The following is a 43,619-nucleotide window of genomic DNA, read 5'->3' as shown; positions in this document are numbered from 1 at the left end:
CCGTACTCCATATATAGCTAGATCCGCCGGTGGCCGTTAAGGTAACACTGGAACCCTCGCAGATACTCTGGTCTTCTCCCGCATTGGCCGTAACACTCGTAGACTCTTCCTTTTTCACGATCACTGTTACGGTATCCGTGCCTTCGCATCCGTCATCATTGGTGCCCCGTACACTGTAGGTCGTAGTGGCTGTTGGCCGAACCGTGGTAGTGGATGTCTTGTCGCCGGTACTCCACTTAAAGTACTTCGCCCCCGTAGCAGAAAGGGTCACCTTATCTCCGGCATTGATGGTGACATCTTTGCCGGCATTTACTTTGGCAGAAGGATTTACCGATACCCTAACCTCATCGCGATCAGATTTTTTGCCCGTACTGTCATAAGCCGTAACGGTGTAAGTGGCCGTCTGTCCTGGTTTAAAAGTAATACTTTGGGTTTTATCTCCCGTACTCCATATATAGCTGGATCCGCCGGTGGCCGTCAAGGTAACACTAGAACCCTCGCAGATACTCTGGTCTTCTCCCGCATTGGCCTTAACACTCGTAGACTCTTCCTTTTTAACGATCACTTTCACGGTATCCGTGCCTTCGCATCCGTCATCATTCGTGCCCCGTACACTGTAAGTCGTAGTGGCTGTTGGCCGAACCGTGGTAGTAGATGTCTTGTCGCCGGTACTCCACATAAAGTACTTCGCCCCCGTAGCAGAAAGCGTCACCTTATCTCCGGCATTGATGGTGACATCTTTGCCGGCATTTACTTTGGCAGAAGGATTTACCGATACCCTAACCTCATCGCGATCAGATTTTTTGCCCGTAATGTCATAGGCCGTAACGGTGTAAGTAGCGGTCTGTCCTGGTTTAAAAGTAATACTTTGGGTTTTATCTCCCGTACTCCATATATAGCTAGATCCGCCGGTGGCCGTTAAGGTAACACTGGAACCCTCGCAGATACTCTGGTCTTCTCCCGCATTGGCCGTAACACTCGTAGACTCTGCTTTTTTTACAATGACTGTCACAGTGTCTGTCACTTCACAACCATTTAAGCGTCCAGTTACAGTATATGTGGTAGTTGCGGCAGGATTCACGGTAATGCTCGCGCTTGTTCCTCCTGTGCTCCATTTATAAGTTTTTGCACCAGTGGCAGTTAATTCAATGCTCTCACCTGAAGTAATAGTTCTATCGCTTCCTGCATGTACTAATGGCAATGGATTGACCTTTATGATTACGTCATCTGTATCTGATTTTTTCCCAGTACTATCGTAAACAGTAACTTTATATAGCGTAGTTTCCTTTGGTGCTACTTTTATCGTGGAAGTGGTTGCTCCGTTAGTCCATAGATAACTAGAACCACCTGATGCGATCAAAGTTGTGCTTGTCCCTGCGCAAATGGTCTGATCTGCGCCCGCATTGGCTACAACCTCCACAGTATTTATTACTGTAACCTTTACAGTGTCTGTCGCCATACACTTATTTGAGGTTCCCGTAACAGTATAAATTTTTGTGGCTTTAGGACTTACCGTAATACTTGCATTTGTTTCACCTGTTCCCCATTTATAAGTTTCGGCGCCTTTTGCAGTTAATTTTACGCTTTCTCCCGCAGTTATGGTTATGTCCTTCCCCGCATCTATAGTTAAACTATTTACAGTGATCGTCACATTATCAGTATCTGAATTATCTCCAGTGCTATCAAAGGCTTTAACGGTATATGTCGTGGTCTCTTCTGGCGCAACATCTATACTTGCCGTTGTAGCCCCAGTATTCCAGAGATAGGTGGAACCCCCTGTTGCCTTTAAAGTGGTGCTTGATCCTTTACAGATGTTTTGATCTTTACCTGCATCAGCGACAACTTTAGGAGATTCCAAAACAATCACCTTAACGGTATCTGTCGCTTCACAGCCATTTATCATTCCAGTTACAGTATAGGTTTGGGTTGACTTTGGGCTTACGGAAATAGTTTCTCCTTTATCACCGGTACTCCATTTGTAGGTTTTTGCCCCGGTAGCAGATAATGAAACAACTTTACCTGAGGTGATAGTGATATCCTTGCCAGCATCTATTACAGGAAGTGCATTGACTGTGACCATAACCTTTGCTTCTTCTGACTGACCATTTTTATCTGAAACCTTAACCGTATAAGTTGTGGTTGTTTTAGGGGTTACTTTAATACTCTCTGTAGTTTCACCTGTACTCCATACATAATCTGTACCTCCACTTGCTTTAAGTGTGGTGCTTTCGCCTTTACAAATCTGTTGGTCAATACCTGCGCTCGCCTGGAGCGCTTTCGGAAAAACTGTTATCGTCACGGCATCTTTATGACCACCGTCAGCTGCGGTAAACGATATGCTCACCTTACCTGGAGCCACTCCCGTTACGACGCCGTTCTTATCAACCGTTGCTATGGCATTATCTTTACTGCTCCAAACTCCATTCTTATTAGTCGTATTGGCGGGTGTAAAAACAACCTCTAGTTTTACAGTCTCAGAACTATAAAGTCCTGAAAAATCTTTTGGCACCTTAACCGTAATATCTTTTGCTGACACATTTGTATGATCTACTGCCCCATCAACTTGATTGAGGTACATTTCCAACCACGTGTAGCCAGTTGGTGCAATATCATTATGATCTTGGCCTTTTGGTACATGAGCACTAAACCAAACTTCAGGAATATGTGCATTGTTGATATAAAAGTTTTTTGGTCTTTTAGTGGATTGAGAGATGACTGGTTTTTCAATTGTCTCCCCTCTGCTTGTAGAAACATCTTTGGTAGCAATACCATTTACAGAATGAGAATCATATTTGTCCCGATAAAACCCAACTGTACCGTCATCCTTTATATATTGTGAACTACCCACCAGATTAAGAACATCATCTTTTACCGAATGAGAACTTAAAATTGGCATTTTTCGTCCTTGAATAGGAAGTCTGTTAGAAACAAACCAATTGTCAAAGTCTATTTTATCCGTGTCAGTTTTTGAATAAAAAACGGTCCAGTCCAAGCTTTTGTTGTCTTCATATCCAGGAGGTCTAACGTCTTCACTATAATAATTATCTTCTTGATAAATTTTGGGAGACATGTTAAAATAACCCACCCAGGTTTTTTGTAATTTATTGAATTTACTTGAAATGCTTGAATAGCCACTTTGATAATAGTTACCGATGTGGTTTAATTTATAATTGTAAGGATCAAATCTCATCAATCTAGCACTCCAATTATGCGCTACATTATTAATGACATCAAAAGAACCTGAACCTCCAAATTTTGCCGGTATTCTCCATCCAACATTATAATACGCATTTTTATATATGGAAACACTACCGTAAGGAATTTCTGGAACCTTATTCACAAAATGGCTATCTCCTATGATAAGACCATTTTTAGCATTTGACATTAAGCAATTCTGGATTGTATGGTTAGTGGCATAAGTACCGCCATTAGAAGTGACTGAAAAAATAATATCAGGCGTATGAGAACCCGAAAGATGGTCAAGAATTAGATTGTCTGCGTAGCCAATACTTAGACATCCATCATAATCTCCTGTCGACCTAAATTTGACATATCTAATAACAAAGTCATTGATACCTTTAATTTTTATTTTTGCACCGGTAATTGTTATACCACCTAATGGAGCAGATTGACCTGCAATGGTAACACCATGTGCATAACCACCTTCGTCTCCGGGCGAATTACTTACATAGAGATCACTATTTAAATTGATTATCCCGCTTACATCAAATACAATTGTTCTACTTACTCTCTTGTTTTCAGCACCTTTAAGGGCCCATCTAAGCGTACCTACATATCTTGAATCAGATTCTTTAACATCCAGTAAACTTGTTACGTGAACAACTTTACCGCCACGGCCGCCTTTGGCATAGGCTCCAGCACCATATGCATCTGGGAACGCCAATTGTTGTGCATTTAAACTAAGGGAAAAGAAAAACAGAAGAAATATGAGGGAAGATGGATTAAATTTTTGCCGTAAATTTAAAGGGTAATGTAGGAACTTCATAAAATGTAATTTTTTGCTATTAACTATTTTTTGGGGATTGCGAAAATATGTAATCTAGAGTGTTTTACAGTCGAAACGTATAATAATTAGACGAAATGTAAATTTATGTAGGAAAAAACCTATATAAGTCAATAGTAATCGACTAAACATAAATAAATACGTCCAAATACACCATTTGGACCATAAAAACTTTTTTTTAACACAATCACGTTCTTTTCTTACAAAATGCCCGATATTTATTAAAGAATATGTAAGAAAAACCCCATTTAACATCTGTATCACTTTAATTATGAAAGAAATTTCCTAGTCTAAAATGGCCCCAATTAGGAATGGCAGAAATGGATATAGTGGTCTTGGAATTTCTAGTCACCTATGGATTTCAAAATAATTCCAAACTTTCAAACTGCTGATATTTTTAGTAATATGTATCTTCCAGAAGAATATCCTAAAGGGAGGAGAACGAAGCATACTAATGGTTAGGGTTAGGAGATATCTTACTGCATTTTATAGGTATTAAAATGCTTTTTATCATCGGAATGCATGAAAATAAGTTTCATTTTCTAATATTTACCGATGTATACATTAATTTATTTACTGACCTCTATTCATGTACTCTAAAAGTTATTCTAAATCATCATTTAAATAAACTTTAGCTATTAGCAAGGTCATTTCATGTTATTAAAATAAAATATCAAGCATACATGTCAAGAGTCTCCAAGTCTTTAAAAAATGCAAAAATTGGTGTGTTTTTCTTCATACTTTCAATTTTTGTACAATTCTTCACCAGAAAGATATTTTTAGACACACTAGGCGATTCCTTTATGGGCTTGGAAACAACTTTGAGAAGTGTTTTAAGCTTTCTCAATTTAGCCGAGTTAGGGATTGGTACCGCTATTGGTTTTACACTCTATAAACCAATTTTTGATAAAGACTATAAAGAAATCAATAAAATTATTGCGCTTCTTGGCGTGCTTTATAAAAGGATTGGTTATTTCATTTTCGGTATAGGCTTTATTGTATCACTATTTTTTCCTATCATATTTGATGAGGTTCCTTTTTCGTTACCGTTAATCTATTTTGTGTTTTATGCATTGTTAACCTCATCGCTATTAAGCTACTTTGTTAACTATCACATCAGTTTGCTTGGGGCTGACCAAAAAGGGTATATCATTCAGCAATACTTTCAGACCTTTAATATCATTAGGGTTGGGTTACAAGTTATTGTTGCTCTTTATTTCAAAAACTTTTATTTATACATAAGTTTAGAATTGGTTTTTAGTATTTTATACAGTTTGCTGGTAAGACACAAAATAAAAAAGGAATATCCGTGGCTTATTATCAACTCAGCCGAGAAAGATGAAATATTAAAAGAATACCCGGATATACTAAAAAAAATTAAACAGGTGTTCTTTCATAAAATGAGTTCTTTTGTAAAAAACGGAACCGACAATCTGCTTATATATGCTTTAATAAATCTTCAGAGTGTTACCTTCTTTGGGAATTATCAATTGATTTTTGTAAAACTTGGAGGGTTAGTTAAAATGTCTTTTGCTGGTACAGGATCTGCAGTGGGCAACCTCATTGCTGAAAATGATGAAAAAAACATCAAAAAAGTACTTTGGGAACTCATTGCCGTGCAATTTTTTATTGCCGGCTTTTTTAGTATTACAATTTACCATCTCATGGACTCCTTTATATTGCTATGGTTGGGCGAAAAGTACATTCTTTCTAAAGTGATTTTATTGTTAATGATTGCCAATTTTTTCTTGAATGAAATCAACTCTCCAATTGAGCGTTTTAAAAATGCCTATGGATTGTATGCAGATACCTGGGCGGCAGCGGCTGAAGCCATCATTAATTTAGGTGTTTCATTGTTATTTGGAAGTATTTATGGCATATCAGGTATCATGTTAGGCACATTAGTGAGTATGTTCTTAATGGTAATTCTTTGGAAACCTTATTTTTTATATAAACACGGTTTTAATAAAAGTGTTTGGTTGTATTGGAAAGGCTTAGCCCCTATGGTATTAGTTTTTTGTGCATCAGCCCTTTTAGTTACATGGATTTCGAGTTATTTTAATTTCGATAAGGATAATTTAAATCTTTGGAACTGGTCAATTTATGCCTTTCAAATAGCTGTTACGGCAATCGTGATTTATGGGGTTTTACTGTTTTTTCTAATTCCAGGATTTAGAATCTTTTGTCTTAGAATAAAATCGTTAATTTTAAAAAAAATCGTTAAATAGTATTAGCTTACAGTAGATTAGGAAAATAGTAAATCTCAAGTATGAATGATTATAAATGGACTAAAGGAATGACTTTGAACAAAAAAAAATTAAAACATGATAACATCTAAAGCAGATTATCACCACTACTTAGAAAGGGACAAAGTAGCGCTAAGGATCAAGTCAAATACCGTAATAACGAAACTTACGACGACCTTGTTTCCAAATTCCATCTGGAAATTTCAAAGAACAATGCGGACATTAGAATATTACACTAACTGTAAAAACAGTGGGCTAGGTAAACTCTATATCTATTATTTAAAATATAAGTTCAGGAATATTTCCATAAGAAATGGGTTTTCTATACCCATCAATGTTTTTGGTCCGGGTTTATGTATTGTTCATTATGGAACCATTGTCATCAACCGAAATGCAAAAATAGGGAGTAATTGCAGAATTCACGCTTGCGTTAATATTGGTGCTTCAGGAGGAAATAGAGGTGCACCTCAAATTGGAGATAATGTATATATAGCCCCCGGAGCAAAAATATATGGCAACATCACCATAGCCAACAATATAGCTATTGGTGCCAATGCTGTTGTCAATAAATCCTTTGACCAAGATAACATTGTTATTGGCGGAATACCGGCGCAACAAATTGGCGAAATTGATATTAAAAATATAATTAAACACATTTAATTTTTTCACATTAATTAAAAATAAAATGGCATCAGATTTAAGAAAAGAAAGTTTCAGAAAGAACGTATCTAATTTATATAGACATTCTGAATTGGGGTATCAATTGGTGCGACCCTTCTATAAAATTTACGAATCGATTTTAAAAGTAATACCAGATGAAGTCATCGTGAAATCCAGTTTTAAAAAGCATATGGGTTATGAACTGGATTTAAATAACCCCAAAACCTTAAACGAAAAGATAAATTGGCTAAAGCTTTATAATAAAGAGGATATACATACTCTCATAGCGGATAAATACAGGGTAAGATCCTATATAACAGAAAAAATAGGAGCGCAGTTTTTAATTCCGTTATTATTTCATACGGATAACTCGGATGACATTATTCCGGAAAACTTACCAAATTCTAAATTTATTATTAAGACCAATCACGATAGTTCCGGTGGCATAATCGTTAGAGATAAAACGGCGGTCGATTGGCCAAAAACAAGAAAAAGATTTAAAAAGCTATTAAAGGAAAACAACTTTTATAGCACCAGAGAATGGCAGTACAAAAACATCGTGCCGCACATTGTTGTGGAGAAACTCTTAACTAATGAGGACGGGAGTATTCCGGACGACTATAAGTTGCATTGCTTTAATGGAAAGGTGCAATTTATTGGAGTTGATTTAGACAGACATAAAGAAAATAGAGCAAGAAATTTATATGATATCAATTGGAATTTGATGCCCTGTAATTGGGGACGTCCAAATGGAAAAAACCTTCCCAAACCTTCAAATTTTGATGAAATGATAATGCTTGCTGAAAAGCTAGCAGAGGGTTTTATTTATCTAAGAGTCGATTTTTATTCAGTTAAAGGCAAAACATATTTTGGCGAACTGACCTTGCACCAATCGTCGGGATTTAGAAAGTTTTGGCAACATGAGTGTGATGAAAAACTAGGGAAATTACTGGATATCAGTACTCTTAAAAATAAGCTTAAAAAGTCCTAAAACTACACATGGCATGAAACATACGCTTTACATGGTTTTTACAGGTCTATTTATTTAATTGCCTCATCTTAAAGCGATAAATGCATCCGTAATTTTGTAAAATATTAGATGTATTTTTTATTGAACAATGGGAAACAGTGTATTTCGAAGTTCAGATTAATTCTGAATTTTATCGAAATTTAAAAATTTAAATTTTAAAATAAATATATGAAAGCAGTTAAAAAAAAAGTGAAAGACGTATTGGCAAAAGGAAAAAATTTTGTGTACCATTTTGAACATAATAATTCAGCGTCAAAAGTTCTCAAAAGAATTGAAGCCCAGAAAGGGAAATTAGATCCCAAAAATGAACAATTGTGTAGAGAATATGCAAAGGACATTTTTGGAGATATCAAATATGCGCCATGGCTATATGTTTATTCTGCCTTTTCTAGAGACTTTAAAGAAGGCTGGATTCCTGACAATTATTACGGAGAGGTTGTTGTGCCACAACTCAACGGAGAGTACGGAAGAATATGCAATAGAAATGCAGCTATAAATAAACTGTTAGGAGATTTTGACTCTTTAGATATTGGTTATTATTTAAATAAACTATTTTTGAGTACAGGTTTTGAGGTTTTGAGTGAAGAAAACTTAAAGAAATTACTTTTCGAGCATCAAAGTACGATTGTATACAAAGTTGAAAATTCTCGTCAGGGTAAAGGGGTATACTTTTTTAATGAACAATCTTTTGACCTAGAGCTGATCAAAAAGTTGGGTAATGGAGTTTTCCAAAAATATATAGAACAACATCCATTTTTTTCTCAATTTAACAACGCCTCGGTAGCAACAATCAGGTTAACATCTGTCTGTGACGATAATGGACACATTGAAGCAAAAGCAGGTTATTTTAGAATTGGGAGGGAGAACGACACCCATGTAATATCCGATCGTCAATTAAGAACTCCAATAAATATTAAAACTGGTCAATTACACGACATGGCATATTTTCCCGATTCAAAAACAACTAAATATCTGCCCAATTCCAATGTTACTTTTGCAGGCAAAACATTACCTTCGTTTGATTATTGCTTATCAGAAATTACAAAATTGCACAGTCGAATTCCATTTGTAAGATGTGTAGGTTGGGATCTTATATTAGATAAAAACAATCAAGTTAAGATCATTGAATTGAATGGAGGTCATAACGGCATTAAATTTAATGAGATGATACAGGGTCCCTGTTTTAAAGGTTTAAATTGGGAAAAATTACATTTATCTAAATAGTAGTAAATGGGATGAATTTAAGCTCCTAATTTACACAGCGCCATATCCTGTTAAATATTAAAATTTACAACCCAACGTCTCGTTACTATTAGATGTCCGTAATGACTCCATAAACTATAAAAAAGTATGGTTAAGATTAAAAAATCATGAAAAGTAAAATTAAAGTATTTTTTATAATACCCAATTTATATGCTGGTGGCGCAGAAAGAGTAATGTCTTTCGTTTCTCAAAATTTGAATACAGCTAAATTTGACGTTACCCTCATAGTAATTGGTTTTAAAAAAGACAACAGGTATAGCATTACTAAAATTCCTGTCATATATTTAAATAAAAAAAGGGTATTACACTCCTCCATGGCACTAATTAAAATTCTTAGAAAACAAAAACCTAAGGTTGTAATTAGCGCAATTGCGCATTTAAATATTTTTATGGGGTTTATCTCACTTCTATTTCCAAAAATAAAGTTTGTTGGCAGGCACACTATTGTTAGTATTGTTGACAAGAAATTTAAAGCTGAAAACAAAAAACCCATTAAAAAAAGGCTTCGAAAAAAACTTAGAAGGCCATTAGGGTTTGGTTATAAGTTTTTAGACATTATTATTTGTCAATCAACGGATATGTATAACCAGATGAAATTTAAATCGAAGGTACCCGAGCACAAACTAAAAATAATTAACAATCCAATTACAGATAATTTCAACCTTAAACCAGAGGCCACTAAACAGGATGATTTAGTAAAATTTATAACGGTAGCACGAATCTCAAAGAATAAAGGCCATAAACGAATACTTAACGTTCTTTCCAAATTGAACTATCCATTTCAATATACCATAATTGGTGATGGCATAGAGAAAGACAATGTTCTAAAGCTCATCCGAAAATTAGGAATAGAAGATAGAATAGTATACATCCCATTTACAAACGAAGTTCCAAAATACCTTGCGGAAAGTGATTTTTATCTTATGGGTTCCTATTCGGAAGGATTGCCCAACAGTTTGATTGAAAGCTGTTCTGTAGGAACACCAGCCTTAGCATTTCGAGCGCCTGGAGGTCTAAATGAAATAATTGAAGATGGAGTTAATGGATATCTGGTGGATAATGAAACTGAATATTTAGAAAAACTGCAACAATCGCACCATTGGGACAAAGATCTAATTAGAGAGTCTGTTTATCGTAAATTTAATAAAGAAAAAATCATAGGTCAGTACGAAGAGTTAATTGTAGAGCTTTCAACAAAATAGATAAAAGTGAATATCCCCAAACAAAAGATTAGCATTCTCTGCACCTCTATGGCCAGTGGTGGTGCAGAAAAAGTAATAAGCTTGCTCCTAAAACAACTTAAAAACGATTTTGACGTCACCTTGGTTTTGTTTTATAAAGTGGTCCACTTCCCTATTCCCTATGAAGTTAATGTTGTATTTTTAAGTGACGATGCCGAACGGAAATCACCATTTCAAAAACTGTTGGATCCGTTGTTGTTTATAAAACGTTATAATAGTTTAATTAGGCGTGAAAACATTTCAATTTCAATAGCCTTTTTAGCCTTTCCAAACCTTGTTAACGGCATCATGGCCATTTTGAACAAAAATCTAAAGACTGTAATCAGTGAGCGTGGATTTCCTTCTGATAATACCTCTAGCAAAACCTCCTATTACATTTCGAAACTCTTTTATCCTTTATTGTATAATAGATGTCATAGCCTGTTTTCAAACTCCGTCCATATCAATCGAGATTTACAAGAGAATTTTGGTATTAAGATTCCCATGGAGGTGATATACAATCCGATAGAGCTTCCTCAAAATACTATTGTTCCTGAACATTTAAATACCGAAGATAAATGCTTAAAGATCATTACAGCCGGAACCTTAAATATCAGAAAAAATCAGATCATGATTATCAAAGCTTTACATGAAAATAAAAACAACGATACCTTGGTTATTCTTGGCGATGGCCATTTAAAAGGTTATTTGACCAAGGAAATCAGCAATTTTCAGCTAGAGGAACGCATATTATTAAAAGGTAAAGTAAAAAATGTAAATGAGCACTTCTTAAACTGCAACTGCTTTGTGCTCTCCTCCTTTACTGAAGGTTTTCCAAACGCTTTAATGGAGGCTATGGCCATAGGGCTTCCCGCCGTATCTACAAACTGCTTATCGGGTCCGTTAGAATTACTGAACGAGAACCAAGCAATATGCATTAAAGCTGGTGAATTTTTTAAAGGAACGCACGGCCTGTTAGTAAATAACGATGATCATATTGGATTAAGTAAAGCTCTGGACTATTTTCGAATAAACCCTGATGAACGAGAAAAATACAGTGCATTAAGCTTAATGAAAGCTCAAGAATATCAACTAGATAGTATATATTCGGAGTTCAAAAAATTTATACTCAATTAATTAAGTCATTAATAAATGTGTGGAATCAACGGTGTCGTAACTAAAACCCATCAAAACCAGAACCAAATAGTATCTATGCTGAATACTATGAATAATCTCATTTATCACAGAGGTCCTGATGATGATGGCTTATTTTTTGAAGACAACGACCAATTCAGCGTGGGCATGGGCATGAGACGCTTATCCATTATTGATTTGGTGGCTGGTAAGCAACCTATATATTCAGACGATGGGCAAATTGTTATCGTTTTTAATGGCGAAATTTACAATTACAAGACCATAAAAGCTAAATTGGAAGACGAAGGTGTGGGCTTCAGCACATTTAGTGATACTGAAGTGATTTTAAAAGCTTATGAAAAGTATGGTCCATCCTCCTTTGAATGGTTGGATGGGATGTATGGATTTAGTATCTACGACAAAAATATCAATAAGCTATTTATAGCCCGAGATTTTTTTGGTGAGAAACCCTTGTACTACACCCATACAAATGACAAATTCCTGTGGGCCTCAGAGCTAAAATCCATAATTAAAACGATCGATTTCACCCCGAATATTTCAAAAAAAGGATTGAATCTTTATTTCAGACTTACTTATATACCTGCTCCACATACCATTTATGAAGATATTTTTAAACTAGAAGCCAATCATTATTTAGAATATGATTTAGCCACTCATACCACAACACTACATAAAATAAATGCTGAACCCAAACCAAAAGTCACTACTATTCCTTTTGAAAATGCCAAAATAAAAACAAAAGATCTTGTTTACAGTAGCGTTGAAAGCAGGTCTATCGCAGATGTAGGCTTAGGAACGTTTTTATCTGGTGGTGTTGACTCTTCCATAATCTCATTGTGTTTGGCGCAATCTTCAGAAAAAAAAATAGACACTTTTTCTATAGGATTTAAAAAGGCATCTTACGATGAAACGGACAAATCCAGAGTGGTTGCCAAGATGATCAACAGCAATCATCATGAGTTTATTATAGATGAAGAAGACCTTAAAAATAACATTCACGACATCCTAATCAATTTTGATGAGCCTTTTTCTGATACGGCTGCCCTACCCACTCACCTTCTCTCTGAAAAAACACGAGAACATGTTAAGGTTGCATTGACCGGAGATGGCGGCGATGAGGTGTTTGGCGGCTATAACAAATACTATATAGGTAAAATGAACAAACGCTATACCAGTGTCATACCTAAAGGCCTTCATTCTAAAATTTCAGGAGTAAGCAATAAGTTTCTTATAGATAAAGACGATTCTCGCGGACGTAAATTTCAAATCAACAAGCTTTTAAACGCTATAGATTATGAGGGCGATTTTTATTGGGATATTATTTCTTTAGCCAACACGAGTAGCCAACTCTCTGAAATTATGTCGCCTGATTATTTTGAAGCGAATATTTTTGAGGAGTACAAAGCGGTTTTAAACAAGCAGAAAATTGAAACACTTACCGACTTTAGACTTGTCGATAAAGTATTAAGTTTGGAGGGCGGTATGTTGGCCAAAGTGGACCGGACCAGTATGATGACCTCCTTAGAATGTAGAGCACCATTTTTGAATAAAGATCTATGGGAATTTGCCAATACCTTGCCGGAAAGTTATTTAATGAAAGGCTGGAATAAAAAATACATCTTAAAGGAAGCCTTCAGAAACCAGTTTCCACAAGATTTTTTAGAAAAAGGAAAGAGCGGCTTTGGAAGTCCAACCGGAGACTGGTTACGGCAAAGCTTAAGAAAAGAACTTGAAAGCTACATTGAACCTACCTTACTAAAGTCTCAAGGTATTTTTAACGTGCAGGTTATTACTAAACTAGTAAACGATCATTTGGACAGTAAAAAAGACAGCACTTTTAGGGTGTGGTCCTATTTCTGTTTTCAAAAATGGTATACATACACCTTTCTTAAGGAGAAATAAAAGAATGGAGAAAAAAAGAATTTTAATTATTGCATCTTTTGCTAAATCACTGATATGGTTTAGGGGAGATTTTATCAAACATTTAATCCAAAATGGATATCACGTGTTTACAGCAGCACCAGAATATACTGATGCTGACCTCAAGGCACTTAAACTTATTGGAGCGGTTCCTATTGAATTTAATCTACAACGGACTGGCCTAAACCCCTTTAAGGATCTCAAATCAATTTCAGAACTTAAATCTATTATTAAGGATAACAAAATAGACTTAGTGTTTCCATATACCGTTAAACCTGTAATTTATGGTTCAATGGCTGCTAATGGTTGTAAGGTACCCGTAATTTCATTAATTACAGGACTGGGCTATACCTTTACAGGGCTGTCCTTTAAAGCAAAGACCTTACAACGTATTAACGAATTGCTTTACAAACTGTCCATTAGAAAAAATAAAGTTATTGTATTTCAAAACACAGACGACCACCAATTGTTTTTAGATCGAAATGTGATTTCAAAACAACAAAAAGTTGCTTTTGTCAGTGGCTCTGGAGTTAATCTCAATCAATTTACATTTAGCGAAAAAAATGTCACAGAGCATGTTAGTTTTCTATTGGTGGCACGTTTGATTGAGGAAAAAGGCATCAAATTGTACTTGGGTGCTGCCAAAATATTGAAATCAAAATACCCGAAAGCAGAATTTCACTTAATAGGCTCAACTGGTACTACGCCATCTGCTATAAGTAAGGATGAAATTAATGAGTTGCATGAACAGGGCGTTATTGTATTCCATGGCAGACAGTCACGCATAGAAGAACACCTCCACAAAAGAGATGTTTTTGTATTGCCAAGTTATTATAGAGAAGGTTTACCAAGAACAACTCTAGAAGCCTGTGCCTGTGGTAACCCCATTATCACAACAGATTCAGTTGGATGCAGAGAAGCGGTAAGAGAAGGTATAAACGGATTTTTAATTGAACCCCGAAATTTAGAGGCTCTAATCAATAGGATGGAATATTTTATTACCCATCCAGAAAAAATAAAGGAGATGGGTATCAACAGTAGAATTTATGCTGAAGAACGTTTTGATGTCAATATTATCAATAACGATTTATTACAGATTATAAAAAGTGTTATTTAAATAGAGCCTACCTCATGAAAATCTACCCCACAATTATAAAACGACTCATAGATTTTTTAGCCGCTTTCGTGGGCCTTCTCATAATTTCTCCATTATTTCTGATTCTAATTATTAGTCTTTATTTTATAAATAATAGGAAACCATTTTTTTATCAAACACGAACAGGTAAACATGGTAAATTATTTACAATTATCAAGTTTAAAACTATGACCGATGCAACTGATGCCGACAATGTGCTTTTGCCACCTATACAACGGGTCACAAAAGTAGGCACATTTTGTAGAAAATTCTCATTAGACGAAATACCTCAATTAATCAATATCATTAAAGGTGATATGAGCTTAGTTGGACCACGCCCCCTCTTGCCGCGCTACTTACCTTTATACAGTGAAGAACAAAACCGAAGACACCTTGTTATGCCAGGCATTACGGGTTGGGCTCAAATAAATGGTAGAAACACAATCAATTGGGAACAAAAATTTAAACTTGATGTTTACTATGTGGAACATCAAACTTTTGCTCTGGATATTAAAATATTATTAAAAACAGTTCAGAAAGTCTTGGGAAGAAAAGATATCAATAACTCTGCAGATGTAAATATGCCAGAGTTTACCGGTACCAATAAATAGTTAGATAATTTTAAGATCCTTAAAGTCTAAGATAAAGTGTAGAGGATTATGAGCATCCATATATTTATAAGATTCCCTATGAATGTTCTTCCCATTGTCTATAAGCGCTACACATTGCCAACCTAGGGCATTGGGCCCTATAAAATCTTTCTTTAGATTATCTGCAATATAGAAATAATCCGTTCCAGGAACGGAGCTTTCAATGGCTTTAAAATTTAAAATATTGGGCTTTTCTGAACCAAATTCTTCAGAAACAATAATTTTATCGATGTACTTCAAGATCTTGAGACTCTTCAGTTTGGCTCTTTGCGTTTTTGATCTACCATCAGTTATAATTCCAATCCTGCCCTGTTTAATTTTTATGGCATCAAAAATCTCCAAAACACCATCAAATAGTGTAATTTCCGGTTGATGATTATGATACAGGTTTAGCAATGATTCAATTTCTATCTTATACTGCTGGGCAAGAAGCTCAAATACATTATGGTTTGATCTGTATAAAGAAAACATCTTAGAATATAAAGGTCTCCACGCCATAGGCTCCAAAAACTGAGCGATGGACTTATAGGCAGATCTTAAATAATCCAGCTCATTATATAGTGTGTCGTCTAAATCAAAAACGACCACTGTATGTTTATTCATCTTTATATCCATGTACTAATATTTCATCATCATAGCGGATCATTAAAAGATCATTTTCCCAGACATCAAACTGCTCTGTAATTGGTTGTTCCAAACAATACTCTTCAATAATCCACTTCGAGAAATTAGCACCAGATAGATAAGTTAACGGGTACCCTCCACCAAATCGGGGGTTAATTTCAATTCCGTATATTTTTGTCTCATCTTCCTTATGCACAAAAAACTGAGCGGTTAAGCAACCCACAGCTCCGTTGATATAACTAAGGTTCTTTTTTATAATTGAGACTAGAGGGTTTCTTACCGTCATGGCCTTATACACTTCACCATCCCTTACTTCAATCCGCTTTCTGGGCACCACACATTTTAAGTTATGATCTTTGCTGAAATAGAGATCACAAGTAAATTCATTATAATGATCATGGTCTAAATATTCAAGAAACATTAATTTTTCATTATCAAAATGATTCTCGGTCAACTCATTTTCTGACTTTACAATATAATTGTCAACACTTCTACTGCCATCTACAGGTTTAATAAAAAGCGGTATGTTGTAATTTATCTTTGTAAATTCTTTAGCGATAGCGATGTTGTGATTTTCAAAAAATTCATGCGTCAGCCGTTTATCTCTACATTTTAATACAAAATCTACCGAAGAGATGACCACGGTAATCCCATTTAGCGCAAATTTATCTTTGCACGTCGCCAGTTCAAGTAATTCAGTATCTATTGTGGGAATAATTAACTCGATATGATGTGTTTTACATAAGGCCATTAAAACATCTATATAATTAGAGTCATTTAATTGAGGTACCTTAAAAAACCCATCGGCAATATGACAAGCCGCTGATAGGTTGGGATTAGAATCAGAAGCAAATACTTTTGAATTGAAACCTACTTTTTTTAATTCCTTTTGAAAAGATCTTATAAGCGAAACTCTACGCCCCGCGGAAGTTATTAAGATATTCATTCGTCTTATTTAGATCTAATTTATTAAATATTTATTTGGAAATCCAAAGATAACTACTTAAAACTGAAATTGACTAGAGAATTACTGAGCTTTTCACATAGAACTAGAAATAATGGCTCTAAAAACAGCGGTATTTAAATTGTTAATTTATGAAATGTGTATTTTATAATTTATGGTCTAACGGCATGGTAAAATTTAAAACAGTGTTGTATGGCATGGTATACGGTAATTAGATGTTTAAATAAAGAAATTAAATAATAACGTAAATATTTACTTCTTATCGTTTTAATTGGGGATTTACTTCATATTGCCTCATATTTAACATTACTTTTAATAAATATAGAAGACCCCTCTATTTACATCACATGAATAAATCAGTAATCTGACTAATTACGAAATAGTTATTACTTATGAAACCGAAAATTTGGCTATCCTCACCACATATGAGTGGTAAGGAGCAATCTTACATCAAAGAAGCTTTTGACTCTAATTGGGTGGCCCCACTTGGCCCGAACGTTACTGGTTTTGAACAGGACATCCAGAATTATCTTGGCCAAAACCGTCATGTGGCGGCGCTGAGTTCTGGTACTGCTGCACTACATCTCGCCCTCATTTTGCTAAAGGTCAAAGCCGGAGATGAAGTTATTTGCCAAAGTAAAACCTTTTCAGCATCAGCCAACCCTATCGTTTATCTGGGTGCAACGCCTGTTTTTGTAGATAGTGAAACCGAAACTTGGAATATATGTCCTGAACAATTGGAACTTGCTATTTTAGATAGAATTGAAAAAGGTAAAACTCCCAAAGCTATAATTGCTGTGCATTTATATGGCATGCCGTATAAGGTAGATCAGATACAATCCATAGCGTTAAAATACAAGATCCCTATTATCGAAGACAGTGCAGAATCATTAGGGAGCACTGTTAGAGATCAACATTGTGGAACATTTGGAGATTTATCAATCTTATCTTTTAACGGCAATAAAATTATAACCACATCTGGGGGTGGCGCTTTAGTAACCAAATCATTAATAGAGAAAGAAAAGGCGGTATTTTTAGCGACCCAAGCCCGAGATGACGCCCCCCATTATTTACATTCTACCATTGGATATAACTATAGAATGTCGAATATCCTCGCAGGAATTGGGCGTGGACAAATGACTATATTGGATCAGCATGTGGAAAAACGCCGCTCTAACCATCAGTTTTATCAAGATGCCTTTGAAGAAAATAATGCTATTACATTTTTAAAAGAACCAGAGGGTTATTTTTCTAACCGGTGGTTATCCTGTATATTGCTAGAGACTAAGACCATACGAGAAGAGTTAAGACAAGCTCTGGAAAAAGAAAATATAGAATCACGTCCTTTATGGAAGCCTATGCATCAGCAGCCTGTGTTTAAAAATGCACCAAGTTACCTCAATGGGGTTTCGGACCAGTTGTTTGAAAAAGGATTGTGTTTACCTAGCGGATCCAATCTTACCGATGCTGAACGCCATAGGGTTTTGACGACCATTAAAATGTATTTTGGTGAATGAGATATAAAATATTACATAAAATTTCTAAAAAGTACGCCTCCAAATGGTTGGTGCTTCTGTCTGATTTACTAATTGTCTGTTTTACCTTTTTCTTATCGCATTTTATAAGATATAATTTCCAATTTGACTTTGATATTCCATCAATGATGTCTCAACTTCCGTTTGTAATTATAGCGGCAATAGTGAGCTTTTTAGCAGTGGGATCCCACAAAGGGGTTGTAAGATTTACCGGATATAAAGACATTATAAACATCATTATCGGCACCAATATTTTGGCTACCATATTAATTATTGCTACATTTTTTAGTCGTAAACATCATTATAATGAACTTTTTGACATCCCTGGATCTATAATTTACATTCACCTATTACTCAATATATTCGCATTAATTGCATTTAAGCTTTTTATTAAGTCTCTCTATAATGCCATAAGCAGTGATTTTGTGCCCACAAAAAATGTCTTGATTTTTGGAGCGGGTAATTACGGGATGATCACGTATGCTGCAATTAGTAATGATCCTAAAAACAGTTATAAAGTTACTGGATTTATAGATGACAATGAAGGTAAAGTAGGCAAGAAAATTGACCTCTTGCCAGTTTACAGTCTCAAAAATATTACTGCGGAATTAATCTCGAAAAACAATCTTGAGGAGGTTATTATTTCTATACAAAACATTGATCCCACACGCCTACTTAATATAACGGGCTATCTATTTAATTTAGGCCTTCATGCAAAGATTGTCCCGCCTGTACAACATTGGATTGATGGCGATTTAAGTATTGGGCAAATTAAAGATATAAAAATTGAAGATCTCCTAGGTAGAGAACCCATTTCTATCATTAATCCTATGCTGGTTAGTGAATATGAAGACAAGGTCATTTTAATAACAGGGGCAGCTGGTTCTATTGGAAGTGAAATTTGTAGAAAAGTCAGCTTGTATAACTATAAAAAACTCATTTTAGTAGACAATGCTGAATCTGCACTTTATGATATCCAGCAAGAATTTAAACAAATCGGTTTGGAAAATATCGAAACTATTGTGGCTGATGTAAGAAACAGTTCTAGAGTTGATCAGTTATTTAATCAATATAAACCGCAGGTTGTTTTCCACGCTGCAGCATATAAACATGTCCCTTTAATGGAAAATAGCCCATTTGAGGCTGTAAGTGTTAACATTGGAGGCACCAAGAATGTGGTAGACATTGCTGTTAAACATAGCGTTGGTAAGTTCATTTTAATATCTACTGATAAAGCCGTCAATCCAACCAATGTTATGGGAGCTACTAAGCGAATTGCCGAACTTTACATTACCTGCCTTAAAGAAAAAGGACAAACTAAATTTATAACCACCAGATTTGGTAACGTATTAGGGTCCAATGGATCGGTTATTCCACTATTTAAAAAGCAAATTGAAAAAGGGGGGCCGTTGACGGTAACCCATATAGATATTACTCGCTATTTTATGACTATTCCAGAGGCGTGCCTGCTAGTCCTAGAAGCCGCGGCTATGGGCAATGGAGGCGAAATATTTGTGTTTGATATGGGCGAACCTATTAAAATATTTAACCTCGCAAAGAATATGATTCTCCTTTCTGGTTTACGTTATCCTGAAGATATAGACATTAAAATAACTGGATTAAGACCTGGTGAAAAAATTTACGAAGAACTTTTAGCAGATGGAGAAAACACAAAAAAAACCTATCACGAAAAAATCATGATAGCGAGATCAAGACGTATAGATGTATTTAATATTGAAGAACAGATCAATAAACTCACCGCTGTCAATTCCGCAACACAGCCACTTGTCATAGTCTCAGCTATAAAACATTTAATCCCTGAGTATAAGTCTAACAACTCCACTTATGAAGTGCTGGACCACACTAAACTATCTCATTAAAACAACCTAAACAATATAACAATGAAAACGCATATCTTTATTTCTTTAATTTTAGCAACCATGATCATCTCATCATGTGGCTCCCGCAAAGATCTTGTCTATTTTCAAGATGAACCGCTTAGTGGTGGCTATATTGACGCGACACCAGAACAACTCATTTATAAACCTGATGATATTTTAACGATTAATGTTTCTGCTGCAGACCCGATAACTGCAAAACCCTTTAATTTATCGATTGTATCCGATAATGATGATCTTGTGAGAACATCTGGTACTACCCGCATGCAAACCTATTTGATTGACTTTAATGGCAATATAGAATTTCCTGTCTTAGGCACCTTACATATAGCCGGAATGACTAGAATTGAACTGACCAATATGCTTAAAGAGCAAATAAGCGCTTATGCGAAAGATCCGATCGTTAACGTCAGACTAGTTAATTTTACGGTTACGGTAATAGGAGAGGTTTCAGATCCGGGAACGTTTACCATTCAAGATGAACGTATAACTTTATTGGAAGCTATAGGCTTAGCAAATGATTTAACAATTTATGGTCAGCGTAAAAATGTCATGTTAATTCGTGAAGTTGATGGCAAAAAGAGATTTGCAAAATTGGACTTGACCTCTGTCAATTCTGTAAGTTCTCCACTTTATTACCTACAACAGAATGATGTGATTGTTGTAGAACCCAATAGTTCCAGAATACGCTCTTCTACCTACAACCAGAACAACTCTGTCTTAATTTCTGCAATTGGAACCTTAACTACAATTATAGCAGTCTTCTTGATAAAATAATATATAGATTAACACTAAAGTCTCATGAAATCTAAAATGACCCAATCTACTAACGAAATAAAAAAAACGCTAAACACATACCTTAGAAGGTGGAAGTTTATCGCTTTCTTTTTAGTTGCATCGCTCGCATTGGCATACACCTATCTTCGGTATACAACTTATGAGTATAAGGCATCTGCTACCATCAAAATTAAAGATGACAAACAATCTCAAAAACTACCAAATATGGCAGATATTGGGAAAGGTGGACTTTTTTCTGACGGAACCAACAAAATAAATGATGAAATCGCAGTGATGACATCTAGAAGTATTATTGCCAACATTGTTAAAAATTTAAAACTCAATGTGCGTTATTATGAACAAGGAAAAATTAAGGAAAAGGAAAGCTATGAAAACCCTCCTATTCAGTTAAACTTTTTTGCCAATGATTCTATTATTCACGACGTTGATACCACATTATATATCAAGATAAAATCGCCATCGCAGTTTTTAATGTTTAAAGATGATGGTAAATCCCTTATTGATCGTGATGACTCTGAAGGTAAGCTATATTCTTTTGGAGACCGTATTAAAACAGGATTTGGAGACATGGTTATGGTTCCCAATATTGACCCTCACGCCCCAAAAATAGGAAGTAACCTAAAGGTATCCATCTCTAACGTAAACTCTATTGTCAATAAGTACGAAAATAGTATTTTGACCTCTACCGAAGATGGTTCTAGCGTTGTAAAACTGGAACTTAAAGACAACATTCCTAAGAAAGCAGTTGATATTCTGAACGAAATTATCAGAGAGTATAACAATGACGTCATTGCAGACAAAGAAGAAGTTGTAAAGGTAACTAGTGATTTTATAAATAATCGTCTAGAACTGGTTTTTAAAGAATTAGAAGAAGTTGATTTCTCAGCAGAACAGATTCAAAAAAGAAATAATCTGACCGCTTTGGGATCTCAAGCAAATATTTATTTGGAAAGTGAAAAACAGAACGAAATTCAAATTAACAACACTGCCAACACCATACAACTTATTGAGTATTTACAGGAGGATATAAATGGTGCAAATAAAAGTTCAGATTATTTGCCCTCTAACCTTGGTATCAATGATCCAAATATCAATCAAGTCACCAAAAGCTATAATGAGTTGGTCGCACAGCGAGATAAAATATTAAAAAACTCCAGTGACATCAACCCCATTGTGGTCAACTTAAATAATGAAATCAATTCATTAAAATCCAATTTAGAGAATTCATTGGAGAATATGAAAAAAACCAGTCAGATCTCACTTGATAATCTTACCCGCGAAGACTCAAGAATTAGAGGTCAGCTATATACTGCACCTACCAAACAAAGACAGCTTAGGGATATTGAACGGCAACAAAGTATTAAAGAATCTTTGTATTTATATTTATTAGAGAAACGTGAAGAGTCAGCAATCAGTCTTGGAATGTTTTCTCCAAATGCTAAGGTCATTGATCAGGCCTATTCGAACTACAAACCAGTGTCGCCAAATAAAATGATAATTTATTTAGCAGCGATAGTATTAGGTCTAATGCTACCTATTGGATTAATTTACGGAATCGATTTATTAGATACAAAAATTTATGATAAAGAAGACCTGATGAATGTTGTAGACATTCCATATATTGGAGATATCCCAATGTCAGGTAAAGATTCAAAATTAATTAATAAAATTGATTACTCTCCTAAAGCGGAAGCATTCAGGATTTTGCGATCCAATATAGACTTTGTTCTCAAAGACCATGGAGATAAAGCGAAAAAAATCTTTATTACCTCTACTCGAGCAAAAGAAGGAAAGTCGCACACCAGTATTAATTTAGCATCGTCTATTTCTTTTTCAGAAAATTCAGTGTTATTAATTGAGATGGATATTCGTGTTCCAAAAGTCTTACAATATCTTAAAGAAAAACCTTCTGACAAAGTAGGTCTTTCAGATTTTTTAGCGGATAAAAAATTACATCCTGAAGATATTGTCACCAAAATTAAAAATAACAACTTTTTAGATGTGATTGCATCTGGAACCATACCTCCAAATCCATCTGAACTTTTAATGAGTTCTCGGGTTAAAGAATTATTTGATTATTTTGAAACTAAATATGATTATATAATTGTTGACGGTTCTGCGGTCGGACTGGTAAGTGACACCTTATTGGTTTCAAAATTTGCTGACTTGTTCATTTATGTCGTAAGTGCTTCTAATGTCGATAAAAGATATGTTGCCAAGGTTGCCGAACCACTTTACACGGACAAAAGGCTACCTAGCATGCATGTTTTATTAAACGGCACCAATTATGACAAAAAAGGATATGGCTATGGTTATGGTTATGGTTACGGAAACACTCCTGATAAACATAGAAAATGGTATCAATTCAATTCTAAAAAGTCCTAATTACCCATAAAAAAAAAGGCTGAACAACATTATTTTGTTCAGCCTTTTTAAATATATTAAAATCTAACTCGAATGTTCAGCCACTAAAAATTAATATGTTCATTAAGAGCAATAGGTCCCGCGTTCTGAGGGATTTAATTCTAAAAATCTACAGCATAAAATTTAGCGTCTCCAATACTATTTCAGGGGTAAATTTTCTATGATTTCCGTCTTTGTCTTTCTTTCTGCAACAACATAAGCTCTCTGCTCGTCTGCCCTGCAACAGAGGTATTCTCTTCCGCTCTTCTTATCAAATAGGGCATTACGTCTTTTACGGGTCCAAAGGGCACATATTTAGCCACGTTGTAACCATTTGCGGCAAGATTAAAACTTATATGATCACTCATGCCATATAATTGGCCAAACCACACCCGATTGTCACTTTTGTCAATTTTAAGATCTTCCATCATCTCCATGGCCAAATAGCTACTTCTTTCATTGTGAGTCCCAATAAATACTGAAATGGTATCCAAATTCGTCAATATATATTCTAAGGTCTCATCAAAATTTGTATCAGTAGCTCCTTTATTGGCACAAATTGGGGATTCGTAACCCTTGTCCTGAGCTCTTTCACGTTCCTTTTCCATATAGGCACCGCGAACAATTTTAACGCCAATGGTAAAACCTTCAGCTTTTGCAATTTCATGCAAGTTTTTAAGATAGTCCAAACGGTCCCATCGGTACAATTGCAATGTATTATAAACTACTGGTATGCCGGTATTGTATTTGCGCATCATGGCCTCACATAATTCATCCGCAGCATCTTGCATCCAGCTTTCCTCACCATCCACTAAAATCTCAACATCCTTTTCCTTAGCCAATTTACATACGGTATCAAAACGGGCCACTACTCTCTCCCATTCCTCCTGCTCTTTCTCTGTGAAAGGTTTGCCTTCTCCCTTTTTTTGGTAAAGGTGAAAACGCCCAAATCCAGTGGGTTTAAAAACAGCGATGGGCATCGACTTCTTTTCATCAGCAAATTTGATGATCTTCAACGTTTTTTCCATGGCAGCATCAAAATGTGACTCTGTTTCTTTGCCTTCAACAGAAAAGTCTAGAACGGAGCTGACTTGTTTGTCAAACATACTATCAATTACCGGTAAGCAATCCTCTTCACTCACACCACCACAAAAGTGATCAAACACTGTAGCGCGAATCAGTCCTTCAACTGGAAGCTGAGCTTTTAAAGCAAAATTGGTCGCTGCCGTGCCTATTTTAACTAAAGGTTGATAAGAAATCATCTTAAATAAAAAGTAGGCGCGATTAAGCTCTGAATCACTTTTAAGACTAAAAGCGACTTTTGTATTTTCAAAAATTTTAGGTATAGCCATATGTGGAAAAATTATGCAAATTTAATTATTCATTCTTGATTAATTAATTAAAAACTGCTTATTTTCATCCTTTATTAAAAGCACTATTTTCCATGACTTCAATAACCAACGAAACTTATACGGTACACTTTAATACCAATGCCTACGATAAGCTTAATCAGTATTTAAAAACCAATAATTTTTCGAAACTATTTATCATTGTTGATAATAATACACACCACCATTGCCTGCCTTATTTTATGTCGCAATTAGAGACTGAACTGACCATTGAAATTATAGAAATTGAGGCAGGAGAAGTTAATAAAAATATCGACACCTGCGTTGGCGTATGGAATGCCCTTTCAGAATTGGGGGCGGATAGAAAAGCGCTAATCATCAATGTTGGTGGAGGCGTTGTAACTGATCTTGGCGGGTTTATAGCCTGCACCTTCAAGCGGGGCTTAAAATATATTAATGTGCCCACCTCTCTTTTGGCTATGGTAGACGCCAGTGTTGGAGGGAAAACGGGCGTTGACCTTGGTGCCTTAAAAAATCAGATAGGTGTAATTTCTTCCGGTGATATGGTCTTAGTAGATACTGGATACTTAGAAACACTCCCTAAAAACCATTTAAAAAGCGGACTGGCTGAGATGCTAAAGCACGGGCTGATTTACGATGCTTCGTATTGGAATTCATTTTTAGATCTAGACGCCTTATCCTTAACTGATTTAGACCGGTTAATTCATCAATCAGTTGATATAAAAAACACTATCGTTACGGAAGATCCATTTGAGAATGGGCTGCGGAAAACGCTCAATTTCGGACACACTTTGGGTCACGCCATAGAATCGTATTTTTTAAGTCAGACAGATAAACCTGAACTTCTCCATGGAGAAGCTATTGCCATCGGAATGATTATGGAGAGCTATATATCATCAGAATTACTAGGATTTCCAAAAACAGATTTGGACATGATTAAAAAGACATTTCTAGACCTTTTTCATAAAGTTGCAATTGACAACTCAGATCATGAAGCCATTATAGAGCTTTTAAAATACGATAAAAAGAATGAGCACGGCAATATTAACTTTGTACTTTTAGAACAGATTGGGCAACCGAAAATTGATTGTTTAGTAGATAATGAGGTCATATTAAAAGCATTTGACTATTATAAATTATAGATAGCGCGATTTGATGAGTTGCAAATGGTGATTTTCATGACCCACGATAATAAACGCGATGGCTCTTACAGAAACTGCACTATGACTCGCAATACCCAATTCCAACCAATTGCCTGCATTAAAATTTTCGAATAAGGATACAGTTGCTGCTCGCACATTGGCATACTCTGTTAGCAGACTGTCAATCGTTCTATTATTGGCCTCACTATTGGCTACATATGCATCTTGATCAAATCCTGGGAACTCTGTTTTATCTTTTCGGGCAATGCACAATGCCCTGTAGGCGAAGACGCGCTCCGTATCAATCAAATGGAGCACTATTTCCTTAATTGTCCATTTACCATATGCATATCTATAAGTCAGCTTCTCTTTATCAATAGTCCTTACAAATGTGGCCAATAGAATAGCATTGGACCGCAGTCCTTCAAGAATGGGTCCGGAATCTGATTTTTCAATATAAGGCTGGTAATACGAGTTATACTCCGTAACGTTTAAGTCAGTAACTCTCATAATTTATATTTAGTTATTGTTACAAAAATACCCTTTACTGAATGCTCAATAAAGGGTATAGCTATTATATTTAAATTACGTTTACAATTCGTTAAAGATTGAATGCATCAAACGTTTTTTGTCGTTGATACTTTCCTCTAATGAAATCATAGTTTCCGTTCTATAAATCCCTTCAATATCATCTAACATAAAGATAATGTCTTTAGCGTGAGATGTGTTTTTTGCTCTCACTTTACAAAAAATATTGAATTTGCCGGTTGTAATGTGTGCGACAGTAACAAAAGGAATTTCATTGATGCGCTCCAAAACAAACTTGGTTTGAGATGTATTATTCAGAAATACTCCCACATAGGCAATGAACGAATATCCCAATTTTTTGTAATCTAAAGTCAACGAAGAACCTTGAATGATGCCCGCTTCTTCCATTTTTTTAACTCTCACGTGAACTGTCCCTGCAGAAATCACCAATTTCTTAGCAATATCCGTAAATGGAATTCTCGTATTATCAATTAACATGTCTAAAATTTGATGATCAATTTCATCTAATTTGAACTTTCCCATTTTTAGTATATTATTAAATTTTCTACAAAAATAATAGAAATTTACTGAAGATAATACACTAAATGCTAGTTTATTTCTACATTAAGTGGGTATTTGTTGTGATCTATGTTAACGAAATCGATTTCGATACCCTCTTTTATGGCCTCATTATTTTCAGATTTCACCAATGCTCCCTTGGCATCAAACTCTTTATGACCATAAAATTGAGATAAGTCGGAAATTTTTTCAATTTTAGGTATAAATCTCACCTGATTGCCATCCAATCGCTCCTGATATTGGACTCCTATATCGCAATTCGGAAAAGTTTCATCATCACTTAACTTTGCATTTCTTATAATAACATCATAAAAAAGTTTTTCATTTCTGGGTATTGCTTCATATGCAGCAGCATGTATTCCTTGTATATCTTCTAGAGCAATATGTACAATGGCTGTCCAAAGCGAAATAAAGATTAACCTTCTAACTTCTTCCCTTTGGTAATCATTCGCATAGTGGCCGGCTTCAAATAAAATGGTAGGAACATGTAAAGTCTGAAACGTATCACCAACACAGTTCATATTGAACGCATCATCATAGGTTCCAATTTGGCCCGGAATCAATCGCTGAAGCACATCATTCATCCTAACGATGACATCCATAGCTCTACGACGGGTTTCGGTTATAGTGCAGGGCTCGTCTTGCGCCGGTGATAAAAAGGATAAGGTTGCCGACTTGTTTGTAGCGCCCGCACTAAATATGGTGCGCTGGCCGTGGAGATTAAAACAGTAATTTGGCTTAAAAGCATCAAAACAAATTCTCAGGACCTTACTTTCTGGTTGCGTTAAGGCTTGAGCATCCCTATTTAAATCGACCTGGTTGGCATTAACTCGGCTGTAAGCACGCGCGCCATCAGGATTTAGCATGGGAAGGATCCCAATTGTTACATTCTCTAAAAGTTCTCTAACAAATTTGGAGTCACGATCAGACAGCACATTAAGCAAATCGAATATTGCCTTAGTGGTTGTACTCTCATTACCGTGCATTTGAGACCACATCAAAATTTTTGTTTTTCCAGATCCTAGGGTAATAAAGTGAATGTCTTCATTTAAAACTGATTGCCCGACAACGGTGATTTCAAATTGAGAACGGTGCCTGTTCAGTAACATACTTAGGTGATCTAAATTTATATACCTCCCAGAAAGAGATGGCTCACAATAGTGATGATAAGGCAATTTCAAATGTTCTATTTTCATGTGTAAACGTTGTGATGACAAATGTAAACAATTGATTTTTTACAAATGTAAACATTCAATTAGCGATTATTTGTTTACATTATTATACAATACACACGCGATAAAAATCTTTTAAAGCATAACTATTCACAAATTTCGTAACGCTCATATTTTATAACATTAACTTTATTGTAGTCAGCTTATTACATATTATTATATAAAGTTTTAATTGATTACTATAAAACTTTAATTTTACATTCTAACACTTTATCACACCCTATTTGTTACATTTGTAAAATTAAAAATGCGCAATACTGGTTTACAATGATCAACAGTGATGATTTTTCAAAACGACTTCAGAAAGTCATTGAATACTATTCAGAAAGTGCCTCGTCATTCTCTGAAAAAATAGGGGTACAACGGTCGAGCATCTCCCATATTTTGTCTGGAAGAAATAAGCCGAGCTTAGATTTTGTATTGAAAGTGTTGGCCGCCTACCCCGAAGTTGAACTGTATTGGTTATTGAACGGGAAAGGGAAATTCCCTTCCAATTCCCCTTCAACATTAGATCAACCAGAAAAACATCTGGAAAAAAAATCTGAACATATTCCGAAAACTAAATCTGCGACTTTAGATAAAGACATTGAAAAAATTGTGATTTTTTATAAGGATGGTACGTTTAAGGATTTTATAAAGGATTAACATTAGCTCTGCAACCTAAAAGCAGTTTTCTTTTCAGTTTTAGATTTTACAATCCCAATCTTTTGCCTAGTTTTGCAGATAAACCCAATGCACATGAAATTGCTTTTCTCGTTGACGATTCTGTTACTTTTGACCAGCTGCTACACTAGAGAACGAAACTGTAAAGATTTTAGAACTGGTACTTTTGAATTTAAGTATGTTACAGATGGTGTTGAAAAAACAGGCAAGTTTGTGCGTACGGAAGATTTGAATATTGATTATTACGAGAATAAAATTGATACCGCCTCCATTCGTTGGATCAACGATTGCGAGTTTATCATGAAACATGTCAATCCGAAGAATATGAGTGAGGAAAAGGCAATACATATGAAAATTTTAACTACTTCAGAGCATTCCTATACGTTTGAATATAGTCTCGCCGTCCAACCTGGAAGCCAACAAAAACGTGTAGAACAAGGTACAGCTACAAAGATTAAATAATTCAACAAGAGATTTAAATGCCACTTATATGGTAAACATCTTCTTAAAATTAGAGTAAACTGGATTTAACCTTATCACATAATTTTATAATAAAAAATTATCTGTGTGCCAGTCATTCTATTAGTGAATCATTGGAACCTACAATGATGGCGTAGCCTGAGATCATTAATGAGGTGCTGATTTACATACCTTAATCCTATGCTATTTCAGACAAATCGAATACAGATTTGTCACTTAAAAATCTGTTTAACAGTCGTTTAGACCCACAAATGCATCTCTATAGCTAAATTGACCTTGTTTTGTCGATCTTTCTATTTTCATGTACTATCTTAACGAGCTAAAACAGTCCCACGATGTAAAATTTTCATTAAAATTTAAAATTTTGCTTTTCAATTCTGTAGAGTATCTCGTATTTTTTCCTGTTGTTTTTATCATCTATTGGTTACTAAAAGATAGATATAAACGTCAAAATATGTTGTTGCTTATTTCAAGTTATATTTTTTACGGATGGTGGGATTACAGATTTTTATCGCTCATTATATTTAGCTCCTTTTTAGATTATTTTGTCGGATTAAAAATTGAGGTCGCTCAAGGTAAAAAAAATAAGCAGCGTTGGCTCATGGTGAGTTTAATTTCTAATTTGGGCCTCCTCGGTATCTTCAAATATTATAATTTTTTTGCCAGTTCATTTGCCAATTCTATGTCTACCATTGGATGGGACGTTAATGATCTGACATTAAATATCATCCTTCCGGTGGGCATCAGTTTTTATACTTTCCAAACACTGAGTTACAGTATAGATATCTATAGAGGACGCATTAATGCGACTAAAAACATGGTGGCGTTTTTTACCTTTCTGAGTCTGTTTCCTCAGCTTGTTGCAGGGCCAATTGAACGAGCATCCAATTTAATACCTCAAATTGAGAGGAAAAGAATGCTCAACAACGCCCTAATAAAAAATGGTGTTTTTCAAATAATTATCGGTTTATTTAGGAAAGTAGCCATTGCAGATAATTTAGGGGTCTATGTTGATTCTGTATATGCTAATTATGATTTACATAATGGTTCAACCCTATTAATTGCAACCCTATTCTACGCGTTCCAAATTTACTTCGACTTTTCAGGCTATTCTGATATAGCAATTGGTAGTGCAAAGCTTTTAGGATTTAATTTTCATCGGAATTTTAATTTTCCTTATTTTTCACGTACGTTAACTGAATTTTGGAGGCGATGGCATATAACTCTTTCTTTCTGGTTGAGGGACTATTTATATATCTCGTTGGGCGGAAACAGACGTGGCATAGCAATGACGTATCGCAATCTCTTATTAACGATGCTAATTGGAGGATTATGGCATGGTAGCTCATGGAATTTTGTCATTTGGGGAGGTATTCATGGTCTGTTTTTAAGCATTGAAAAGTTCACGTTTTCAAAATTTAATATTAAAACGTTTAATGCTTTTGGGTACATATATACATTTGTTGTAGTGCTTATTGCATGGATTTTCTTCAGAGCACCAGATCTCACAGCTGCATTTACAATTTTTAGCAAAATAGTTAGTTTTGACTTCGGTGTATTATTTATTGGAAATATAAATTCTTTCGTTAATGCCATCTGTTTACTGTCATTAGGCATTATAATCGATTTAAAAATTTTCAGATCAGACATTCCACTAGAAAATTATGGTGTACAATACAATACACTAAAACTTTCCGTTTTAGTATCTATTATAATTATAATACTCTGTCTCTTTTATTCTACAACTGAAAATTTTATATACTTTCAATTTTAAGTTATGAACTCAGAAACCACTTTTAAATTTCTTAGGATTATGGCCTTAATTGTTGTGATTAGCTATGTCCTGGATAAAATTGTTTTTTATACTTTTAATAAGATCAGTGATAAGGTTATGACCGGGCAAGCCATTGGTAAGTTAAATCATTTCTTATCAAAAAAGGATAGTGTCGATTTTATGGTGTTTGGCAATTCGAGAGCCAACAGACATATTGATGTTAGAGTACTCAACTCTAATAGCTTTAATATGGGCATGGATGGCGTTGGTATTGCATATAACAGCGCACTCATAGGTACATTAAAGAATACACATAAGCAGATTGTGGTAGTCCATATTGACACTAAAAATTTCTTTGACAAAGATTATGATGGCTCAGATATTACATCGCTTAAAACAAAATATAAAAGAAATGCTTCCATAACCAAAGCTCTTGAGGAATCTGGTCAATTATCCGTTTTCCAGAAATTTTACAGAAGTATTAATTATAACGGGAATACTATTGGAATTCTAAAAAATGTTGTGAGACCGAGCTACAATTTTCGAACCTATTATGGTTATGACCCCATCACCATAAATGAATCACAAACTTTTATGAGGGATCAGGTTTTACTACGAGAAAATAGTACAGAAGACTGCGAAAACGATTACAAAATTAATGCAGTGGCTTTAAAATATTTAGAAACTATTGCTGCTTTTGCTCATAGAACACCTAATAAGACGTTCATATTCATCACCTCTCCACTTTATCATGACTCCTGTGATATTGACAATATTAAACTTGCCAGTCTTATGGATAGTTTAGACTTAACCTATTGGGATTATACTAACCTCTATAAAGACACGAAAAATAAATCTTATTGGAAAGACGCTACCCATATGACAAAAAATGGAGCCGAAGCTTTCTCTAATTACTTAAATGTGCAGTTTAAAGCAAACCATTCATTTTAAAATAATTTGCCTTGTCCATTACCTTCTAATCGATCATTCTTCGCAGAAGCATCACCATCTTCAGATGATTTATCTTCTGAAACGTCATCTTCATCAATCACTTCAATATCTTGTGCCGCCATTTCTTCGGGCGCTTCGTAAGGAAGTGGATCTAATAAATTTATTTGATTCACCTTCTCTTTTGTCAATTGGTTCCCAAGCGCTGAGATACCTTTAACACTGATAAATTCTTCCAAATTAACGTCGAGATTGTCTTTTCTATCCTTGCCACGCTCTTTCGTAAATTCTACTTCTACCATAGGTTTCCAATCCGTAGAAACAATTTCTAAATGCGATTTAGGATGATCTGAAATAAAGAGCTCCTCGCGACCTTCATGTTCAATAAAAAAACGTTTCACATAATACCGTTCCTTTTCGCCATCAAAATAAACCGCTGAAATTGGTTTCTTAGGCAGCCATTTTTCTAAAACAATCATATCATTATCAAAACGGGTCGTTAATTCTGGCAAGATGGTTTTAACGATGCCACCTTGCGTAATAACCAACAGACGGTCTTCCCCTCTAAACTCTCCTATCAATTCGCCTCTACCATCCACATTTAAACGTTGGACGGTATCATCAAACCATATTTTACGAGGTTTTAAGGTAGATACGCCTTTTTCTTTGAGTTCTATTTTTTTGATAGCATATTTTGTTACGCGGTTTCCTTTAGAGTTTCGGCCTTTAATAAGAATCTCCGCAAAATCAAGATCCCATTTCAACTTTTTAACACTGCCCACCTGTCTCAGGAAAATTGTAATTACTTCAGCCTCACCGTTAGGGTTCGATGAGAAATACCACACCGTAGACCCCTTGTTGCCGTTGGTCAAATCATAATCTTTGTCTCGTGTAACACCGGTAACCGAAAAACGCTTTACAAAGGAAGGTCCCTTGGCACCATCACGATAAACCATATTATAAATGGTACGCTTATCTTTTTTAATAAACACTTCTACATGGATGATATCCTTACCTACAAAAGTTTTGGCATCGACTTTTGTCACCATCATTTTTCCATCACGCGTAAACACGATGATGTCGTCAATATCACTACAATCGCACACATATTCATCCCGTTTAAGTGACGTACCCACAAAACCTTCCTCCCGGTTAACGTAAAGTTTTGTGTTTCTGATAATCACTTTAGTAGCGTCAACGTCATCAAACAATCGAATTTCTGTCAGGCGTTCCCGTCCTTTGCCATACTCATTTTTAAGTCGGGTAAAATAGGCGATGGCATAATCCACCAAATGGGCTAGATCGTGTTTTACTTGGGCAATCTGATCTTCTAGAGCATCAATCTTCTGTTGCGCCTTATCGATATCAAACTTAGAAATACGCTTGATCCGAATTTCGGTTAAGCGCTCTATATCTTCCGTAGTGATAGCGCGTTTTAAATGTTGAATATGGGGTTGTAAACCTGTATCAATAGCGGTAATAACGCCATCCCATGTTTCTTCCTCCTCTATGTCACGGTAAATGCGATTCTCGATAAAAATACGCTCTAGGGATGCAAAATGCCACTGTTCTTCCAGCTCATCCAATTTGATCTCTAAATTTTGCTTTAAAAGATCCACCGTATTATCGGTAGAACGACGCAACATTTCTGTGACCCCCACAAATAATGGTTTATTATCTTCAATAACACATCCCAAAGGCGAAATTGACACTTCACAATTGGTAAAAGCATACAAAGCATCGATGGTTTTATCTGGAGAGATGCCTGAAGGCAAATGCACTAAAATCTCTACAGACGACGAAGTGTTATCCTCAATTTTTTTGACTTTGATTTTACCTTTATCGTTAGCTTTTAAAATGGAATCGATCAATGATGAAGTATTGGTACTAAATGGAATTTCATTAATCACCAAAGTACTCTTATCGAGCTGCGAGATTTTTGCGCGCACTCTTACTTTCCCGCCGCGTAGTCCATCCTTATAGTCTGTGACATCAATAATTCCCGCAGTTGGGAAATCGGGGTAAATCGTGAATTTTTTTCCATTGAGATGCTTGATGGAAGCATCAATTAATTCGATAAAATTATGGGGGAGTATTTTGGTAGACAATCCCACCGCAATTCCTTCGCCACCTTGCGCCAATAATAATGGAAACATTACCGGAAGATTGACCGGTTCTTTGCGTCTCCCATCATAAGAAGCCTGCCAAGCGGTGATTTTTGGGTTAAAAACGACCTCTACGGCGAATTTGGATAGGCGTGCTTCAATATAACGTGAAGCCGCTGCGCTATCGCCGGTTAAAATATTTCCCCAGTTGCCTTGGGTGTCAATTAAAATATCTTTTTGCCCAATCTGGACCATCGCATCGGCAATACTCGCATCACCGTGAGGGTGATATTGCATCGTGTGACCAACAATGTTGGCTACTTTATTGTACCGCCCATCATCCAAATCTTTCATAGATTGCATGATACGGCGTTGCACTGGTTTAAAACCATCTTCAATGGCAGGTACGGCACGTTCAAGAATAACATAGGAAGCATAGTCTAAAAACCAATCCTTAAACATCCCGGTAACCCTAGTAATCGTTTCATTACTTTCATTTTCCTGAATATTTTCATCTTCATTATGTAGGTGATCTTCTTCCAATTTAACGGGTATTAATGGGTTGATTGAGTATTGCTTCTAACTAGTTTACTAAGAGATTGCCCAATATAACGTCGTTTCTTTTTAGAAAGCAATGTGACATTAAAAATTTCCTTTTTTACTAGCCCCTTAGAATTTTTAATATAAAGTGTCAGACTTCTATAAACACTGTAATTTTTAAATTTAAAAGCTACCAATCGGTGTTTATCAAATTCTATTTTATGTTCTCTGTAATTAAAATGATCTGACAATAACAGACCCTTATTGATTACAACCACTTTAATGCCGTCACTGTCATATTCAAAATATTTGGAGATGGCATGTACTGAAAAGAACAAGATTAAAAATCCCACAAATATAATAACAAAAGTTAGAAAAGGATTGGAAGTGAGGTGACTAAAAGCCTTAAAAACGGTAGCCAACACGATGGCAAGAACAATCAGCACAAAGTAAACTGAAACAATGATATTTTTTACGGTCGCATTATTAGTTCTCATGAACTTCTTCCACTATATCTAGTTCTACTTTTAAATTGTCAATAATAAATTCTTGTCGGTCTGGGGTGTTTTTACCCATATAAAATTCGAGAAGGGCTTCTATGGACATGTCTTTATCGAGCATGATAGGATCTAAACGAATACTTTCTCCAATAAAGTTCACAAACTCATCTGGAGATATTTCACCCAGTCCTTTAAAACGGGTAATTTCAGGCTTGGGTTTTAATTTTTCAATAGCATCACGACGCTCTTGTTCCGAATAACAATAAATGGTTTCTTTTTTATTTCTCACCCTAAATAATGGGGTCTGCAAAATATATAGATGCCCTTCTTTAATCAATTCTGGAAAGAACTGTAAAAAGAAGGTTATCAATAACAATCGGATGTGCATCCCATCAACATCAGCATCCGTGGCAATTACAATATTATTGTACCGCAAATCCTCAATAGATTCTTCAATATTTAGGGCTGCTTGCAGTAAATTAAATTCTTCGTTCTCATAAACAATTTTCTTGCTCATGCCATAAGAATTCAATGGTTTACCACGCAAACTAAACACCGCTTGCGTATTAACATCTCGCGATTTTGTGATACTTCCGGATGCCGAATCTCCCTCTGTAATAAATAAGGTGGACTCCAAATACCTGTCATTTTTAATATCTCCAAAATGGACCCGACAATCGCGCAATTTTTTATTGTGCAAATTCGATTTCTTAGCCCTGTCCTTTGCGAGCTTTCTAATTCCTGACAATTCCTTTCGCTCTCGTTCCGCCTGAAGGATTTTACGCTGAATTTTATCAGCCGTCTCAGGGTTTTTATGTAGAAAATTATCGAGATGTGTTTTTACAAAATCGTTTACAAATGTCCGTACGGTTGGCAGATCGCCACCCATATCCGTTGATCCTAACTTTGTTTTGGTCTGACTTTCAAAAACAGGCTCCATTACCTTAACGGCAACCGCGGTCACTACCGATTTTCGAACATCAGCTGCATCATAATTTTTACCGTAGAATTCCCGGATGGTTTTCACCAATGCCTCACGATACGCTGCTAAGTGGGTTCCACCTTGCGTCGTATTTTGACCATTCACAAAAGAATGATACTCTTCACTATATTGGGTTTTGCTGTGGGTTAGTGCAATTTCAATGTCTTCTGCCTTCAGATGGATGATTGGATACACCGTATCACTTTCGTTGATATTTTCTTCCAACAAATCCTTTAATCCGTGCTCACTATAGTATTTTTCGCCGTTAAAAACAATGGTCAAACCTGTGTTGAGGTACACATAGTTTTTAAGCATTTTCTCAACATATTCGTTGCGATACTTATAATTTTTAAAAATAGCCTCATCCGGAACAAACGACACCTTGGTCCCTTTTCTTCTAGAGGTGTCATCCAATAATTCTTGATTGATTAGGTTGCCTTGGGAAAATTCTGCGGAAGCGGACTTATTATCCCGCGTGGATTCTACCCGAAAAAAATGGGACAAAGCATTGACCGCTTTGGTTCCCACTCCGTTTAAACCTACCGATTTTTTAAAGGCTCTAGAATCATATTTACCTCCGGTATTCATTTTTGAAACAACGTCTACAACTTTTCCTAAAGGAATCCCCCGACCGTAATCGCGAACAATCACTTTATTGCCTTGGATGGAAACTTCAATGGTTTTGCCGGATCCCATTACATACTCATCAATGGAATTGTCTAAAACCTCTTTTAAAAGAATGTAAATCCCATCATCCGGTGAAGAGCCATCGCCCAATTTTCCAATATACATCCCAGGACGCATACGGATATGCTCTTTCCAATCGAGCGATCGTATGTTATCTTCGGTATAGTCGGTTTCTTGGGACATAAAAATGAGAAAATATTAAATAGGTTGCTAATATAGCATTTCGCTATAAAACTTTAAACCAGATTGGCCTAAAGTAATTAACAACCTGTTTAAATTAGGGTAAAATAGTGAATAGTTTATAAGCTAGACAATGCCTAGCTTTTTCGTTTAAAGGTGAAATATAAAATAGGTATAATTAGTATTGCAAGTGCAATAATAATAGAAGTAACAAATACGAATTTAAAAACGTAAAAAAGCACCACAAAGAAGATGATGGCTCCTGCAATCCATAATATAATTTTCATAGAATTTCAATTTTTATCCGTTTAAAGATAAGGATAAAAATGTTGTTATTGAAAAAATTGTTACTCCAGAAGCTATAGGATTAATTTTCGATCACTATAGAATTAGCGGTTTCGTTTATAACCATTGTATTGAAATAACAAATCAGTGCTATTAACTGATATACAACAAAATCATTACAGTTATGAGTATTTATACGTTAAACAAGAAGTGCATCACATCGCCATCTTTAACCACATAGTTTTTTCCTTCAACCCGCATTTTTCCTGCTTCTTTTACTTTTGCTTCACTGCCTAAGTCTGAAAATTCTTCAAATGCGATCACCTCGGCTCTAATAAATCCTTTTTCAAAATCAGTGTGAATAACACCGGCTGCCTGTGGCGCCGTGGCGCCAACATCAATGGTCCACGCACGGACTTCTTTAACTCCTGCCGTAAAATAGGTTTGTTGTTTTAATAATTTGTAGGCTGATCTGATCAATTTTGAAGACCCTGGCTCTTCCAGACCTATATCTTGAAGAAACATTTGACGCTCCTCATAACTATCCAATTCATTAATATCAGCTTCTGTACCCACAGCCAAAACTAAAATCTCAGCATTTTCGTCTTTTACAGCTGCTCTCACTTGTTCAACATAGGCATTGCCCGTTGCAGCGGAACCTTCATCTACATTGCACACATACATCACCGGTTTGTCCGTAATAAATTGTGCCGGATTAACAAACTCTTCATAATCTTCCTTATCAAACTCTAAAGTTCTTACAGAAACTCCCGCTTCTAATGCCGATTTTATTTTCAGTAATACCGCTTCTTCTTTTTGGGCTTCTTTATTCCCGGTTTTTGAAGCACGTTTTACTTTTTCAAGTTTTTTATCAACCGTTTCCAAATCTTTTAACTGAAGTTCCATATCAATGGTCTCCTTGTCTCTAATTGGATTCACATTACCATCTACATGTATAATATTGTCATTATCAAAACAACGTAAAACGTGTAAAATAGCATCTGTTTCTCTAATGTTAGCCAAAAACTGATTTCCCAAACCTTCACCTTTACTGGCTCCTTTAACCAAACCTGCAATGTCCACAATCTCTACGGTAGCGGGTTGTACACGTACAGGTTTTACCAAAGCTTCCAAGCGCTCTAATCGCGGATCTGGAACGTTGACGATCCCTATATTTGGTTCAATGGTACAAAACGGAAAGTTGGCACTTTGCGCTTTTGCATTAGATAAACAGTTAAAAAGGGTTGATTTCCCTACGTTTGGCAATCCTACAATTCCAGCTTTCATTGAAAAACTTATTTATAATTCCCCTAGTAACAAGGGAACATCATTAACATATATCGCGATTTTTGCGAGTGCAAATTTAATCAATTATCTGAATAATTTGCATAAAAAAACCTCAAGCTGATGCTGAGGTTTTTAACTGAATTATCACAATATTAGCCTTCAGGATGCATAAAGCGCTGTTTCGCTAATAGTTCCTCTTCCGTTTCCATATGGTTATCATCCGGCACACAACAATCTACTGGGCAAACTGCCGCACATTGTGGTTCTTCATGAAAACCTTTACATTCTGTACATTTATCCGGAACGATATAATATATTTCATCACTGATTGGTTCTTGAGACTCATCAGCATCTACTTCCTTACCATCTTGAAGGACAACTTTACCTTTTAAACTGGTTCCGTCTTTGTACCTCCAATCATCAGCACCTTCATAAATAGCAGTGTTTGGACATTCTGGTTCACAAGCACCGCAGTTAATACATTCATCTGTTATTATAATTGCCATAGCATCATCTACATTAAAAATTGTTACTATAGAAAAAGTGATGAGATTTTAGAAGTTTAAACCGATTTTGTTGATTTACAAACCCTTTTAGAAAAAGTGGGACTTAAACAAATCTCGTTCATTTCATTTTTCTAACTTTGCGAGGCAAAAATAACGCCAAAACTATTCATAACCAAATACAGAATGGATTTACAGCAAAGAATTAATGCTTTTGTAAAGTTGGGAGAGTTTATCGGACAATTCTCTACAAATGGCTTTCAAAAGAACGAGCATATTACTGCCAATGAGCTATTTTTTGAGGGCTTCCAGCATCAAATAGCATTGGCGCATCAACACAATGCGTGGTTTACGAAAGAAAATATTGCCTATGCCCTAAGCGGCTGGTCTACCTCTTTAAATAGCAATACGCTGGCGAAGTGGGTAGAACCCTACTATTTTAATGATACATCATCAAAAAAAGTGGCCATTATTATGGCCGGCAACATTCCTTTGGTAGGATTTCATGACTTCCTTTCTGTCCTAATTTCAGGTCACCATGTGATTGTAAGACAATCTTCAAATGACAAGCAACTCCTGCCCTATTTGGCTAAATATTTAGAACACGTTGCTCCAGACTTAAAAGGCCGGATTACCTTTACGGAGGATAAATTAACTGATTTTGACGCTGTAATTGCTACAGGAAGCAATAATACGGCGCGTTATTTTGAACACTATTTTAAAGGTAAACCCTCTATCATTAGAAAAAATAGAAATTCAGTAGCTGTGTTAACCGGAGAAGAAACAGAAACGGAACTCAAGGCCTTGTCCGAAGATATATTTAGATATTATGGTTTGGGTTGTCGCAATGTGTCCAAATTATTTGTACCAAAAGACTACAATTTCGACGGGTTTTTTACAGGCCTTTACGAGTGGCACCCGATTATCAATCAACATAAGTACGCCAATAATTATGATTATAACAAGGCAGTGTATTTGATGAGCGAATTTAACTTACTAGAAAATGGATTCTTGATGATTAAGGAAGACTCAAGTTTTGGATCACCTATTGCTACCATATTTTACGAATATTATAACGATTTGGAAGACCTGAAACAAAATTTAATCACCAACGCAGAACATATTCAATGTGTAGTTTCCAAGGGAGTTACAGAAAATTCTGTGGCCTTCGGACAAACCCAACATCCACAGTTATGGGACTACGCAGACAACGTAGACACCATTGCATTTTTAACAAAAATATAGTCGATAAATTATCATATTATTAACCTCTTTTCTTTACGAATTTAGCACCTTTGTAACTTTCCTAAACCAAAACTCATGAAAATACACAATTTTAGCGCTGGCCCATCAATTTTACCTCAAGAAGTCTTACAAAAAGCTTCCGAGGCTGTGGTGGAATTTAATAATATTGGACTATCCTTATTAGAAATTTCCCATAGAAGCAAACATTTTGTAGATGTGATGGAAAATGCCAGAGCGTTAGCTCTTGAGCTTTTGGGTCTGGAAGGAAAAGGCTATAAAGCTCTATTCTTACAAGGAGGCGCTAGCATGCAGTTCATTATGGTTGCCCAAAATTTATTGGAAAAACGTGCAGGATACTTAAATACAGGAACATGGAGTGACAACGCCATTCAAGAAGCTCGCATTTATGATGATATTCATGAAGTTGCCACTTCCAAAGATGCCGGCTTTAACTACATTCCCAAAGGTTATACCATTCCAGAGGATTATGATTATTTTCACTGCACCTCCAACAACACCATTTACGGCACACAAATAAAGCATTTTCCAAATTCACCCATCCCAATGGTTTGTGATATGAGTAGCGATATTTTTTCTCGCGAACTGGATTTTTCCAAGTTTGATTTGATTTATGCGGGTGCACAAAAAAATATGGGTCCTGCAGGAACTACTTTAGTGGTGGTTAAAGAGGATATTTTAGGAAAAGTATCCCGCAAAATTCCGTCCATTTTAGATTATCAAGTACAAATTGCTAAAAGCAGTATGTTTAACACACCTCCGGTATTCGCAGTCTATACTTCCATGCTGACTTTAGAATGGATGAAAAATCTTGGTGGCGTTAAGGCGATGGAAAAAGCCAATGAAATGAAATCACGGGTTATTTATTCAGAAATAGATCTTAATCCTTTGTTTAAAGGCTATGCGGTTAAGGAAGATCGCTCAATGATGAATGCGACCTTTACACTGACCAACGACGACCTGAAAGAAACTTTTGACACCATGTTAAAAGATGCCGGTATTAGCGGACTAAGCGGTCACAGAAGCGTTGGTGGCTACCGCGCTTCAATGTATAATGCCCTATCCTTAGATAGCGTTAAAGCTTTGGTAGAAGTGATGAGCGAATTGGAAACTAAAGCATAGCAAACTCTCCATATTAATTAACAAAATTAATCCCCTCTATTAGCACGTCTATATTTGGGAAAAAAATATAAGTATTCATGAAAGTATTAGCAAACGACGGAATTTCACAAAGCGGAATTGATGCATTAGTAGAAGCGGGATTTGAGGTAAATACCACAACTGTAGCGCAGGAACAACTTAGCAATTACATCAATCAGAAAGCGATTGATGTGCTGCTGGTCAGAAGCGCAACCACGGTAAGACAAGAACTTATTGATAGTTGTCCTAATCTTAAAATCATCGGGCGTGGTGGTGTTGGCATGGATAATATTGATGTGGATTATGCACGCAGTAAAGGCTTACATGTGATTAATACTCCAGCCGCATCCTCCCAATCAGTTGCTGAATTGGTGTTTGCGCATTTATTTGGTGGGGTTCGTTTTTTACACGATGCTAACCGTAATATGCCCCTTGATGGTGATTCAAAGTTCAATAGTCTTAAGAAAAACTATGCCAAAGGTTCAGAATTACGAGGTAAGACTTTGGGTATTATAGGATTTGGTCGTATTGGTCGTGAGGTTGCCAAAATTGCTCTTGGTGTAGGAATGCGTGTAATTGCAAGTGATAAATTTGTAGGCAAAGCCACTATTAAGGTAGAGTTTTATAATGGCCAGTTTATTAATGTGGAAATTGAGACTCAGCCTATGAAGGACATTTTAAAGCAATCAGACTTTATCACTTTGCATGTGCCTGCCCAGGACGGTTATGTCATAGGTGAAAAACAATTTGAATTGATGAAACCGGGTGTAGGTATCGTCAATGCGGCGAGAGGTGGTGTAATTGATGAAGTTGCACTTGTGCAAGCTATCGAAAGCGGCATAGTTGCCTTTGCAGGATTGGATACTTTTGAAAGTGAACCAACTCCAGCGGTTCAGGTACTGATGAATGGCAGCATATCGTTAACACCACATATTGGAGCGGCAACTAATGAAGCGCAAGATAGAATAGGTACTGAATTAGCATCTCAAATCATCAGCATATTAAAAACTGAAAAAGTTTAAAGATATTAACAATGAGAGCACAAAGCATGCTCACAGTCTCCAAATTGTGAGCATTTATTGTATTTTTAAAGTGTATAATATTAAATCAAATAGCTATGTCTGGAATTATGGATATTTTAAATAGTGAAATGGGGAGATCCATTGTCAGCGGAGTTGCTGATCAAACCAAGCAACCTAAAAATAAAACCCAAGATGTTTTAATGATGGCCATGCCTGTCCTCATGGCAGCTATGAAACGGAATGCCTCTTCTCCAGAAGGCGCTGAAGGCCTATTAAATGCAATTAACAGCAAGCACGACGGGAGTATATTGAGTAATTTAGGAAGCTTGTTTGGTGGCGGTGTAGATGATAATGTGATGCAAGATGGCAGTAAGATACTTGACCATGTATTGGGCAGTAAGCAGCGTAATGTAGAAAATGCAATTAGTGTCAAATCAGGTGTTGATGCTGGAACGGTAGCTCAAATCTTAAAAGTTGCTGCCCCCATTTTGATGGGCATGTTAGGCAACCAGGCGAAACAACAAAATGTAAACAGTCCGGGTGGCCTAGAAGGTATGTTAGGCGGACTTCTGCAAGGAAATTCAACCCAAGGTCGTGGCGATCAGAGTTTTTTAGAATCTATTCTTGACGCTGATGGCGACGGTAGCATTATGGATGATATTGCAGGAATGGCTATGGGCGGCGATAAAAAAGACGGCGGTATTGGAGGTCTTCTTGGAGGATTGTTCGGTGGTAAAAAATAATCAAATCCGTTTTTTAATTCTGAGTAACGTTTTGATTTTACCTTGTAATTACTGGCTTTCAAGCAGGTTGTATTTTACTCATTCTGGCATCTAAATTAGCGATTTGTTTTTGAAGTTCGAGGACCTTTCTCTTTCTTTTCT

34 protein-coding genes are annotated in these 43,619 nt (G+C 35.8%); 22 read left to right on the top strand and 12 right to left on the bottom strand.

The window, feature by feature from the left end; genetic code table 11:
• A partial coding sequence (locus ES711_RS16000; RefSeq protein ID WP_146894316.1) for an Ig-like domain-containing protein occupies nt 1–4,006 on the bottom strand: 4,006 nt, incomplete at its 3' end.
• Between the two features lie 701 nt (nt 4,007–4,707).
• Here ES711_RS16000 and ES711_RS15995 point away from each other — a divergent pair.
• From ES711_RS15995 to ES711_RS15955, 9 genes are all read left to right on the top strand, one after another.
• Nucleotides 4,708–6,252 carry a lipopolysaccharide biosynthesis protein gene (locus ES711_RS15995; RefSeq protein WP_146894315.1) on the top strand — a complete coding sequence of 515 codons (1,545 nt, stop codon included), beginning with the start codon at nt 4,708–4,710 and terminating at the stop codon, nt 6,250–6,252.
• A 96-nt stretch (nt 6,253–6,348) separates the two neighbouring features.
• Nucleotides 6,349–6,930, top strand: a complete 582-nt coding sequence (locus ES711_RS15990) for a serine O-acetyltransferase (RefSeq protein WP_146894314.1) — start codon at nt 6,349–6,351, stop codon at nt 6,928–6,930.
• Nucleotides 6,931–6,955: 25 nt separating this feature from the next.
• Nucleotides 6,956–7,921 carry an ATP-grasp fold amidoligase family protein gene (locus ES711_RS15985; protein WP_146894313.1) on the top strand — a complete coding sequence of 322 codons (966 nt, stop codon included), beginning with the start codon at nt 6,956–6,958 and terminating at the stop codon, nt 7,919–7,921.
• 207 nt (nt 7,922–8,128) lie between these two features.
• Nucleotides 8,129–9,184, top strand: a complete 1,056-nt coding sequence (locus ES711_RS15980) for a sugar-transfer associated ATP-grasp domain-containing protein (protein WP_146894312.1) — start codon at nt 8,129–8,131, stop codon at nt 9,182–9,184.
• Between the two features lie 146 nt (nt 9,185–9,330).
• A complete protein-coding gene (locus tag ES711_RS15975; protein ID WP_146894311.1) occupies nt 9,331–10,425 on the top strand; it encodes a glycosyltransferase in 1,095 nt (364 codons plus the stop codon).
• 6 nt (nt 10,426–10,431) lie between these two features.
• On the top strand, nt 10,432–11,580 hold the full coding sequence (locus tag ES711_RS15970) for a glycosyltransferase (protein WP_146894310.1): 1,149 nt from the start codon (nt 10,432–10,434) through the stop codon (nt 11,578–11,580).
• Between the two features lie 15 nt (nt 11,581–11,595).
• Nucleotides 11,596–13,500, top strand: coding sequence for an asparagine synthase (glutamine-hydrolyzing) (gene asnB, locus ES711_RS15965; protein WP_146894309.1), 1,905 nt, complete (start codon nt 11,596–11,598; stop codon nt 13,498–13,500).
• Between the two features lie 4 nt (nt 13,501–13,504).
• A complete protein-coding gene (locus ES711_RS15960; protein WP_146894308.1) occupies nt 13,505–14,635 on the top strand; it encodes a glycosyltransferase family 4 protein in 1,131 nt (376 codons plus the stop codon).
• Nucleotides 14,636–14,655: 20 nt separating this feature from the next.
• A complete protein-coding gene (locus tag ES711_RS15955; protein WP_146894318.1) occupies nt 14,656–15,264 on the top strand; it encodes a sugar transferase in 609 nt (202 codons plus the stop codon).
• Here ES711_RS15955 and ES711_RS15950 read toward each other — a convergent pair whose 3' ends face one another.
• Together ES711_RS15950 and ES711_RS15945 are read right to left on the bottom strand one after the other, a co-directional pair.
• Nucleotides 15,265–15,906 carry an HAD family hydrolase gene (locus ES711_RS15950; protein WP_170245291.1) on the bottom strand — a complete coding sequence of 214 codons (642 nt, stop codon included), beginning with the start codon at nt 15,904–15,906 and terminating at the stop codon, nt 15,265–15,267.
• On the bottom strand, nt 15,899–16,873 hold the full coding sequence (locus ES711_RS15945; RefSeq protein WP_146894306.1) for an ATP-grasp domain-containing protein: 975 nt from the start codon (nt 16,871–16,873) through the stop codon (nt 15,899–15,901). The genes ES711_RS15950 and ES711_RS15945 overlap by 8 nt, the downstream gene beginning before the upstream one ends.
• Before the next feature lie 410 nt (nt 16,874–17,283).
• Here ES711_RS15945 and ES711_RS15940 point away from each other — a divergent pair, with 410 nt between their 5' ends.
• The 4 genes from ES711_RS15940 to ES711_RS15925 are packed head-to-tail and all read left to right on the top strand — an operon-like array spanning nt 17,284 to nt 23,507.
• Nucleotides 17,284–18,408: a DegT/DnrJ/EryC1/StrS family aminotransferase gene (locus ES711_RS15940; RefSeq protein ID WP_146894305.1), complete on the top strand. Its 1,125-nt coding sequence runs from the start codon at nt 17,284–17,286 to the stop codon at nt 18,406–18,408.
• On the top strand, nt 18,405–20,306 hold the full coding sequence (locus ES711_RS15935) for a polysaccharide biosynthesis protein (protein WP_146894304.1): 1,902 nt from the start codon (nt 18,405–18,407) through the stop codon (nt 20,304–20,306). The genes ES711_RS15940 and ES711_RS15935 overlap by 4 nt, the downstream gene beginning before the upstream one ends.
• Nucleotides 20,307–20,327: 21 nt before the next feature.
• Complete coding sequence (locus ES711_RS15930) at nt 20,328–21,101, top strand: polysaccharide biosynthesis/export family protein (RefSeq protein WP_146894303.1); 774 nt, start codon at nt 20,328–20,330, stop codon at nt 21,099–21,101.
• Nucleotides 21,102–21,125: 24 nt separating this feature from the next.
• Nucleotides 21,126–23,507: a GumC family protein gene (locus ES711_RS15925; RefSeq protein WP_146894302.1), complete on the top strand. Its 2,382-nt coding sequence runs from the start codon at nt 21,126–21,128 to the stop codon at nt 23,505–23,507.
• A 197-nt stretch (nt 23,508–23,704) separates the two neighbouring features.
• On the opposite strand, the gene ES711_RS15920 is transcribed toward ES711_RS15925, so the two are convergent.
• Nucleotides 23,705–24,871: a proline dehydrogenase family protein gene (locus ES711_RS15920; RefSeq protein ID WP_146894317.1), complete on the bottom strand. Its 1,167-nt coding sequence runs from the start codon at nt 24,869–24,871 to the stop codon at nt 23,705–23,707.
• A gap of 98 nt (nt 24,872–24,969) precedes the next feature.
• Between ES711_RS15920 and aroB the strand changes: the two genes are divergently transcribed.
• Nucleotides 24,970–26,037, top strand: a complete 1,068-nt coding sequence (gene aroB / locus ES711_RS15915; RefSeq protein ID WP_146894301.1) for a 3-dehydroquinate synthase — start codon at nt 24,970–24,972, stop codon at nt 26,035–26,037.
• Here aroB and ES711_RS15910 read toward each other — a convergent pair.
• The 3 genes from ES711_RS15910 to ES711_RS15900 all read right to left on the bottom strand — a co-directional run bounded on the left by ES711_RS15910 (nt 26,032) and on the right by ES711_RS15900 (nt 28,253).
• Complete coding sequence (locus ES711_RS15910; protein WP_146894300.1) at nt 26,032–26,547, bottom strand: DinB family protein; 516 nt, start codon at nt 26,545–26,547, stop codon at nt 26,032–26,034. The genes aroB and ES711_RS15910 overlap by 6 nt on opposite strands.
• 81 nt (nt 26,548–26,628) lie before the next feature.
• A complete protein-coding gene (locus ES711_RS15905; protein WP_027126983.1) occupies nt 26,629–27,108 on the bottom strand; it encodes an Lrp/AsnC family transcriptional regulator in 480 nt (159 codons plus the stop codon).
• Nucleotides 27,109–27,173: 65 nt separating this feature from the next.
• Complete coding sequence (locus ES711_RS15900; RefSeq protein ID WP_246139227.1) at nt 27,174–28,253, bottom strand: M14 family zinc carboxypeptidase; 1,080 nt, start codon at nt 28,251–28,253, stop codon at nt 27,174–27,176.
• Between the two features lie 390 nt (nt 28,254–28,643).
• Here ES711_RS15900 and ES711_RS15895 point away from each other — a divergent pair, with 390 nt between their 5' ends.
• From ES711_RS15895 to ES711_RS15880, 4 genes are all read left to right on the top strand, one after another.
• Nucleotides 28,644–29,021: a helix-turn-helix domain-containing protein gene (locus ES711_RS15895; protein ID WP_146894298.1), complete on the top strand. Its 378-nt coding sequence runs from the start codon at nt 28,644–28,646 to the stop codon at nt 29,019–29,021.
• 93 nt (nt 29,022–29,114) lie between these two features.
• Complete coding sequence (locus ES711_RS15890) at nt 29,115–29,501, top strand: hypothetical protein (protein WP_146894297.1); 387 nt, start codon at nt 29,115–29,117, stop codon at nt 29,499–29,501.
• Nucleotides 29,502–29,883: 382 nt separating this feature from the next.
• Nucleotides 29,884–31,293 (top strand): MBOAT family O-acyltransferase, encoded by a 1,410-nt coding sequence (locus tag ES711_RS15885; protein WP_146894296.1) that lies wholly within the window; start codon nt 29,884–29,886, stop codon nt 31,291–31,293.
• 3 nt (nt 31,294–31,296) lie between these two features.
• Complete coding sequence (locus tag ES711_RS15880) at nt 31,297–32,244, top strand: hypothetical protein (protein WP_146894295.1); 948 nt, start codon at nt 31,297–31,299, stop codon at nt 32,242–32,244.
• On the opposite strand, the gene ES711_RS15875 is transcribed toward ES711_RS15880, so the two are convergent.
• The 5 genes from ES711_RS15875 to ES711_RS15855 all read right to left on the bottom strand — a co-directional run bounded on the left by ES711_RS15875 (nt 32,241) and on the right by ES711_RS15855 (nt 39,313).
• A complete protein-coding gene (locus ES711_RS15875) occupies nt 32,241–34,889 on the bottom strand; it encodes a DNA gyrase/topoisomerase IV subunit A (protein ID WP_146894294.1) in 2,649 nt (882 codons plus the stop codon). The genes ES711_RS15880 and ES711_RS15875 overlap by 4 nt on opposite strands.
• Before the next feature lie 11 nt (nt 34,890–34,900).
• Nucleotides 34,901–35,383, bottom strand: a complete 483-nt coding sequence (locus tag ES711_RS15870) for a hypothetical protein (RefSeq protein ID WP_146894293.1) — start codon at nt 35,381–35,383, stop codon at nt 34,901–34,903.
• Nucleotides 35,373–37,238, bottom strand: coding sequence for a DNA topoisomerase IV subunit B (locus tag ES711_RS15865; RefSeq protein WP_146894292.1), 1,866 nt, complete (start codon nt 37,236–37,238; stop codon nt 35,373–35,375). Before ES711_RS15865 ends, ES711_RS15870 begins: the two co-directional genes overlap by 11 nt.
• Before the next feature lie 474 nt (nt 37,239–37,712).
• Nucleotides 37,713–38,807 (bottom strand): redox-regulated ATPase YchF, encoded by a 1,095-nt coding sequence (gene ychF / locus ES711_RS15860; RefSeq protein ID WP_146894291.1) that lies wholly within the window; start codon nt 38,805–38,807, stop codon nt 37,713–37,715.
• A gap of 152 nt (nt 38,808–38,959) precedes the next feature.
• Complete coding sequence (locus tag ES711_RS15855; protein WP_146894290.1) at nt 38,960–39,313, bottom strand: 4Fe-4S dicluster domain-containing protein; 354 nt, start codon at nt 39,311–39,313, stop codon at nt 38,960–38,962.
• 183 nt (nt 39,314–39,496) lie between these two features.
• Between ES711_RS15855 and ES711_RS15850 the strand changes: the two genes are divergently transcribed.
• The 4 genes from ES711_RS15850 to ES711_RS15835 all read left to right on the top strand — a co-directional run bounded on the left by ES711_RS15850 (nt 39,497) and on the right by ES711_RS15835 (nt 43,478).
• Nucleotides 39,497–40,555, top strand: coding sequence for an acyl-CoA reductase (locus ES711_RS15850; protein ID WP_146894289.1), 1,059 nt, complete (start codon nt 39,497–39,499; stop codon nt 40,553–40,555).
• Nucleotides 40,556–40,630: 75 nt separating this feature from the next.
• Complete coding sequence (serC, locus tag ES711_RS15845) at nt 40,631–41,695, top strand: 3-phosphoserine/phosphohydroxythreonine transaminase (protein ID WP_146894288.1); 1,065 nt, start codon at nt 40,631–40,633, stop codon at nt 41,693–41,695.
• Nucleotides 41,696–41,772: 77 nt separating this feature from the next.
• Nucleotides 41,773–42,735 carry a D-2-hydroxyacid dehydrogenase gene (locus ES711_RS15840; RefSeq protein WP_146894287.1) on the top strand — a complete coding sequence of 321 codons (963 nt, stop codon included), beginning with the start codon at nt 41,773–41,775 and terminating at the stop codon, nt 42,733–42,735.
• 95 nt (nt 42,736–42,830) lie between these two features.
• Nucleotides 42,831–43,478 carry a DUF937 domain-containing protein gene (locus ES711_RS15835; RefSeq protein ID WP_146894286.1) on the top strand — a complete coding sequence of 216 codons (648 nt, stop codon included), beginning with the start codon at nt 42,831–42,833 and terminating at the stop codon, nt 43,476–43,478.
• Nucleotides 43,479–43,619 lie beyond the last annotated feature (141 nt).

The sequence above is a fragment of the Gelidibacter salicanalis genome (assembly GCF_007997285.1).
Lineage (GTDB): Bacteria > Bacteroidota > Bacteroidia > Flavobacteriales > Flavobacteriaceae > Gelidibacter > Gelidibacter salicanalis.
The sequence above is the reverse complement of the archived record's forward strand: the minus strand, read 5'-3'. Positions and strand labels throughout refer to the sequence as shown.

Coding starts and splice junctions, on each gene's coding strand:
- ES711_RS15850 (WP_146894289.1), top strand. CDS start 39,497: ATGGATTTACAGCAAAGAATTAATGCTTTTGTAAAGTTGGGAGAGTTT.
- ES711_RS15945 (WP_146894306.1), bottom strand. CDS start 16,873: ATGAATATCTTAATAACTTCCGCGGGGCGTAGAGTTTCGCTTATAAGA.
- ES711_RS15935 (WP_146894304.1), top strand. CDS start 18,405: ATGAGATATAAAATATTACATAAAATTTCTAAAAAGTACGCCTCCAAA.
- ES711_RS15895 (WP_146894298.1), top strand. CDS start 28,644: ATGATCAACAGTGATGATTTTTCAAAACGACTTCAGAAAGTCATTGAA.
- ES711_RS15995 (WP_146894315.1), top strand. CDS start 4,708: ATGTCAAGAGTCTCCAAGTCTTTAAAAAATGCAAAAATTGGTGTGTTT.
- aroB (WP_146894301.1), top strand. CDS start 24,970: ATGACTTCAATAACCAACGAAACTTATACGGTACACTTTAATACCAAT.
- serC (WP_146894288.1), top strand. CDS start 40,631: ATGAAAATACACAATTTTAGCGCTGGCCCATCAATTTTACCTCAAGAA.
- ES711_RS15890 (WP_146894297.1), top strand. CDS start 29,115: ATGAAATTGCTTTTCTCGTTGACGATTCTGTTACTTTTGACCAGCTGC.
- ES711_RS15980 (WP_146894312.1), top strand. CDS start 8,129: ATGAAAGCAGTTAAAAAAAAAGTGAAAGACGTATTGGCAAAAGGAAAA.
- asnB (WP_146894309.1), top strand. CDS start 11,596: ATGTGTGGAATCAACGGTGTCGTAACTAAAACCCATCAAAACCAGAAC.
- ychF (WP_146894291.1), bottom strand. CDS start 38,807: ATGAAAGCTGGAATTGTAGGATTGCCAAACGTAGGGAAATCAACCCTT.
- ES711_RS15855 (WP_146894290.1), bottom strand. CDS start 39,313: ATGGCAATTATAATAACAGATGAATGTATTAACTGCGGTGCTTGTGAA.
- ES711_RS15985 (WP_146894313.1), top strand. CDS start 6,956: ATGGCATCAGATTTAAGAAAAGAAAGTTTCAGAAAGAACGTATCTAAT.
- ES711_RS15990 (WP_146894314.1), top strand. CDS start 6,349: ATGATAACATCTAAAGCAGATTATCACCACTACTTAGAAAGGGACAAA.
- ES711_RS15930 (WP_146894303.1), top strand. CDS start 20,328: ATGAAAACGCATATCTTTATTTCTTTAATTTTAGCAACCATGATCATC.
- ES711_RS15910 (WP_146894300.1), bottom strand. CDS start 26,547: ATGAGAGTTACTGACTTAAACGTTACGGAGTATAACTCGTATTACCAG.
- ES711_RS15880 (WP_146894295.1), top strand. CDS start 31,297: ATGAACTCAGAAACCACTTTTAAATTTCTTAGGATTATGGCCTTAATT.
- ES711_RS15835 (WP_146894286.1), top strand. CDS start 42,831: ATGTCTGGAATTATGGATATTTTAAATAGTGAAATGGGGAGATCCATT.
- ES711_RS15905 (WP_027126983.1), bottom strand. CDS start 27,108: ATGGGAAAGTTCAAATTAGATGAAATTGATCATCAAATTTTAGACATG.
- ES711_RS15940 (WP_146894305.1), top strand. CDS start 17,284: ATGAAACCGAAAATTTGGCTATCCTCACCACATATGAGTGGTAAGGAG.
- ES711_RS15840 (WP_146894287.1), top strand. CDS start 41,773: ATGAAAGTATTAGCAAACGACGGAATTTCACAAAGCGGAATTGATGCA.
- ES711_RS15960 (WP_146894308.1), top strand. CDS start 13,505: ATGGAGAAAAAAAGAATTTTAATTATTGCATCTTTTGCTAAATCACTG.
- ES711_RS15865 (WP_146894292.1), bottom strand. CDS start 37,238: ATGTCCCAAGAAACCGACTATACCGAAGATAACATACGATCGCTCGAT.
- ES711_RS15900 (WP_246139227.1), bottom strand. CDS start 28,253: ATGTTACTGAACAGGCACCGTTCTCAATTTGAAATCACCGTTGTCGGG.
- ES711_RS15870 (WP_146894293.1), bottom strand. CDS start 35,383: ATGAGAACTAATAATGCGACCGTAAAAAATATCATTGTTTCAGTTTAC.
- ES711_RS15925 (WP_146894302.1), top strand. CDS start 21,126: ATGAAATCTAAAATGACCCAATCTACTAACGAAATAAAAAAAACGCTA.
- ES711_RS15975 (WP_146894311.1), top strand. CDS start 9,331: ATGAAAAGTAAAATTAAAGTATTTTTTATAATACCCAATTTATATGCT.
- ES711_RS15950 (WP_170245291.1), bottom strand. CDS start 15,906: ATGAATAAACATACAGTGGTCGTTTTTGATTTAGACGACACACTATAT.